Below are 57,671 nucleotides of genomic sequence, written 5' to 3' on the forward strand. Positions count from 1 at the left end.
GTAGCAGTAAACTCTCCCGGGCTTTTATCCCGCCGTGTAACCTATAAAACTCTATAAAAGTTAATAGATTCGCTTCTCTCGGACCAGGCACTTATCTCGATGGATACGTCGGAACCCTAGAAGCTGTAACAGTTTTCAGTTTTTTTAACTTCTCTAGAAAGCTTTTTTCAAGAATAATGAATGACCCAGACTATATATAGCCAGTTGCTAACAGGAGCAGTTGTATCAAAATTGACGAAATTGCAGGGCATTGCTAAAACCCTGAAAGTTTAATCAAGGGCGATCGCGGTCTCAACCTAACTTCAGCAGGCTCAGGGAATTGATTCTCACAAGCTTGTAGAGATTGAATAATGATTTCATAGAACTAAGGGTCGCATGCAGCGTATTTCAGTAGTTGGAACCACGGGTTCTGGCAAAACAACTCTGGCTCGGCACATTTCTCAACGTCTAAACATCCCGCACGTTGAGTTGGATGCTTTGCACTGGAACCCTAATTGGTCGGAAAGTGCAACCGATGTTTTTTGCTCGCGAGTGGCTGAAGCTTTGAGTGGCGATCGCTGGGTGGTAGATGGAAATTACAGCGAAGTACGAAATCTAACTTGGTCCAGTGCGGATACTTTAGTTTGGCTAGATCTACCCTTTTCTACTACCTTTGGGCGACTATTGCGACGCACGGTGCGACGAGTAGTGACTCAAGAAGAACTATGGAGTGGCAACCGGGAGACGCTCACCAAAGCGCTGAGCCAAGACTCAATCCTGTTGTGGCTATTTCGCACCTACCACAAGCGCCGACGCGAATATCCCGTCCTGCTACAACAACCAGAGTATGCTCATCTAAAAATCATCCATTTGCGATCGCCCCAGGTTGCTCAAACCTGGCTAAAGGAACTGGGCTAGCTTGGCTGAATTAGCTCACCAGAGACGAACACAGCCTCTTTCAGCCAATAGTCTTGCATCTCATCAAAGGTTTTGACTTGCCTACCGTAGAGGGGATTGCCCAGCAATAGAGTCTGTTTTGCAGGATCAATTGCTAATAGAGCGATCGCATGAGAGATCTTACTCTCTCCTACAGGCTCCATGACATGCAAAATTGCTAGTTGCTGACGATTCACTAGATCTTGAATACTTAAATTACGCTCGTATTGAGGATCTAGCCCTAAAACCCGCATGGCATAAATCTCCGCGATCGTACTGGTACCCGTGCGGTCAGTCCCAGCTAGCTTCGTCACATCTAGCTCAGTGATGGATGACTCAGGTTTGATTATTTGAGCGATGGTGGCAATAGATGCAGCAGCACATGTGTAAGGAGTGGTTTGCAGCACAACTTCCTCTGAAACTCTAGCGGCTTGGACCAAGTTGTCAATTGGCAACTAGTAGTACGCCAAGAAGCAGGTAGCCGACAAACTCACCACCAAAAACAAAACTAATTGTTGTAGGCGCTGTATATCTTTCCAACCAGGTAACTCTAACGATAGGATCAGCCCAATGCAGAAGCAGCAAACCGCCAAAACAGCATCCCAAAGGTAGGCTCCCACATATAGCAAAAGAAAGTTGGGCACCCAAGGGCTGCTGCGTCCTGCTACTAGTACGATACTCAGCAGGGTGCCAACACCTAGTGACAATAGGCTAATCACATACACTTGTTTCTGACGGTGCTGTAGGGCGTTGGCAGCGGTGAAACCCCGCCGAGCTAAGGTTTGACCTGTAAAGATACCTGGCAAAAAAGAGATTAGGGAGATGATTACTAGAAACACAAGCTCAACTGCTGTTTGCAGCACGCTATGGATGGGTTGAGCCTAAAGTTCCCAGATAGGCAGCTTTAACCCCAAAAATAGCTCCACCAAACTCAACTATTTTGTAGTTCAGCGAAGTCAGTATCTCTACCAAATGAGTGACCGAGGAGTAGGAGATTACATCTATGGATGAATGCCCAAAAGACTTTAGTAGAGCAAGATTAAGGGGCTGTAGTCATTAAAACAGTTTTATAAACATACGGTTAGAAAAGTAAAATCTTGGGTTTAAGCGATCGCCTAAATTCTTTTTTTAAGTCTTAATAACCTTGCTGAAGATACTTCTAAAAAATAAATTTTTTCAGAAAACATACGAATCAGGAGAGAGAAATGGCTTTAGGACAACCTTTAGAACAACATAGAAGAGCGATCGGTATATTTCCCAGTCGTGAGCAGGCAGAACACGCATTGGGAGAATTGCGTGACAGCGGCTTTCCGATGGACAAAGTTTCTGTTGTAGCGCAAGACTCAAATCACAACGATGAGCGGCTGGCAGGCACTGAAGTCACACATCAAGTCGGCAACAAAGTCGGTAACAAAGCTGATGAAGGTGCAAAGACAGGCGCGATTACGGGCGGTGCGTTGGGTGGCTTGGCAGGTCTGCTAGTTGGTCTTGGTATCTTAGCAATCCCAGGAATTGGGCCAGTAATGCTAGCGGGAGCAGGAGCCACTGTCTTAGCTACAGCGCTCTCAGGTACGGCCATTGGCGCTGCTACAGGCGGCTTGCTGGGCGGGCTAGTAGGGCTAGGCATCCCTGAAGATCGGGCTAAAGTCTATAGCGATCGCGTGGCTCAAGGACAATACATGGTCATAGTGGAAGGCACAGATGCAGACCTGCGTCGTGCTGAAGCGATCCTCCAGCATCGAGGTGTTGAGGAGTGGGGCATCTATGACACCCAGCACTCCAAGGGATCTGGCTCCACCGCCATTGTTGAGTCACCTGTTAAGTCACCTGAAATAGCTAACTCCGCCGCCACAGTCGCCGCAGTTGAGTCAGAAAATATCCAATCTATTGACTTGTATTCAGAACGGCTGGTGCCAGATAAGACTCGGCAAAAGACAGGGGAAGTCTCCGTTGGTAAGCACGTTGCCATAGAAACCCAAAGTGTTTCAACTCCAATTGAGCGAGAGCGCGTTATTGTGGAGCGGATTAAGATAGAGAACGCTGACCGACCTGTAGCGCTTGATGAGACTAGCTTTCGAGCCGGAGAAATCTTCCGCATGGCAGTGTATGAGGAGACACCAAACATTCAAAAAGAGGTGTTTGTTCGCGAAGAAGTCAGCCTACGGAAGGAAGTTACCCGAGAGGTGGTCAACCTTGAAGATACAGTACGTCGCGAAGAAATTCGGGTCGAGACAGAAGGGCATCCCGCTGTGAATGCAGACCGCGATCGCCTGCCTCAGGATCGGATCTAAGCTTTATCTTCACTGGTAGCGATCGCCTCTCCAGGATTAGCTTTGAGGCTTAGATCAGCGATCGCCCTTAGATAATAATTTGATGAATAATTAGCTTTTGCAAAGAAAATCATGAAGAAGTTAACTCCATTGTTTCTGAGTAGTGTTTTGCTACTGGGCTTAGCAGCTTGTGATACTGCCAGAACCAGTAACAGTTCACCGGATACAGCGACACAGCCAGAGAGCAACTTAAAAGAGCCTGTTGCCCAGAAAAACCAAAATGATGCTACTTCCGAACTACGAAGAAGGCAATTAAATTCTGACATTCGTGCCCGTGAGCAGCGCAATGATGCTACTGGCGATGACGCTATTAGAGCCGATGGTGATCTACAAAGCGAAGTGCGCTCAAAGTTAGAAGCTAATCTGCCTCAAAGTGAATTAACTATCACTGCGGAAGAGGGAACAGTCACGATCGCTGGGACGGTCGTAGATGATCAACAACTGAGAAAAATCGAACCTTTAGCAAAACAGATTAAAGGCGTTCGCGCTGTGACTCTCAAGGCTAACGTTGCTTCCCATGCCCAGCCAGATGAACCACCCGCAGCAGACTCCAAAGAAGTAACAGAAACTCACACAAATTAGAATTCGTGGTCCTAGCTGGTACGATTTAGCTCAGGCAAAACAACTAAAAATTTGAAAATCTATTAGTTGGGTTGAACGTCAACCTCGCTAGAAATCTCATTTAACTGGCTGGGTTCGACATCTAAAGAGTTGTCGCTAGCTTTGATCTGCTTAATTGCAAAACTAGCGAATAATCTTTAGGTAAACAGATACGTGATTTTTGTGAAGATATTGTGAGCCCTCAGTCCCTTCACGCAGCGAGCGCAGACTTTTTTGACATAGATATGGAACTAAAGACGATCGCTGGAAATCCCATTAGTTGCTTGGGTTTAGCTAGCCGACGAGTACAAGAATCGGCTTGTATAGCTCAAGCATTTGAGGCTGGGGTTAACTACTTTTTCTTCTATAACTTGGGTTCTGAGCGTTTTTTAGAGGCATTAAAATTACTGGCGAGCGCTCAACGAGAAAATTTATGTATCGCCACAGGCAGTGAACAACGCAGCTCTACTACCCTTCGAGAGTATCTAGATCAAGTAAGAAAAACATTAGCGGTTGATGTAGTAGATATCTTTTTTGCGCAATATGTGTCTCCTGGTGACAACCCTACCGAGGTTGCAGCAGCGCTAGAGGAGCTATACGAATGGAAAGCACAAGGATATGTTCGCTATGTTGGCGTCAGTACCCATGACCGAGCGATCGCTCTGGATATGATCCAAAATCAGCGCTGTGATGTCTTGATGCATCGCTATAACATGGCACACCGTAAAGCAGAAGTAGATGTTTTGCCAACGGCAGTTCAAACAGGTATCCCAGTAGTGGCATTCACTGCGACCCGCTGGGGCACTCTATTGCGATCGCCAGCCGATTGGCCTCATGATCCTCCTAGCGCCACTGATTGCTATCGCTTCTCCCTGCAACCCTCGGCGATTCCAGTTGTTTTGACTTCACCTGCCAACTTGACGGAACTGACTGCAAATCTTAGCGTCTTACAAACTGCATCCCTGACTTCTCCAGAGCTAGTTCACTGGCGACAGTATGGGGATTTCGTTTATGGCAATGGCCTGGACAAATTTGAGACGCAATGGCTTTAGTGCTCAACCATCCACAATTATTTATTGGGTAAGTCCGGTTTGCGGAGCAATTTTGCTGTAACTACAAATACCTATACAATAGTTGACTTGGATTTCACTACGAAAGCATGCGATCGCACAACTGGGTAGAGCACTCATTCAAACCAATGAAACGACCACTACGCTTTCTATCTAAAAGCTGGCGGCAGTCGCTCCAGTCCTGCTTCCTATTCTGCTTAGCAGCTTCCCTGACTATCTTACTAGCGGGTCAGCCCACCAAAGCGATCGCGCAAAGTCCAATTCCAGAAATGCCTTTTCCAGAGGTGCCGCTGCCAGAGGTCAGCGTTCCACAACCTACGCCGAAGCCCCACCAGGAAATTCGGGGAGTTTGGTTAACCGAGAATGATAATGACATCCTGAGAGATCAGGCTAAGCTTCAAGATGCTGTAGGTCAACTGGCTCGATTGAACTTCAACACACTTTACCCAGTAATTTGGAATTCAGGGTATGTGCTGTATCCCAGTGCTGTGGCTCAACGCCATGAGATTCAACCTTTTGTACGCAAAGGCTTGCAGGGACAGGATATCCTTGCTGATCTAGCAACTCAGGCTCATCAAAAAGGATTGCTCGTGATCCCTTGGTTTGAGTTCGGCTTCATGGCACCTGCGGTTTCGGAGTTAGCCGCCAATCGTCCTGAGTGGTTCACCCACCGCCGCGACGGCAGCCTAACCACAGAGATTGATGCTGGCGAAGTGATGTGGTTGAATCCGTTTTTGCCAGAGGTGCAGCAGTTCATTAGCGATCTGGTGCTAGAAGCGGTGACTCAATACGATGTCGATGGCATCCAGTTTGATGACCACATGAGCTTGCCTGTTGAGTTCGGTTACGACCGCCATACCTTAGCTTTATACAAAAAGGAAACCAAGAAAGACGCTCCAGCCAATGCTCGTGATCCAGAGTGGGTACGCTGGCGGGCTGACAAAATTACGGCCTTCATGGCTCAGTTAAATAAAGCAGTCAAGGAGAGAAAGCCAAATGCGATCTTCTCTGTGTCTCCTAACCCCTATGATTCAGCCTATAGCGGCTATCTGCAAGACTGGTTGAGTTGGGTACGGAAGGATATCGTGGATGAGCTGATCGTGCAGGTGTATCGTCCTGATATGCAGAGTTTTCTAGGACAAATCGCCCGCTCGGAACTTCAAGAAGCCAGCCAAAAAATTCCCACAGGAGTCGGGGTGCTAACAGGCTTGAGAAACAAACCCATGCCGATGTCGCTGATTCAGTCAAAAGTCAGAGCCGCTCGCGATCGCGGTTTGGGCGTATCCTTCTTCTACTACGAAAGCCTCTGGGAGCATACCCCCGAACCCGCAGCAGAACGGCAAGCGAATTTTCAGGCGCTTTTCCAATCGCCAGTGGCGCGGGCAGTAACAGAGTAGGAATTGCAGCCCTAAGTGGTTGAGCGCCAAGAGGGAGGGGTAACATAGTAAACGCTCAACCTTTCAACCTAAATTAGTTCAGGCGCTTGAAATACTATTCTCAAGAACGGGATGTTTTCCCTACTCAGTACCTTAGCGACCTCCGAGGTCAGATTCTCGCTTGCTCTTATTTAGCGGTGAATAATCTCAACCGTGACTTCGTGGGAACCAAAGGATTTTCGGTCGTGTTTCAACGCTCAGAACTAGGGAAGGTAGAGCAGCAATTCCCCTTCTTTAAGCCTTATCTCGATCGAGCCTTACTGCCCAACTGCAACGCCTTTTACCTCAACCCCTTGTTATTGGGCGCAGGCTCCCGCGTTGACCCCCATATCGATCGCTCGTTGCGGTCCTACTGCAAAACCGTTGAGCCACCAATGGCAGTGAGTGTGCTCTATGTACAGGTGCCAGCCAACTTGGAGGGCGGAGAACTGGTGCTACGTCGCCAAAAGCAGCAGGTTGGGCAGGTGAAACCTCAAGCCAATACGTTGGTGTACTTTCAAGGGGATTTGACCCATTCTGTTAATGCGGTGAAAACAACTGGAACGCGGCTGAGCTTAGTCTGCGAACAATACAGCCTCAGTGATGCAGAGCTGCATGACATCCCGACCTTGACCATAGAATCGAGGGCCATGAAGCCAAAACGCAAATAGCAGAATGCTACAACAGCCACAACCCCATTGCGATCGCCACCCCTACCAACGTGATGTTGTCGATGTCTGGAAATGGTAGAGCTTCTACGAGAGTTGCCACGAATGCGATCGCTGCTACTGCACCTGTGGTATTCGCAAGGTTGAGAGGTGGTTGAAAGTGGCCCAGGTGATTAAAGAGCGTTAGAAATCCTAGGCCAAATCCGAAACTGCCCAAAAACATAGCTGTTGAGCCTGCCCAGCTTTTATGGGAGCTGAAGGGTAACTTGTGTTTGCCTAGTCGGCGTCCCACAATATCTGCCAAGCCATCACCGCCACACATCAGCATTAAAGCCAAAATTCCGATAGGGGAGTTGCGCCAGAACAACACTGTGCAGAGAATAAAGGCAATGCCGTAATACAGTGGTCCTCGCAAAATTTCGGCGGGCTTGCCTTCACGGGTCATGGCTTGAACAGCAGCAGGATCGGCAATAAGTTCGGTGCCGATCGCTAAAAACTGAAGGGTGATTGCGAGGGGTACCAGGGCTGCAAAATACCGCGCGATCGCCTGCTCGCTGTAGAGATGCCAGCAGAGGACAAACAACGGCCCTGTCCCAATATGAATAATTTTGCGGCTGAGTTTCTGTTCTAGCCAGCCTCGTTGCGCCAGCGTATTTACTAGCTTGAGCCAACTGAGGGCGATCGCAAAGGTGATTGCCGTAGCTGCAATATCTCGAACTAGGGAATTAGCTAATAAAGCACTCAATTCCATTTTTTAAGTCAAACAACAACAGCACCCAGAATCGTTCCTTACAATAATCTCCTCCAATACGATGAGCTTGCCTAGAGTTGTGCTGAAAAAGATTTAGTTTAAATCTTTCTGACAAAGGTATCAGCAACAAGGCTCTCTTTTAATCCAGAAGGGAGATATGAGAAACAGAATTGGATGCTGTTGTAATTTCGGTCGATAAATTCACAAAGGAACTTACTTGTTATCTGCATCGATCGGAAACTGGACTACTTACGACCCAGAACGATTCTTGTGATTGACTTCCCCAAATAGGTTGAGGTTACTTGGAGTTGGGCTGATGCAAGACTTCATTGAAGCGTAAATTTCAGTGAAACTATCAGCAACAGAGCTCCCGATTAAAGTGGAGAGGAAATACCAAGAACCAGTTTAAATGCAGCGGTAATTTGGTCCAGTAAACAGGATGAGGAATTAATTTTTAACCTCCTCTTGACGTGCAACGTAACGATTTACTCGTCTTAGAAGCTAATTAGCTTCTATTAACAGAATACTCGGATTTTATCGGTTTCATGACATTGAAACCAAAGTTTACGATCGCGCAATTATACACTCTTAAAACAGGGCTAACCTGGGCTGGGTTAACTTGGGCGATCGCCAGTTGAGTTGGTAGCTGTCTCTGGTTTCAGCGGTAAGCCATCGCGAAAGACAAGTAGCTCTCCGGGTTGAAAAGATGTCCAAACTTCGTTATCGGTGAGCGGCACAGTGGCAATAATGGCAACGCGATCGCGGGGGGTAGTCAGCTCCTGAAAATCGACGGTGAGGTCAGCATCAATTAGATGGGCTGCGGCAAAGGGAGCCTGACGCACAATGTAGCAAAGCTTGGTAGAACAGTGGGCAAAGAAGTGTTCACCGTCGGAGAGCAAGTAGTTGAAGCTGCCTTGCTGGGCGATCGCGCGAGTGACTTCGTCCAAGACTGGATAAAGTTGCTCTAGGGGCGGTTTATCTTCTGGGAAGGCTTGCCGCAAAGTATTCATGATCAGGCAAAAAGCTCGTTCACTGTCGGTCTGTCCTACCGGACGGTAAAAGCCATTGCTTTCTGGATAAAAGTCGGGCAAGTCGCCATTGTGAGCAAAGATCCAATAACGCCCCCATAGTTCCCGGCGGAAGGGATGACAGTTTTCTAGCGCCACTCCCCCAAACGTTGCTTTACGGATATGGGCAATCACATGAGTAGATTTGATCGGATATTGCCGCACTAGCTCAGCTATGGGGGAGGTGGAGGAGGGTTTTTCATCAAGAAATAAACGGCATCCTAACCCCTCAAAGAAGGCAATTCCCCAGCCATCTTGGTGTTCATCCGTTTTGCCACCCCGTGCCGAGAAGCCTTCAAATGAAAAGCAGATGTCGGTGGGTACGTTGCAGTTCATTCCCAACAGTTGGCACATGGAGGCAATGTCTCGATAGTCCTTCAAACCCTATGCCCATTGATTGTACGTGCGATCGCCCCCTCAATAACTTTCCTGAAGAAATCAGCGCTACCCTGTAAGGGATGACATAACATGACGTAGCTTTTAGTCGAAACCTTATGAAATCAGTTTTAGGTTTGCCCCTCCCTTCCCTGATTGGCTTTGGTTTAGCGATCGCCCCCAGTATGTTGTTGGCCCAGCCCGCCAGCGCTCAGCCCCAAGGGATGCAGGGTAGCTACGTTGGTGTGACCGTTGATAGCAGCAAAACTAATGAAATGCTGCAATCCTTCATAGAACCAGGAACCTGGGATGGTAGCCCTACTTGGTCGCCAGCAGAGCTTTGGCAAGAACCGACCGAAACATCCAGCGTCGGGGTCGAAAATCAGTTTCAAGGCCGCTTGGATTTGCCCAACAGCAAAATCTCGGCAAGAGGGTCCGTCTTTTTAGTGGATAAAGAAGTCAAGGCCGTGATGCCAATGCTCTCCTACGACCTCGCTGTGAGCGGCAACACCAACATTTATGCAGGAGCAGGATATACCTTCGTCAAAACGCCAGAACAAGCCACACCGCTAGGCGATCGCAATGGCGTCGTCCTGACTACAGGCGTAGAAGCAGCCGTGAGTGATGGCATTGTGATTTACGGAGATGCCAAATTGAGGCTCAACCGCGATCGCGCCGATACCAATCCTCCTGTGAGAGTGCAGGTAGGAGCGGGTTATCGTTTTTAGAGCATGAAATCCCTCTCCGCGTCGGGGAGGGGTCTCTCAAGTCAGCTAGATAGCGCTAAATCTGCTTGCAAGAAGTCGATAAATTGCCGAGCGGTACGTCCAGAGCGACCATTATGGCGCGTGGCCCATTGCAAGGCTTGAAACTCCAACTCTTCGCAACTGATGGCAATTCCTGCCTGAACCGCGAGGTGTCGCACCATCTGCAAATACACATCCTGGTTAGCAGGCTCAAAGGTTAAGGTTAGGCCAAAGCGATCGCTAAAAGATAGCTTCTCCTGCACCGTATCCCAATTGTGGATTTCGTCACTATCCTTCGGTCGGGGGCGATCGCCAAAGAACTCGCGTACCAAATGCCGTCGGTTGGATGTGGCATAAACGACAACATTTTGCGCTCGAGCCGTCAAGTTACCTTCCAGTACGACCTTTAAGGATTTGAAAGCATCATCATCTTCTTCAAACGACAGATCATCCACAAAAACAATGAACTTCTGAGGCAAATTCCGCAGTTGCTCCACGATCACAGGCAGCTCTTTCAGGTCAGACTTAGCGACTTCAATCAAGCGCAACCCTAAGTCACTGTACTCATTCAACAACGCCTTTACTAGAGACGACTTCCCAGAGCCACGACTGCCATAGAGCAACACATGCAACGCTGGGTAACCAGACAGCAAAAAGGCTGTGTTTTTCATTAAAGCTTCCCGTGCTGCCTCATAGCCCACTAGATCAGTGAGCCGAATTGGGTCAGGGTGAGCAATTCCCACTAACTTTCCAGATTGCCAGCGACAGGCGCAATATTCTGCAAAGAAGCCAGTGCCAAAACGTTGGTAATAGGCCGCCAAATCTTCTAAGGCATCCGACCAATCATCCATCGTTTGCAGTTTGGTAATCAGCAGTTGCTCCTGCATGGTTTCATCCGTATGCAGCGCGATCGCGGGGCTAAAGCAGGTCAAGTCATCCACCCAGGAAACTGGAGCCGCAGGCAGTTGGGCTATTACTTGCACCCATTGGCTCAAGCGATAGCTCGTGCAGCCATACAGCGTTTGCAACACCCGCAAGTCATGCCGCGCCGCTGTGACTAAAGCCGGAGGTAATTCGGTTAATTCCGTTTGCTGCACGCGCCGCGAGAAGGGGTTATCGGCCTTGAGGAGTTGCATCAGCAGGTATTCTTGCCAGCCTTGATTGCTCGCGGCCAAAGATTGAAACCAGCGCCCATAAGCTTGCACGCAAGCCAACCCGTCTACGTCCGTGTGGCGTAGGGCTTGCAACAGTTCCACAAACCGCCGACCGACTTCCTCCTCAAATAAAAATTGATAGAGCAGGAGGGACGCGGCTTGACGTTGAATAAATTGAACTGAAGCAACAGTTTGGGCATCCATGAATGAATCAGGTAGTTTACTTGAGGAATGCGCGATCGTCCGTTAATCTCTGGACTAAGTGTACAAACTTCAGCCCTGATAGCCAGGGAAGTGACCTTATGGAATCAGTTGTCATCAACCCAGGTATTTTGGCCGCGATCGCCTACGGAACTTTAGCTATTATCGGGGGAATCGTGGGCTTCCTCCAAGTTCAAAGTAAAGCATCCCTCATTTCTGGTAGCATCAGTGGCCTGTTGCTAATCGGTGCGGCAGTGCTACAACTGCAAGGATACGCTTGGGGCTTACCTTTAGCCGCTGCAATTACTGCTCTACTCATCATTGTGTTTGTGGGACGCTGGACCAAAACTCGCAAGTTCATGCCTGCAGGTCTAATGATTATTTTAGGGGTAGGAGCCTTAGCGGTGATGCTGTACACCCTACGGGGCTGAACCAAACCTGCTCCCCTGGTTCGATATTATTCTCAGGAACAGGGGCAAATTAAAGTGATTCCAGATGTAGCGCAGAGTTATGTATATTGCTGCATCTACATTGAGGTTTACTAATGGTTTCCACAGCGGCTCGCTTCCCAGATATCCAAACCCATTGGGCCCGCGCTTTTATTGAGAATTTGGCGCAGCGTAACATTATTAAAGGGTTTGAGGATGGTACCTTTCGGCCCAACCAATCCATCACGCGGGCCGAGTTTGCCGCATTGATGCAAGCGACCTTTCCCAAGCCCGCCATTCGTCCCTATGTGCCGTTTGTTGATGTGCCTACTACCCACTGGGCGCGAGCAGCCATCCAGAAAACTTACGAAACGGGGTTTCTGTCTGGCTATCCCAATAATCAGTTTCAACCGAACGAAAAGATTATTCGGGCTCAGGTTTTGGTTTCCCTAGTGAATGGCTTAGGCATCAACAAAATGGTTGTGGCCGATCTCAAAGCGGCTCTACCAACGGTGTATCAGGATGTGGCTCAAATTCCTGCCTATGCGACTGAGGCGATCGCAGCGGCTACCAGTGCGGGGATGATCGTCAACTACCCAGACCTGAAGCGGCTGAATCCTGCCCAAGCTGCCACCAGAGCAGAAGTTGCCGCCTTGCTCTATCAGACCCTGGTGTATTTGGGACAAGCACCCGTCATTTCATCCAACTACATTGTGAATTATCAGCGCACTGCCGCCGTATCTCATACCAGAGAATTTCGCGGCGTGTGGGTAACATCGGTCTGGAACCGCGATTGGCCCTCTTCTTCAAAGCTATCTGTAGAGCAACAAAAGGCAGAGTTTGTCAGATTATTGGATCAGTTCCAAGCGTTGAACATCAATGCGGTGATTCTGCAAGTGCGACCAGAAGGAGATGCCTTGTATGCTTCACCGCTAGAGCCTTGGAGTAGCTGGTTAACGGGGACGCAAGGAAAAGCTCCAGAGCCGTTCTACGATCCTTTGGAGTTTGCGATCGCGCAATGCCATCAGCGCAATATGGAGTTTCATGCTTGGTTCAATCCCTACCGCGCTAGAACCGATAGACAAGACAAATCTTTAGCTGCACCCCATATTGCGGTAACGCATCCAGAAGCCGTTCTACCGTATGGAGATGAGCTGTGGATGGACCCAGGAGCAAAAGTAGTCCAAGATTTGTCTTACAACGTGATTTTGGACGTAGTTCGCCGCTATGACGTAGATGGGATACATTTGGATGATTATTTTTATCCTTATCCGATCGCAAACCAGCCATTTCCAGACGAGAAAACCTATCAGGCGTACCAAGCAAAAGGCGGTACACTCTCCTTGGGAGACTGGCGACGGGAAAATGTCAATCAACTGATTCAGCGCCTTGCCACCGAGATTCGAGCCACGAAACGTCATGTCAAATTTGGCATCAGCCCTTTTGGGATTTATCGCCCTGGACAGCCTCCCAAGGCTCAAGGATTAGATGCCTACGATCGCCTGTACGCCGATGCCTTAAAGTGGATGCAACAAGGTTGGGCCGACTATCTTGCCCCCCAACTGTATTGGCGCATTGATGCTCCCGCCCAGAGTTACCCGATGTTGTTGCAGTGGTGGACCGAGCAAAACTCCCAGCGTCGGCACATTTATGTCGGCAACCACTTAAGTAAGTTAGATAGCATCAAGTGGCCTGTTGCAGAGGTGGAGCAGCAAATCGCCATCACTCGCAGCATGGCAGCTCAATTAGCCTTGGGCAATATCTTTTTCAGCGCCAAACCTCTACTTGATAATCGTTTAGGCATTACAGACACTTTCAAGAATGTCCTCTATACCAAGCTTGCCTTAGCACCTGCAATGACTTGGTTGAGTAGCGATCGCCCCTCTCTCCCGATTAACCTAAAATTGCAAAACGGTACCCTCACTTGGAGCACCACAGCTAATAGCACAGTGCGATCTTGGACTCTCTATCAACAGTCAGGAGAAACTTGGACATTGCAGCGAATCCTACCTGCTGACACAAAAACTGTCACCCTTACAACTGGCACCTACGCTCTCTGTGCTGTCGATAGATTAGCCAACGAAAGTGCTGGAGTGTTAATTACAGTGAAGTAAATTAGGCAGAGCAATGGCGCTGAGGCAACTCAGGTTCTGTTCAGGTTATGTCTAAGGAGGGTGAACAATCTAAGCTCGGCTGCGACAAGATCAAACAATACTCCAGCTTATTTGATTGTTACAGTGCGAGTTTTATTGGCTTCAAGTGTGAGCTTGAAACAGCCCCTACCTACAACATGAGTGCTTAATATGCCTAGCAATATCAAAGAGAAAATTACCCAAGATTTGCAACAAGTCAAATCTACTGGACAGGTGCGATCGGACCGCATCCGAGACATTGTCAAGTCGGCAGTTTCCCAGGTTAGCTCTGAAGTAAAGCAAGGTTCTGGTGAACTCCGAGATATTGTCAGAGATGCCATTTCTGCAGTTGTGGAAACCTTTCAAGAAAAAGGCGGTGAACTAAAGGAAGAAGTGACTGCTTCGCTGGAAGGCGCTATTGAGGGTGTGAGTGAGATAAGACGCCGCTCGATCGCTCAAACCCAATCGGAGATGAAGCAATTGGAAACCAGATTAGACAGCGAAGAGGCAGAACTGCAACAAGAAATCGATCGCCTCTTAGTTGATGTGGGTGAAGCAGACCATGGTGAGACTTCACCTAAGGTTAAGACAGCCATTACATCCGCAGTCGATAGCTTGCGAGATAGCGATGAAGTCTCCTTGATGAAAAAACGCTATGCTCAACTCCAAGCACAACTAGCAATTCTCCGAGCTAACTTAGCGGCTCGCTATGGTGGACGCACCGAAGATATCCAGGGATATTTGGACGAAGCCAAAAACTGGTATGACCGCTCTCGGCCCCAAGCGGAAGCGTTGGCTGGACAAGTAGAACAGAAGCGATCGCAGCTAGAGGAGCGCTTGGGAGATGCAGGGACAGCCGTAGCGAAAAAAGAGCGCCAAATTCGGCAAATTCTCAGTGAGCTACTGCACTCTGCAGGGGATGCTTTACGCGAGAAAGAGCGTTCTAATAAGCGCTAATTCGGGTTCAATTTCTTTGTTAGAGATCAGATAAAAAAGAGGGCGGTCGCCTCTGATTAACAGAAGAGCGATCGCCCTCTTTTTTTACATGAAACCCTGTAGGGGCGAACGGCCATTCGCCCCTATGAGTTGCTAGCTAGCGTTAATCAACTGGAGCAATCGCTGTAAGGAGATCTCTACTTGGGCAGGATAGTGGTTGAGGTCATGGCCGAGGCTGTAGATTGCTTTCTCCAAAAGATAGGCATTCAGCAGCACCTGTAGCTCCTGCTCGGTTTGAGGCACGAAAGGATGATGGGCCGCAGTCTCAAGGTAGGTGTTGAGGAATGTAGCACTGACAGAACCATGCCAAAACTCTGTCCATTGCTCCATAAGAGCTAGGTTGTCGGCATGAATCAAGCCACCTTCGATTTCATTACGCAGAGCTTGGTTAGCGGCGTAATAGAAGGACTGGAGTATCCCTGCCACATCTCGCAAAGGCGATCGCTTCATCCGGCGTTCGCTCAGAGTTCGATTCGGTTCTCCCTCAAAATCAATAATGATGAAATCCTTCCCGGTATACAGCACTTGCCCCAGATGATAATCCCCGTGACAGCGGGTCCGCATCGCGGTAATTTTCTGGTTCAGAATGAGTTGGAAGCTATCCAGCGCTTTCTCCTGAAGATCACAAACAGACTGAGCCAGCGGTTGAACATCAGCGGATAAAGTGCCTAGGTTCTGCTTCAGCAACCGGAACACTTTCCCGGTCAAATTGCGCGCATATTGATAAATAGAGCGCTGATAGAATGTGGAGAAGGGTTCTGGTGCAAAACTGGCATTCTCTAGATCGGAAGCTAAAGCACTGTGCAGTTCCGCGGTCCGCTGAGCCAAGAGCTGGACATTAGCCAGATAAGAACCAATCTTACTGAGGTGAGAATCAGGCACTGTAGCTTTTTGCCAATCAAACAGCGTTCCTGAAGGAATTGAAATTTCCGTGATTGCTTCTGGCTGAATCAGAGCATGATCGAAATAATCCCGTAAACTATCGAGAGTGTAATCCCAACCGCTTCTGGTATCCAGAACAAATTCTTGCAACCTACCCAGAGTCATGGGTTCTTTATTGGGTTGGCGATACTCTAGAGCGCCTGCAACCGAAGCAAAATGCTCTAAACATTTCTTTTCTTCCAAAAAGATCCCAATTTCTAAATCCGGGTTAATACCCTCCTCAACTTTACGGAATAGCTTCAGAATCAAGCGATCGCCATAAATGATCGAGGTATTGTTGTGCTCTCCTTTCATCAGCGTTGGCTCTAGAGGAGCAGCATCAGCCGTTAAAGGAGAAAAGATATCGGTTGGTGTAGCCGCCAGTTCTCCTGCTGTCCCCTGATAGCGGTGATTTTTTGCTACTGCATCTAAGAGAGCCGTGAGGAAGTTTTTGTCGGCTGTGGCATCAAATAAAACGCCAATGTCGTCTTTGCCAGTAATATGCAGGCGGGCTACCACTAGTGGCGGATTATCGGCCAATAAATGGATTGCTTGGTCTCCTTCTGCATAGCCCAGAGGAAGTAAGTAGGTTTCTGACTCTCCTTGGATATACTGCACTTGCAAGCAAAGGAGATGGGCTTCTCGGTCTTGGAAAGGAATCGCGATCGCCTCTTTAATGTGAACCGATTGCACCGTTTGTGCTTTACCAACAAACCAGCGGCAGGTATAGAGATAATTTGCTAGCACCGATTCCAAATAATCCCGTGAGTCGCGTTGGGATAACACCATCCGCCACTCACCCTGAACCGTCAATGTCGGTAGATCAGCTTGAGATTTTGGTGCTTGTAAGGCACTGGGTTGGGGTTGCAAGGTGAACCAGTAGAAAGCGTAAGGCCCGACGCTGAGGAAGTAGGAGGACTCCGTAATTGGGGGGAACTGTGTGCGACCAAAGATCTCTACAGGCATCATGCCTTGAAAGGCAGAGAGATCGATTTCTACAGTTTGCACAAAGCGGGATAAATTGGCGATGACTAGAATCGATTCGTCTTCGTAGGTACGAATGAAAGCCAACACCTTTCGGTTATCTGGGTGCAGCAGCTCAAAACTGCCCCGTCCTAAGGCTTGGTAGCGCTTACGGGTGGCAATTAAGCGCTTCATCCAATGCCAGAGGGAATTGGGGTTAGCCCGCTGTGCCTCAACGTTGATGGCTTCGTAGTGGTACTCCGATTCGACAATAATCGGCAAATACATCCGATGCGGATTGGCACGGCTAAAACCAGCATTGCGATCGGCGCTCCATTGCATTGGAGTTCGCACGCCATTGCGATCGCCTACATAGACGTTATCCCCCATGCCAATTTCGTCTCCGTAATACAGCACCGGAGTTCCTGGGAGGGCTAGTAGCAAGCTGTTGAGCAATTCGATTTGACGGCGATCGTTCCCTAGCAAAGGAGCTAACCGCCGCCGAATTCCTAAGTTCACCCGCATATCTCGATCTTGGGCATAGACGCGATACATATAGTCGCGGTCTTCATCCGTCACCATTTCTAGGGTTAATTCATCATGGTTACGGAGAAACAATCCCCACTGACAGTTATCCGGAATCGGCGGTGTCTGATGCAAGATGTCGATAATTGGGAAGCTATCTTCCATCCGCAATGACATAAACAGGCGCGGCATCAGGGGGAAGTGGAAGTTCATATGGCACTCGTCCCCGTCGCCATAGTAAGCCGCCGCATCTTCTGGCCATTGATTGGCTTCCGCTAGCAGCATCCGGTTCGGATGTCTTTCGTCCACATACTGCCGCATTTGCTTCAGAAAGTCATGGGTTTCTGGCAAATTCTCACAGTTGGTACCTTCACGCTCGTACAGATAAGGCACCGCATCCATTCGGAGGCCATCCACACCCATACTGAGCCAGAAATCCAGCACCTCGAAAACGGCTTGCCGTACTGCTGGATTGTCGTAGTTTAAGTCAGGCTGGTGGGAGTAGAAACGATGCCAATAGTAAGATTTCGCGATCGGGTCCCAAGCCCAGTTGGAAGTTTCAAAATCCTGAAAAATAATTCGAGCTTCCTGGTATTTTTCGGGGGTATCGCTCCACACATAGAAGTCTCGCTCTACGCTACCTTTTGGAGAGCGACGCGCCCGCTGAAACCAAGGATGCTGATCAGAAGTATGATTAACAATTAGCTCAATAATGACCCGAATGCCCCGCTGATGGGCTGCGGCCAGAAACTCCTGAAAGTCTTCTAGCGTGCCATAAATCGGATTGACGTTGGTGTAGTCGGCAATATCGTAGCCATCGTCTTTGAGTGGCGAGGGAAAGAACGGCAGCACCCAAAGGGCAGTAGTGCCCAAATCCTGTAGATAGTCTAATTTCTCCGTCAGACCTCGAAAGTCCCCGATGCCATCCCCGTTACTGTCAGCAAAAGCCCGAACTGGCACCTCATAGATGATCGCGTTCTTAAACCATAAAGGTTCATCTTTGATCACTGAACGTTGCATCTTTTCCACAGTTCAATTCCCTATCGCCACTGTAATAAGGTAGAGAGTCTATCCCTAGCTTGCCAATAGCCTACAGGCTGAAACTTAAGGGGTATACAGTGTCTTGCCCATCACTATTTGGCTTCAGCCTCCCCTGCTCTTGCTATGGTCGGCATACGATTACTCCTGAAGAAATAGATAGGTCTATACCAGAAGAAATAAATTCACAAAAAAATGGGCGATCGCTAAGGACCACCCATTTCTATGACTCCCGGGTTACGTTGGTATTAGGCGGGATAAATGCGTAAGCGACGATGCGGTTCTGAGCCAAAGCTGCTGGACTGGAGTTGGTAATGCTCCACCAGTTCATGTTGCATCTTACGGATATGGGCTGCGCGAGGCAGCAACTCCACAGGCTGGCCTTTAGGTAGCACAATTTGCTCTACTGCTAATCTGGCTTCCTCCAGCGCATCCATTTCATCACCCTCATCATTTCTGTCAGCCGCTAGATCAAAATCAGGTTCAGCGATCGCTTCTAGCCCTGGCATCCCCAACACCTGACGTAACGTGCGGGTAATTTGAGGAGTCGTGTTGGACTTAATGGCATAGATTGGGATGTCATGCGCTTGGGCTAGGTGCCGTAGGTTGGCATGCTTTCTCAGGTGCGATCGCAACGCCAAGATCGCTTCAGCTTCTGCCAACCCTTCAACCAGGACAACTGGTAAGTTCAGCATGCTGATCACCTGTTCCAACTGCTGACGACCTGTCCCGTAAAGGTAAAGCCGTAGCGGTTGATGGCCCGATAGCTCTAGAGCCTCTGTTGGCGACAACTCACGATCAACTTCTGCTAAGCTCCTGCTTCTAGATAGATTTTGTGGAAAAGGCAGAAGCTGTCCTGTGCTTTGACTACTGGTTTTGCTAAATGAGTCATTTGCCGCAGGCGCATTGGGTCGTCTTACAGGCGATAGGCTGGGCACTTCTCGAGTAATGGTGACCTGGCCTTCGTCATTGATAGTTCTGACTTGCGGGCTAGGTTGACGACCTCTGAGCAAAGCATCTACCGTATCTGCCACCGTTTCATGCACAACCCAACGCTGCCGCTCTAGCATCTCCACAGCAATGTCGAAAGTCGGGGGAGCTTTGCGTTCCAGGACGCTCTTTTGACTACCTCGCCGTCTGGCTTCTTCATCTCCCAGCGTCACAGACTGAATTCCGCCAACCAGATCAGAAAGGGTTGGGTTTTTAATCAAGTTTTCAATCTGATTACCGTGAGCGGTCCCTACGAGTTGCACGCCTCTTTCCGCGATCGTGCGAGCAGCCAAAGCTTCGAGTTCTGTACCAATTTCATCAATGACGATTACCTCTGGCATGTGGTTTTCCACCGCCTCGATCATTACTTGATGTTGCAGTTCAGGACGAGCCACCTGCATTCGTCTAGCGCGACCGATCGCAGGGTGAGGAATATCTCCGTCTCCAGCAATCTCATTGGAGCTATCAATGATCACCACCCGCTTATTCAAGTCGTCTGCCAGGACCCGCGCAATTTCTCGCAAGGCTGTGGTTTTACCGACTCCTGGACGACCCAACATCAAAATTGACTGGCCTGTTTCCACCAGATCTCGAATCATCGCGATCGTACCGAAAATGGCACGACCTACCCGACAAGTGAGGCCAACAATCTCACCGGAGCGGTTTCTGATAGCGCTAATCCGGTGCAAGGTTTGCTCAATTCCGGCGCGGTTATCTCCCCCGAAGTCGCCTACGCGATCAATACAGTCCTGAATTTGAGCCCGAGTCACTACCTGCTCAGAAAGATACTCGGCTTGGTGCGGAAAACGAGCTTCTGGTCGCCGCCCTAAATCTAAAACGACTTCAACTAAGCGATCGCACTCTGAATGTTGTTCTAAAACCTGTTGAATCTCCGAAGGCAAAATATTTAACAGTTTCTGGAGATCATCTGTAGTTTGCATGCTTCTATGTCAGCGTTGCTAGACGCAAATAAAAGAGTTAGTAAAACCTGCTTGCCATCTCATCTAACATTGTGGCGATCGTCCCACTTTTTATCAGCCAGAGAGTACGACTACCTAAGTAGGGATTCCACCCCTGAGTCTTAATTCTACCAATCTACCTCCCCAGATCTAGGGTTAGCCTCTACCGCTGAGTAGACGAGTAGACGGCAGATAATCATTAAGATGGCACATACTCAACTGCGGAGAGCTAAATGCTCGCACGTTTAATCAACTTCCTTAAGAAACGGCTTGGTATGACCAAACGTCAACCTCTTGGTCGAGCCAACTTGTCTGAAACAGATTCGTTTGACACCTTGCCTACCCCTTGGCCGATCGCCCAAGTTGAAGAGGAAGAAGATCCTAAGGTTGTATAGTTTCGCTCTAATAGTTTTTCTCTAAGCGGTAGGGTGACTGCTCAAATAAATCCTCTCCATCAGCCTGACGCTTCAAAGGCTAGGGAGATGTGTTAAATTTTCTACAAATAAATAAAAGTAATTACCTAAAATTGATGAATCTGCTTCTAGGCGATCGCCTAGGGCATAAACTCTCTATTTCCCCACGACGCAGCGGAGTAAGTTGGGGTTGGTAAGAGCTTTGGGCGAGGCACCTGGCGTAGATTCCACCCAATACTTCGGGGCTCTCACGTAGTTGAGAATTGTGATAAATACCTATTTTGTTACCGAGAAATAACAGTAGTAGGGGTATAATCGCGTTAAATTAACAAAACTACACACGTAAAATCCGGTTGTTCGGGTGAAGGAAAGGTGATAGAAGGAGTGGAACAATCTACCAGCAATTCCAAATTGCAACAACCCGATGGCACGGAAGAATCGGTAGGTTTCTCTCCGCCAGTCACTCCATTTGAATCGCCCATGTCCAACCCGGTCGTAACTGCACCTTTGTCCCAACGTACTACCCTGGCCAAACGCCTCTTTTGGAGTTTTGCCTTCGTTTTAACGACCACCGTCTCTGCGTCGATTGGTGCAAGTGTGGCTTTGCTGACTCCTTTAGCGCCGTCTTCGTCTCCAGAAGAGCAAAACGTATCTCTGAATAACCTGTGGCAGAAAGGGCTACAGTACAAAGTGTCTCGGCCAGTCAACATCTTGGTGATGGGGGTCGATCGCGTTCCTGGGGTGACGGGTAATTCCTCAGAAGTGTTTGACGGTCGTAGCGACACCATGCTGCTGCTGCATGTTGACCCCAAAGCTCAATCAGTCAGCATGCTCTCGATTCCCAGAGATACCCAGGTGGAGATTCCGGGGATTGGGATCACCAAAGTTAACCAAGCCAATGCTAGTGGTGGACCTGCTCTAACTGCGCGGGTGGTTAGTCGCACCTTAAATGATGTCCCAATTGATCGCTACGTTCGCGTCAGCACCGATGCTTTCCGCGAGATTGTGGATTTGCTGGGCGGTGTTGATGTCTTCGTGCCCACGCCAATGGCTTATGTAGACCAAACCCAAAAACTAAAAATCGACTTGGCGCAAGGCTGGCAAACCCTAAACGGGGAACAAGCCGAGGGCTTTGCTCGTTTTCGCAACGATGCATATGGTGACATTGGCCGGGTTCAACGCCAGCAGGCCTTAATCAAAGCTCTACGCGATCGCCTCACCAGTCCTAGTGTGCTGCCGCGCCTCCCCAAGGCAATTCGCATCATGCGGAAGTACATTGACACCAACCTCAGCCTAGAGGAAATGCTATCTCTCATTGGTTTTGGTCTCAACTTAGAGCGCGACCAACTCAAGATGGTGATGCTACCCGGTCGCTTTAGCCAAGCCGATGAATACATTGCCAGCTATTGGCTCATGGACGATCGGGGGCGCGATCGCGTCATGCGAGAGTTTTTCAAAATCGACTCCAGCGGGTTAGCCCTAGACAACCAATATCGCTTGGCTTCCGATAGCGCTCCCCAAGGGCTAAGAATTGCCATTCAAAATGCCTCTGGGCAGCCTGACCTAGGTAGCCGCGTGGCTCAACTGTTAGAGAACCAAGGTTTTCCAAACGTCTACATTGTGCAAGACTGGCCTGACCATCAACGCCAAACCCAAATCATCGTGCAGCAAGGTGACTTAGAAGGAGCAGCAGTTCTCAAAAAAGCGATCGGACTCGGTAATATTGAAGCCACTTCCACCGGGGATTTAGAATCTGACCTCACTATTCGCATCGGAGAAGATTGGCTGCAAAAGGGAATCTAGCTAGAACCGTGGTCTAGATTAGTTTGGGTAGAGCTTCGCCTGAATTAATATCCAAGCGGTCTCGTGCTAGGTTGGGTGCAGAATGTCGGTGGCTGAAGTGGGATGAAAGTTGCAGATTTAATTACCTGGTTTGAAGCTTGGGCCAATCCAAGTTGGCAGGAAAGTTGGGATAACTGTGGCTGGCAAGTAGAGCCAGGAGTTCTCGATCAACCCGCCTACGTTTTAGTCTGCCTCACTCCCACGCTCAGCGTCATGCATGAGGCGATCGCCCTCCAACATGCCGGAATTCCAGTCAGCTTAATCTTTGCCCACCATCCGTTAATCTTTGGCCCCCTGAAATCGCTGAAAAAAGGCGACCCCATTGGGGATATGGCCCGCTTAGCCTTCACTCACCAAATTGGTATTTACACGGCCCATACTAACTTTGACCAGGTGAATCACGGCACAGCAGATGTCCTAGCCGAAGTTTTGGATTTGGCTCAGGTTGCCCCGATTGTGCCAACGCAAAATGGCTTTGGTTACGGACGAGTCGGCTTGCTTGAACCAGCCCTTTCCTTACAAAATTTGCTAGCCCGGATTCAAACTCAGCTTGCACCCCCTGAGTTGATTTTTTCGCCCACGGCGGATCTGCATCAATCAATTCAAAAGGTAGCCGTTTTAGGAGGCTCTGGCGCGAGCTATATTTCCGCTGTGGTCAAGACGGGAGCGCAAGCCTACCTCACCTCGGATTGCAAATTTCACCAGTTTCAAGAAAGTCGCGATCGCGGCCTAATTTTGATTGACGCTGGGCACTACGCCACCGAACGCCCCGCCTGTGCTCGATTAGTCGAAAAATTGCGGGTACTAGGGCTGGAATGGGTGCAACTCAGCAGCGAAGACGAAGACTTTCGGCAGTTTTACCATCATTAAATTGGTAATGATTTTGATGGTTGTGGGTTTTGCCTCCACTACTACAGCTCGTTAATTTACTTGCCAAACAACTTGTCAGCAGCTCGGCCAGTGGCATACTGTAACGGATACTCTGGTTATGAGGCTGTTTGGGAGAATTGTATTCATGGCTTATTTCTGGTTTAAAGCATTTCATATCATCGGCGTCGTAGTTTGGTTCGCCGGACTTTTCTATTTAGTGCGTTTATTTATCTACCACGTAGAAGCCGAAGAAAAGCCAGAACCCGCCCGTTCCATCTTGCAAGAGCAGTATGCCCTGATGGAAAAGCGCCTATATAACATCATCACCACGCCCGGAATGGCGGTGACAGTGGCAATGGCGATCGGCATGCTCTATACCCAACCGGATCTGTTACACGATCGCTGGTTGCACTTCAAGTTGGGATTCGTCGCCATTCTGCTGGTCTATCACCATTACTGTGGTCGCTTGCTCAAACAATTGGGTAAGGGGGAATGCAAGTGGAACAGTCGGCAGTTGCGAGCCTTAAATGAAGCCCCAACGCTGCTGTTAGTCGTGATTGTGATGCTGGCAGTGTTCAAAAACAGCTTGCCCACCGATGCTACAGCCTGGGTAGTAGTCGGCTTAGTGATTACAATGGCTGCGACAATCCAGCTTTATGCCAAGATCCGCCGCAAAAACGAGGAGAAGCTAGCTGCCGCTGCTACCCAAACAACGGACAACTCTTTACCCGCTAATTCTTAAAGAGAACGAAGCAAATACTTATCAAAGTTTCCAACTTGAGTTGATCTCTCCCATCCCTCTCCGTTGCGGAGGGGGATTTTGAGTTTTGGTTCCTTCCCGTATTGCTCTCCTCCTGTACAAGAGAAGGGGAGCTGTAGATACTTTATTCTTGATCTACTTCAATGCGGGCAAGTCCTGTGCCTGGGTAGTAGGTGCCTAAAATTTGGCGATAATCATATCCTTCCTCCGCCAACTTCAAGGCTCCTAATTGGCTCATTCCTCGGCCCCCATGCGCATCAATCACAATGTCATCAGAAGCGGCGTAGAGCGACTCTACAATCCCACCGCGATAACTAATAAATTCTCCCGCAGTTTCATTTACCGCTTGATAAGTTCTGTCTGCTTCTTTTTCGGCACCCGCATAGACTTGGTACTGTTCATCATCTCCTATGTGATAGAAGTCGGTTGCAGGTTTGAAATAATAAGTCAAGGCATAGGAGCGAGCCGCGATCGCCTGAGCCTTCAGAGCCGCCATCGGCCAACTCGGAGAAACCTCAGCGCCAACCACACTATAGAGATAATCTCGCAATAGAACATGGTTCACCGCTAACAAACCGCTGGGTCGTACCATCAGCAGCAAACGGCCCCGGTACCAGCGATCGCCAACATAAACCAAACCTCCTTCTGTGGGTTCAATATAGACCGCACTGGGAAGCTGCCATGAATTTAAGGTGATGCCTGATCCATCGAGCTGAGCAGTATAAGCAGATTCGGCAGGTAGCTCCCGGAGCACTTGACCATTGGTGTCTAGAATAACTCCAGGTGTTGAGGTGCCGACAGCTAAAGAGTTAGCTTCTACCGCGATCGCCACCTGGATCTCCAGCACACTATCGATTGCTGTGGAGGACTTAGCGGCTGCTAATCTCTCTGCGGCACTAGCACTGATGGGTGCTGCACTAGCCTGGCTAGAAGTTTTTTGTTGCTTGGCAGGAGCCGTAGACTTAGCTTTAGCTTGTGGTTTGGGATTTTTAGCGGCAGAGGCAGGACTAGTGTTGGCGGCTGGCTTGGCAGGACTTCCAGATTTCTGAGCAGATTTTTTGGGAGAGGCAGTCGGCGTTTTTACGACACTCTTAGCAACAGTTGGCGTTGTGGTGGGAGACGGAACTGCGAGATTGGCAGTCGGTGAAGCCGAAACGACTGTTGAAGTTTCTTGAGCAACTGGGGCACTTTGGCGACTTTGGCTGATCAACAAAATGCTCACGAGCGGCACCATACCTAGCACAGGAATTAGTGGCCAAGGGCGGCGTTGGATCAAGCTAAAGATAGGCTTTACCATAGAACGGCTCAAGGTCTGGACTCCTATTTAACTGTTGGGCCTATAGCTATTTATTCCTACGGTTTTCAACTATAACTCGGCTTTTGAATCAGTTACACTAAGGCTCCGCCACAGCTAGATCCACTTCCAGCGGTACAACCATAACAGAAATTGGCAGTACGAACAGCTTCAATTACATCTAGAGTCCCAGCTTCCAGTAGCTTTGCGACGGTCAGTGTTTCTCCAGTGCCAGTTCTAACGGGCAGGTTTTCCATTTGGTTAAAATCGCAGTCGTAAATATTGCCTAAATAATCAATTGAGAGTTCGTTACGACACATTAAATTGGCTAAAGTAGCAGGATTGAAGTTGTCTTCTAAAAACTGTAAATAAGGCTGATGCAGATGACGATGATCTAGGTGAAACTTGGTTCGACCAATGGGAAGGTTGGTAATTGTGAATAGTTGGTTGAATTGAATTCCAAACTGCTCTTTGAGATAGGTTTTATAATCCTGCTCTAGTTTCTGTTGATTAGGTGTGAGTGAGAACTTCTCAGTGGTCGGAATTGGCGGGTTATAAACTAAATCCAGAATTAAGTTGGGGTTGTCGCCATATCCCAATTGATTGAGCTTTTGTAGAGCTTGAATAGAGCGATCGAACACCCCATTGCCGCGCATTTTATCTACGTTATCTGCTTGATAGCAGGGCAGGGAAGCCACTATTCTGACTTGATGTTGAGCAAAATATTCAGGCAAATCTTCAAATCCTGGCTCAAAACAGATGGTCAGGTTGGAGCGCACAATCACTTCTTTGCCCGTCGCTCTCGCCGCTTCGACTAGAGGCCGAAAGCCATAGTTCATCTCTGGAGCCCCACCCGTCAGGTCAACGGTTTTAATTTGAGAAAAGCGGTGAATTACTTCAATCAATTGCTGACACACTTCGGGCGTGAGTTCTTCTGTGCGTTTTGGCCCCGCCTCAACATGACAATGGCTACAAGCTAAATTGCAACGCCTGCCTAAATTAATTTGGAGAACGCTAATGGATTGCTTGGTGAGGGGAGCACCCAGCTTTTGCGCGAAAGGAGTCACGGTTTTAGAACTTGATTGTGATTGAATCATCCTCTCTTCCTTTAGAGTTTCCTGAGCTAAGCGATCGCAACAGTAGACATAATCACAACCCATAGTTTAGGGAGTGATTCGTTAAGCTAGCGATGGAGCAGCAAATAACTTCCTGCACTAATGGAGGCTGCGATCGGTAAAGTTAAAATCCAAGACAGCAGAATTTGATAAAACACCTGCCAGTTCGCTTGGCGAGAAATTAAACCACCACCAAAAATCGAACCCACTGAAACATGCGTCGTTGATACAGGTAAGCCATAGCGACTCGCAGCAATCACTAGGGCGGCTGTGACCAAGTTGGCCGAAAAACCTTGTCCCGCATTCATGTTGGTGATTTTTTGGCTCATTGTGATGGCAACTTTTTTAGCGTTGATTAAGCCACCGATCGCCATTCCTAAGCCAACTGCCAGCATGCCCCATTGCACAGAGAAGGCTTGCCCGACCAACAGCAAGGAGACGATTTTAGGTGTATCATTCAAGCCCCTAGCAAAGCTAACCGTCCCAGCACTGACAAAGTGGAGGGCATTAATCAGTTGTTGACTTCTTATCCCTAGAAACTTACCTGTATAACGCTGCGTACAACGGTCCAAAGAATCTACAGCAAGGTCGGTGGTTGTCACACACTTGAGCAGATTTGTGGCATCTGGTTGCGGAATCGGAATCACCTGCTGAGTCTCTCCCACGCACAAACACCATTCTTTTTTAATGCCAAGGGTTACTCGCAAAGTCCGAAACAGCCCATACAATAAGCTTCCCAGCACGATCGCCAGGACAGGACTGACCAATAAAGGCAGCAAAAACGAGCTTCCTAGAGCACCAAAATTTACCTGGCTACCGATCGCGACTAACCCAGCACCTACTAAGGCACCCGTTAAGCCATGAGTGGTAGAAATGGGAAATCCGGTGAAGGTGGCTAGGATGACCGTGATTCCTGCCCCTAAAGCTATAGACAATTGAAAGTCAGCAGCACTGGCGATCGCATCAGGCACTAGCCCCTTACCAGAAAAGTTCTTGAGTAGGGTTGCCGCTAAAAAAATTGAACAGATTGACCCTAAAAATGTCGTTAGGGTAGCCCAAGCGATCGCGACTTTGTAGCTGGTGGTTTTGCTGCCAAATAGAGTAGCAACTCCTTTGAAGTTGTCATTGGCTCCATTGGAATATGCAAGAAAGCAAGTAGCTAGAAATAGCACAAACAAAAGCATGAGGCTTGTCTCTAACGATCCACCTAACAGCAACCACCACCGTCATAATGCCAAGTGGATGAAGTCACAATCACATCCGGAATGGTGGCTGCAAGTTTGGCAGCGGTTTTGTCGCATACGGCTGCGGGGAGACCGCGTTGTAATACGTGCCCTGCTTGGTCGTCAAAAAAGGGTTCTAACCCCGTATAGATGGCGGTTTTCCCTGTAAAAATGCAGGCTCCATCATCCGGAATTGACACTTTAAAGGAAACTGAATCGAGACTTTCTAATAAGAGATGTTCCTCTAAGCCATAGCTTTGGCGATCGAGCAGACGGTAAGGACGACGCGCCCGAATTTCTACCTGCCCAAAGCCAGCCTGGACAAGATGCTGAACATAGCGTTCATAAGTTAAGGCTCCAGATAAGCACATAGCCCGTAGACGCTCATCTTGCTGCAGATGCTCTGGAATGGGCCGCGTGGCGATCGGATCACTCATCAAGAGACGACCACCCGGTTTCAGGACTCGATAAACTTCTTGAAGTGCTTTAGCTAGATCGGCAGGTTCAAAAATATTAAACAGACAGTTTTGGGCCACTACATCTACAGAAGCATCGGCAACGGGTAGATGAAAAGCATCTCCTTCCCGAATTTCCACGAAGCTAGGGTCAAACCAGTCATTTTCTTGGGCAGCCATCTGTAGATTTTGGCGAGCCGCTTCCCGCATCATCTCAACCGGATCGACCGCGATCACCGCTCCGGGCTGGCGAGAGAAGTAGGCAAATTGCAGTGCCTCTAAACCGCCCCCCACTCCGACATAAAGAACAGTGGGGTTACCGGCTAGTTCTGTTGCATGTACGGTGGTCCCACAACCGTAGTTCATCTCCTGCATCTTGCCAGGAATGTTTAGACCAGGCAGTTGCAAGGGGCTACTTTGCACACAGCAAAGCCCCACCTGTGGCGTTTCTGCAACTTCACTATAAAACTGTGCAACTGATTCAAGATAACTCACAGAAACCCTCTCTCGTGATCTGACCTCAGTAGCTCATGGCTACGATTTCACCCGGTTAATTTTGTTGGTTAGATGGACTTTCTCAGCCCTACCCGAACCCACAAATTCGCTGTGGTGAATGACTACTTCTGGTCAGTGTAACGTCAGAAATACGTTTAGCGTGCGGTTAGATTAGCTTTATGCTTTGACTTAATGGGAGCGATACCACCGAGCTAAGCGATCGCGCGGTACTCCCAAAAAGTAAGCCAAGATGATCAATTGATTGAGCAGTGTGGTTCGGAGCACGCCGAGTCTTGCCCAACGGCGACCAGAGGTGATAACTGGCTCAGGAACGATCGCGATTGCCCCCTTTTGCTTCAACCGTTGCATCAGATCAAAATCTTCCATAATTGGCAAATCAGCAAAGCCACCCATTTGCTGAAAGGTTTTGGCTCGGAGAAACATAGCTTGGTCACCGTAGGGCATTTGCCCGTAGCGCGATCGCCAATTCACTAACCGCTCAATCAGCCGTATTCCTGGTAATGCACTATTAATACTGAGGGCAAACGCTCCAGCCATCACTCCTGGGGAAATTAAAGCTTGCTGAATTTGAGTAGCAGAATCAGCAGGTAAAAGCGTGTCTCCATGCAGAAACAGCAACACTTCTCCTGTTGCAACCTTTGCCCCAGCATTCATCTGCTGAGCGCGGCCTGGGGCAGTCGTGATTACCTTGGCTCCCAGTGATTGCGCGATCGCCACTGTCTCATCTTGACTCCCACCATCCACCACAATAATTTCTGCATTTGTCGCCCGCTGAGCCGCCGTTAAAGTTTGGGCGATCGCGGCAGCTTCGTTGAGTACCGGAATAATAATTGAGATTTTCTCGTTACCGAGCTGAGTAATAGATGATTGGCTAACTCGCTTCCAAATCGCTAAATCTTCAGGACGATCAATATCATCTAAGGGCGGTAAAGAGCCAATAGATAAACTGTGCTGTTGGGCGATCGCGATCGTTTGCTCCCAGACGCGATCGGTGCTCCAGGTAATACCTTGAAATAATTTTGGGACAAATAGGCGCAAACCAATCAAGTAATAGCCGCCATCGGTAGCAGGGCCTAATACTAGATCATGCTGCTGTAATTCCTGAAATGCTTTGCCGAGAATGACCATATTTAAATCGGGGCAATCAATTCCCACAATCACCACGCGCAGCATCCCGGCTCGAAAAGCAGATTGGAAAGCCTGGGCCATCCGTTGTCCTAAGTCTCCTTCACCTTGCGATCGGTAAGTCAAATCGTGTCCTAACCAGGATCGCATCAGGCCGACATTACCACCTGTGAATCGCACCTCTAAATCAATGGGTGAACTTGACTGGAGTATTCGGGCTTGCGCCAATGTATGTTCTGTCATGCGCTGTTGCAAAATCGCCGCCCTCTCTGGCCCTAGCGCAGGAATCAGTCGCGTTTTCGTTTTGCCAGGTTCAGGATAACGCGTAAAAATAATCAGGCGTTCTCTCACTGCTGTCGCCACTGAGTACAGCTACTTATCCTACACTGGCGCAATTGATTAAGTTTCTCCAGCCAAAACTCTCTGTTAGCTGGAAATATAATATAGCGATTCTTAAATGCGGTGTGCCTCGCATAACCCACCAACTTCATAAATCATTTAAAGCTGCTGTATGCCTAGTGCCAATCGGTTTGATGCTCTCCAAAATCACCTAGTCAGGTAATTCAGTCGGATGAGGCACCATTTGTTGTCCATTTGTAGGATAATGGCCACAATTATTTTTTGAGGAACTACCGCGCTAGATCATTAACTTTTAAGATAATTTTTCAAACTGTAAAATTTTAGTAGAGAATAGTCGGCTTACTGTTCTATTGTCTTCACCTGTTTTAAGATATCAACTTGCGATCGCTCAATCAGTAATCGGTATTTCATCAAGATTGCTCATTCCTATAAAGCTTCGACACAGAGTTTAAAGACAAGTGATCTGTTTGGCACCAAAAGTGATAACTTGTCCTAACAGCAAGCGCCTAAATACAACTTGATTCAAAATTGCTCAACCGAAACTGTTGTCAGGAAAGGAGGTGAATATTCCATGATTGAAACCGGACGCAGTAAAGCTCAACTCATTAACTTTCTGCAAGACGAACTCGCAGTTTCCGCTGCTTCCATGTCGTTGGCTCTACGACGATGTGAGCAGGAATCTGGTTCGCTGCCCATTATCCTTTGGCAATACGGCCTCATTTCCCTGGAGCAACTAGAACAAGTTTTTGACTGGCTAGCTAGTGCGCCTGTCTGAAGTCTCTTGGAGATGATCAGGTCGCTAGATTAGTACTGACGCGATCGCACTTTACGCCTGCCCAAATTAGATCTGGCCAGACTCAACGTGACCGAACTCAAGAATATATTGGGCAGTGAGCTGAGGCTTTTCTAAATGCGGCACATGACCACATTCGGGAATCCAAATGAGCTGACTGTTGGCGATCGCCTGCTGGAATTGAGTAGCGTCCTTAGTTCCGAGAATCTTGTCAGCCTCTCCCCACAAAATCAGCGTCTGCTGCTGAATGTGCGCTATTTTGTTGCTGAAAGAACCATAACCGCCACTTTGAGTAAAAGCAGCAAGTGCCTCACGCCAACCAGGTACTTCGAGGTGTAAAGCTGCACAGAGTTGAGCGTCTGGAGAAGCAAAGGTGGGGTCGTAGTAGGCGGTGCGGCTAATGCGATCGCGAACTTTGGGACTGCGAAGAATTCCTGCGGCCAGATGGGCTATGGGTGCTACTAAAAACTTGCTCAAGGCTGGCCCACTTCTAAAGCCTGCACTATCAATCAGTACTAGTTTTTGCACGCATTCGGGGTAGGCGAGCGTGAAATCTATAGCGGCGGCTCCTCCCATCGAAGCGCCGACTAGAATCACAGGCTGATTGATCAGAGTTTTCCAGAAGGAATAGAGGTGAGTCTTAATTGCCGTGGGGCTAAAGGGATGTCCTGCCGTGCGATCGGTAAATCCAAATCCTAATAAATCTACAGCCCAGGTTTCAGATTGAGCCGCTAGAAGGGGCAGAAGCCGACGAAACTCAAAAACAGAGCTGTCAAAGCCGTGCAGTAACAAAATTGGAGTGCCACCACTGCCCTGATGAACATAGGCTGTCGCGATCGCCTGTGAGCATAGGGGGGTAGGAATACCTTGGCATTCGATGCTTTGGGCTAGAGCAATCGAAGCGGGTTCAGTCAGGTTTTTAACTGAAGGCGGAAGAAAACTGGTGAGCATAAGCTCCAGTTTACCTCGCAACCTGGTCAATTTTGGTAAATTTCAGACGAATTAAGAGTTTGAGAGTGGTATAGAGCTTAAAAGCTCAAAGGCCGAGTTTGCATGTAGCGATTACAGATTCAAATGTGCACTAAGGGCCGTTTAGTTAGTGGGAGCTGGGCAGGGAATCGGTTCTGGGGCAGCTAACGCCAAGATGTGATAGCAAGAAGGAGTTTCTTCACCTAAAACTTCGTTTAGTCTGCTTCTGATTAGAGCATGTAGGTCACGAATCGAATCACCGAAATCATGCTTGATGTGCAGCAAACCTGTCCGTTGTTGGTAGTCCCGGCCATATAACGCAATGAAGTAGGTGTAGCGTTCTTGGTTGGGAGCGTCCAAAACAAAATCTCTCATTGGTTTCTCCTGCGGATTAGGTAAATCCAGTTGTTGCGGCTGAGATACTTGGATAGCGAGGGCAGCCTGGTTATAGAGTGTTGCGGTTCTTTTTCTTGGCTCTAGAAGCGATTGCTGCGCGGTTCCTTAACTGTCTTGAGATTAAAACGATCTGGCTGGAACCTCTACTGTATTTCTACCCTGGTAAGCAGTAAGTCTCTAGTCTCTTTGTGTAGAATTCGGTAGTTTTACGCCCTCATCTTTAGAGATACCTGAGTAAGGCCTTGATTAAATCCACACCTGCATTAATGTGTTTTCCGGAGGATTTGCAGCGCGATCGCTCTTTATTTAAGCCTCAAACTGCTGTGCTGGCTAATTTTGAGCAATTGTCCACCTTGAAGCGGTTAGCAAGACGGACACCAAAAGAGATCTCCTTCAACTTTATTTCTGCCGTCGGGTACATGGTATCGCATTTAGCAGTTTTGGAGAACTTCAAAATACTGAACTATAGCGACTCTTTACACTAGCTAGCCAATTATGACAGCCAGTGGATCTGTGTACTGCAACTTTATCGCCGCAGCCGTGATTTGGTAGAAATTAGGCGTTGCTTGGGGTACAACTGCGATCGCTACTATATGTCTTCTTTATGATTTATCTAGCGCAACTAGCTGAATTTCTAGATCAATTCTTGCGAGTTCATCAATTTGAGCTTGATCCCGGTGGTATTTATCGACCTTCAACTCGCCCCATTCAGCGCTTAGGCTTAGCTTTAGAGCCTTGGTCCGATTTGGCAGAATGGACAACTGAAACAGAGATAGATGCGTTATTTTTGCATCGGCCTTGGAAGCTTGAAGGAGATCAAGTCCCGGCGCATGTAGGAGTAGTAGCCTACCACTTAGCCTTCGATGAGCAGATGACTCTTGGCTTCAATCCTTTGCTCGCCAACACTTTGGGCCTCTTTGATCTAGAAGTCTTGGGCCAAAAAGCTGGACGACCGATCGGCATGCTAGGTAGTGCTTCATCTCAATGTTTTGAGAGTTTTTGCGATCGCGTACAACAAGTATTTAGCGGTTGCGAAGCAGTAGAAAGAGGTTTATCCCAGACAGTCACAAAAGTCGCGGTTGTGGGAGCTATGACAGAGACTTTAGTGCGAGATGCCAAAACACGTGGCGCAGAGATTTACATTACAGGGCAATTTCGCCAGCCAGCCCGCTCTGCTGTTTTAGAAACGGGGATCAATGTCATTGTGGTAGGGCATCGTCGTAGTGAAGAGTGGGGATTGCAAGCGTTGGCTGGAGTTCTACGCGATCGCTGGCCAGAGTTGCAAGTCATTTTACCCCCATCTTAAGCAGTATTTTTGTACTATCAAGATCACCTTCTTCTGGAAGACGGCTGTTCTTCTTAAACCCTTTATAAAAGAAGTGGCCAAGTCGCTAGGTGAGCTTTAGCCGAGGCACCAAGTAGCGATCTCAACCAAAATTGATCTCCCAGGAAATTTGAATTTATGCCAGTTGAAGAACTCCGTAAAAGCAAGATGATGGTGCATCTCTTAGATGCTTTAGATGCAGGCCAAGATATTGGTCACTATGGCAAGTTGACATTCGCCATGATCGCGCGTCATTTTATGGAAGAAGACGAACTGATCAGTTATTTGCAAAAAGCGCCTGATTGCAGCGAAACCGATGCCAAGGCGTTGTTTCAGCAAGTGCAGGGTAAAGACTACAATCCGCCCAAGCGCGATCGCATTTTGGAATGGCAACAGCAGCAAGACTTCCCCATTTGCCCAGATGCCAATGATCCCGACGCTTGCAATGTGTATAAGGAGCTAGAGTTTCCAGAGCATGTCTATGAGCATATTTCCAGCTACTACGCGCACAAGTCAGAAGCCTGACGAAAGTAGCATTAGCTGGGGAGCTCATGAAAAAACAAATTCTCTAGGTTGCAACGTTTACTATTGAAGCTGGGGCAATTCAATTCTTGCCAAAAGTTTTGTCGGTAAGATTTAATTGCTCCACCTAGTCTTCAATTTTGCTTGGTCCAGCAGCTCCATGAGTATCTTCACACTACAGTCGGTTCAGAAAGACTTTGGCATTAAGGAAATCCTCAAAGATGCCAGCTTCAGCCTTAATGCTGACGATAAAGTTGGTCTGATTGGCACCAATGGCTCTGGCAAATCTACTCTCCTAAAGATGATTGCAGGGCTAGAACCGATTGATGCTGGACAAATTCTGGTCAATTCTAGTATCAAAATTGTTTACTTACCCCAGCAGCCTGACCTGAATGAAGAGTACACCGTTCTAGAGCAAGTTTTTGCTGACAGCGGAGAAGGAATGGCGCTGGTGCGAGAGTATGAGGAGCTTTCGGACAAACTAGCGCATGGCCACGGTGATGCGAATCAGTTGATGGCTCAGTTATCCGTTGTTTCGCAGCGCATGGATACTGTAGGCGCTTGGGAACTAGAGACCCAAGCCAAAATTATTTTGACCAAACTGGGAATTGAAGATTTTGAAGCTAGAATTGGCTCGCTTTCGGGCGGCTACCGGAAGCGAATTGCCCTAGCGGCTGCTTTGATGGCTGGTCCCGATGTGTTGCTGATGGATGAGCCTACCAACCACTTAGATGCGCTCTCTGTGGAATGGTTGCAAAGCTATCTCAATCGCTTTCGGGGTGCGTTGCTCTTGATTACTCACGATCGCTACTTTCTCGATCGCGTGACTAATCGCATCATCGAGATTGATCGAGGGGATCTTTATAGTTACTCCGGTAATTATTCCTACTACCTAGAGAAAAAAGCCCTAGCTGAGGAATCTGCCGTTAGCACTCAGCGGAAGCACCAAGGAGTTTTGCGTCGAGAACTAGAGTGGTTGAAGCGTGGTCCCAAAGCTCGCAGTACAAAGCAAAAAGCTCGGATTCAGCGCATTCAAGACATGCGATCGCAGGAATTCAAGCAAGGCCCAGGCAAAGTGGAAATATCCACCCCAGGCCGTCGCATTGGCAAAAAAGTGATTGACTTAGTTAATATCTCTAAAGCCTACGATGACCGCACCTTAATTAAGGACTTCACCTACAACTTCAACCCTGAAGACCGCGTGGGCATCATTGGCGGCAATGGGGCAGGAAAGTCTACGCTGATGAACATCATCACTGGGCGGGTGCAGCCAGACGTAGGTACCGTCGAAATCGGTTCTACCATTCACATTGGCTATTTTGACCAACACTCAGAAGAGTTGTTGACCGCTCTCAACGAAGATCAGCGGGTAATCGACTACATCAAGGAAGTGGGAGAGTTCGTTAAAGTCGCTGATGGCAGCCAAATTAGCGCCTCCCAGATGCTGGAGCGCTTTCTGTTTCCTGGCAATCAACAATATGCTCCGATTCACAAACTTTCTGGGGGAGAAAAACGTCGGTTATTTCTCCTGCGGATATTGATGAGTGCGCCCAATGTGCTGATCTTGGATGAACCAACCAATGACTTGGATGTACAAACATTGGCAGTTTTGGAAGAATATTTAGAGGACTTTAATGGTTGTGTGATTGCTGTTTCTCACGATCGCTATTTTCTCGATCGCGCCATAGACACAATTTTTGCCTTAGAACCGGGCGGAAATCTACGTCAATACCCCGGTAACTACTCAGTTTATCTAGACTTCAAGAAAAAGGAAGAAGAAGAGGAAGCCAAGCAAGTTGCGGCTGCAAAGCCAGACCAGCCAGCAGCGTCAACTACCTCAGAGCCAACTGCTAAATCGACAAATAGCGATAAATCACGAAAAATCTCTTATAAAGAAAAGCGTGAATTTGAGCTGCTAGAAACTAAAATTCCTGAGATGGAAGCGGAGAAAGAATTGATTGAAAAAACGCTCTACAATAACCCACCTTCTGGTTTTAGTGAGGTGCAACAACTCTCGGAACGCTTAGCAGAACTGACCCAGGCGATCGATCAGGCGACTGAGCGCTGGATGGAGTTAGCGGAGTTAGTTGCTTAAGCCAATAAGGTGCGATCGCCGATTGAAAGCGCAGATAAAACGCATAGATGAAAAGTGCGGATGAAAGGTGATCGCTGAGCTATTGAAAAATTGCTTCAGGCTCAGGTTCAAATATGTATTCGTAATCGAAACAGAAAGATTTCAGGTGGCGAATAATCGAGAAGCCAAAGTTAGTCACCACGTCGGTTGTGAAAGTAGCCATTACCAACTCAATGAGCTTCCTGTCAGAAACCTTGGGCTTTTGAATAAAGTGATCGCGCTTGGCAAAGAAAACATCTATATCTCTAGGGACAATAATGCCGTTAATTTCGTGCGCTCTTTGAATCGGCTTGATATAGGTTTTGATGAATGCTTCTTGGTTGCGTTGCAGTCGATATAGCTTCTCGTGCTCCCACCAACTCATACGAAACATCATTTTAAGGAGCTCAAAGCCCAAGATATAGTTGAAGACGTTATTTCTTTCTTCTATATTGGTGACCAACTTAAGAGCAGATTCTAGATAGAGATCTGGTTGGCGATGAGCATCTTGAGCAGAATGAATATAGAATTGCCTAATATAATTTCTTAAAACTAATTCGCTCAGTTCTGTATGAATATGAAACCCGTTTAGATACCCTTTTACTCTTTCTTTGTTGTCTCGATCCTGCAAAACCCTAGAAACTAAGCCATCAGCGGTGTAATCATCCAAAAACTCAGCTTGCTTTTCCGGAGGCGTAGCACAGATCAAATGGCATAAAGATAGGACATAACGGCGTTGTTCCCAGGGTAAGCTCTCCGCCCATTTTTGTGCTTCTAAGGGCAGCTTAGCCAGAATACCCTCTGCTATGGGGGAACTCGCAATGGAGTCTTTTCTAGACTTTCGCTGAGTCATAAGCTGAGGCATTTGTATGATTTGAGCTCTGAAATAAGGTATATGGTTTGGCTAGTAGATAAAGTTGCGAGATTTCTCGGGTCCTTCAAAAAAGTACGTTACGGTAGGTAACCAATCTTGATGAATCTAATTAATTTTCTTAATGGAATTAAGTAATCAAAACTTTAATAGTGATCTATTCATCTAACAGATGGTTGGTTAGGGTGTACCTGAGAAATACCTGGAATATCAACTTGTCTTTGCGAGCATTTTAGTTTTTATCAGTGAAAGTTCGGTTGACGATCGCCTGGCCGAGACTAGCTATGAGTTAGCGGCTATATCAATAGCTTCGGAGCAACTTCTTAGCAAGTTCACCTTTAGTAATCACTCGGAGAAGTACTGCCTCTAAAGCCAAAGTCAGGCAAAAGGAGCTGTCCATTTATGCCAATTGGTGACGAAGCCTCGTACAATTGATTGCACGTATTCTGTGACTCAGGAGCTTAGCCATGCCAGCGGCAGTTGGCGTTATTCAAACACTAGGGTTTCCAGGGGTGCTGGCAGCAGCAGATGCCATGGTCAAGGCGGCATCAGTCACTCTGGTGTATTACGGTCTGGCCGAAAGAGGTGAGTTTCTGGTGGCTGTCCGGGGGCCAGTTTCAGAAGTCAAGCGGTCTGTAGAGGCTGGCATTGTATCCGTAGAACAGGTATTTGGGGCTGAGGTTGTTAGCCACTACATTATTCCCAATCCTCCGGAGAATGTAGAACAGGTGCTCCCCATCCACTACACCGAGCAAGATGAACCGTTCCGCATGTTTTAATCAGGACAGGGATCAGGCTCAACTATTTCCATAGCGGTTTTTAGCTCTCTTACTTAACTTTTTAATTCAGGAGATTGGCAATGCCTCCACAGGCGGGTAGTTCAGCACAAGCTGTTGGCTCAATTGAGACGAAAGGTTTTCCGGCGGTGTTGGCTGCCGCCGATGCGATGGTCAAAGCAGGCCGCGTGACATTAGTGGGCTACATCCGAGCGGGTAGTGCTCGTTTCACTGTTAACATTCGTGGGGATGTATCAGAAGTTAAAACTGCTATGGCAGCTGGTATTGAAGCCGTAGAAACTGTTTATGGCGGTGCCTTAGAGACTTGGGTGATTATTCCTCGCCCTCATGAAAACGTGGAAGCAGTGCTACCCATCGGGTACACCAACGAAGTGCAACAGTACCGCGATGCCGTTAATCGCCCCATCGCGCCCCGGGGCTAAGCTGTTACCAGCTCTGCCAATTCGTTATCTTAGTTTTTGTCAGCGACTGCCATCTGAGCTATTTTGCTGTTGGGTTCCAGGGTCTGAGAAACTTGCAGCGACCTCTACGGCTTGTCGCTGTTTTTTTCTTTGCGATCGCAACACCGCATGCCTCAGCAACCCAGACAATCCCACTCACAGCACCCGCTACAGCGCCTGATTCAGTATGGGCATCGGTATCACTCACAAATCCGCTGGGCGATCGCCTGCTCCATCCTGAACAAAATCTTTGATTTAGCTCCGCCTGCTCTGATCGGGGCGGCGGTTGATGTGGTGGTACAAAAACAAAATTCTTGGCTGGCCCAGTTTGGCGTCCGAGATGTCTTTGGGCAGTTAGTAATTTTATCGGTTCTCAGCGCTGTGATTTGGGGTTTGGAATCAGCGTTTGAGTATGCCTATGCTCGGCTGTGGCGCAACTTGGCGCAAAACATTCAACATGACCTGCGCTTAGATGCCTACGGCCACCTCCAGAACCTAGAGCTAGCCTTTTTTGAGGAACGTAGCACTGGCGGCTTAATGTCGATTCTCAGCGATGACGTTAACCAACTAGAGCGGTTCTTGGATTTTGGCGCTAACGAAGTGCTCCAAGTTGCTACCACAGTTGTGATTATTGGAGGAGCCTTTTTTATCCTGGCTCCTAGTGTGGCTTGGCTCGCCATGTTGCCCATGCCGTTTATTCTGTGGGGATCGATCGCCTTTCAGAAACGTTTGGCCCCCCGCTATGCCGAGGTGCGTGAGAAAGTTGGCTTGCTCAACGGTCAGCTTTCTAACAACCTCAGCGGTATTACGACGATTAAAAGCTTTACGACCGAGCAGTATGAGCGATCGCGCATTGCAACGGAAAGTGAAGGCTATCGTTGCAGCAACTACCGGGCCATTCGGCTCAGTGCCGCCTTTGTGCCGCTGATTCGCATCATCATCTTGTTTGGCTTTATTGCCATTCTTCTGTTGGGTGGCATGGAGGCGGTGGCTGGCAGACTCTCAGTGGGGAGTTACAGCGTCATGGTATTTTTGACGCAACGCTTACTCTGGCCGCTGACTCGCTTGGGTGAAACCCTGGACCAATACCAGCGGGCAATGGCTTCGACCAACCGCGTGATGAATCTTCTCGATACCCCAATTGAAATTCATTCGGGCCATTTATCTCTGCCTGTGAAATCGGTGCGCGGCGAAGTGGATTTGCAACACGTCACGTTTGCTTATCGCGATCGCCAACCTGTAATTGAGGATTTGTCCCTACACATCCCCGCCGGAAAAACCATCGCCATTGTCGGTTCTACAGGGTCTGGGAAAAGTACCCTAGTTAAATTGCTGCTGCGCCTGTACGAAATTCAATCGGGGACAATCACGCTGGATGGAATTCCTCTACAGGATTTGCAACTACAGGACTTGCGAGGCGCGATCGGCTTAGTGAGCCAAGACGTATTTCTCTTTCACGGTACGGTTAGAGAAAACATTGCCTATGGCAGCCCCGAAGCCAATTGGGACGAAATTATTGCAGCAGCCAGAGTCGCCGAAGCTCACGACTTCATCATGCAATTACCTCAGGGTTACGACACGATTGTGGGTGAACGCGGCCAAAAGTTATCTGGAGGCCAGCGGCAACGTCTCGCGATCGCTCGTGCTGTGCTCAAAGACCCACCCATTTTGATTCTGGACGAAGCCACCTCTGCGGTGGACAACGAAACCGAAGCCGCGATCCAGAAATCCCTAGAAACAATTACTCAAAACCGCACTACTATCGCGATCGCCCATCGTCTCTCAACAGTGCGGAATGCTGACTGCATTTACGTCATGGAGCAAGGTCGCTTAGTTGAAAAAGGGCGACACGAACAATTGCTAGACCGCTCAGGCATTTACGCTAGCTTGTGGCGCGTCCAGACGGGCTTAAGAGCGTAAGATTGAGATTGTCAATCTTAAGTTAATACAAGCCTTAAGTTAATCCAGTAGTTCATCCATTAGAAATTGACGCATGGAACTCGAAGTTGGAATGGCTCAGCCTGAGTTGATGGATGTGGAAGCAGTACAGAAAGCGTTGAATCGATCACGAGCCTCTGTGTATCGATATGCCAATACTGATCCACAGGAATTGAACTCTCCTTACGATCCCAAGCGTCTCAATCCAGAATTGCGCTTAAATCCTAACGATCCACTCTTGTTTCACCCCAACGAAGTGGCTCGGTTTGCCAAAGATGTTTTAGGAATTCGGCAGGTTACCATTGAGGTGCAAGAGTCAGCCCAAAACGCTAGTCTTGAAGTCTTGCGGGCAATCTTAGCAGAACTCAAGAGTATCCATCAGTTGTTGAAATCTCAAAGCTCTAACGTAAATTCTTGAGACTGTAGGCTGCAAGACAGTCCACTCTGTGGGAATAGCTAAAATTATATCTAGAGGGGCTGACGACCCAGCCCTCACCCAAGTTAACCTATCAGAGTTAGTTAAAAACTAAGCCCTTTATGGAATCAGGTGGCCAATCCGCCAACCCTCCTGGCCGATCTAGTCATAGATTGGCAGATGTTGTTGGCACTGCAATTGCCTTGTTGACCTTGACTTTACCAATTTACGTGATTGCTCATTATTCGCCTAACAGAACAGAACCCTTGCAGCCGCAGCAGACCTACTCATTACCGGGGCCAAGGGATTAGGAGAACTAATGTAAGTAATAGAAGCCCAAATTGGGACAGTTTTAAGCCGCAGACATCATGGTGAGCTTGAACCAGATCGAGCCGAGAGTCATGCCCTTAATTTCCGATTCAGCAACGGTTCTCTGTCCTAGCTGTAGCCATTATGGCTGTGAGTGCCGGATTGTCAGTTCGGCGTTAACCGTATTCCCCTAAAATGCTAGTAACTAGTACGGACTGGCTAGACACTACATTGTGGTGGCTGAGCCAAGTCTAGGGTACTTAGTTAAGTCGCAGTAAAGTGAAGAGTTTTCTAGCAAAACTTTTCGCTCTGCCTGCATTTGTTTGGTTTGGCTAATTCAGTCAATGCCAAGATGTCTGCTGACATCTGCTTTCAATTGACCGTCATCTTGTTAACTTGGAGAAATACTGTGGACTTATCGCGCATTCCTGCACAACCTAAAGCAGGTTTGATCAACGTCCTAATTGAAATTCCTGCGGGCAGCAAAAACAAGTACGAGTTCGATAAAGACCTGCAAGCCATGGCGCTCGATCGCGTCCTCTACGCCTCTGTCCAGTATCCATACGACTACGGCTTTGTGCCCAATACCTTGGCAGATGATGGCGACCCTCTCGATGGCATGGTGATCATGGATCAGCCCACTTTTCCAGGGTGCGTCATTACTGCTCGTCCGATCGGGATGTTAGAAATGATTGATGGGGGCGATCGCGACGAAAAAATTCTTTGCGTTCCTGACAAAGACCCACGTTACGCTCATGTGAAATCTCTCAAAGACATTGCTCAACACCGCCTAGACGAGATTGCGGAGTTCTTCAGAACCTACAAGAATCTGGAGAAAAAAGTCACCGAAATCTTGGGCTGGAAAGACGTAGACCAAGTGATGCCTCTAGTTGAGGAGTGCATCAAAGCTGGAAGTGAAAAAGGCTAAGATTCTGGCTCTAGCACTTACTGAGGCTCTAGTACTTATTAAGAGTCATGGAGCTAAGGCTGAGATATTAACTTGAGCTAATCTCTTCCTCGCCCCTCTCCTACAGGAGAGGGGTGCCGTAGGTAAATAAGGTTTGAACTGTGAACACAATTACGAGGGATATTAGCTCAGCCAGTAAAGCCAGTGAAGTGCCAACTCTTAATATTTGCCTACTAGTATTTACTTAGTTAATCCCAAAGTCTTCCCGACCTTAATAACTTGTGCCAGTATAGACGAAACGAGAGTGTTCATAATTAATTAAGGTGTTTGGGTGACCTGAGGCTTTAAACTCTTTCCTTTAGAAGACTTTCCTCTACTATGCATCGGACGCTCCTCTTAGCCAAAATTCACAGTTGCACACTCACTGCTGCCAACCTCAATTATGTGGGTAGCATCAGTATTGATGAGGTTTTATTGGATGCAGCGGGAATTTTCCCTTATGAGCAAGTGCAAGTGGTCAACGTGGCTAACGGCGAGCGACTCATTACCTATGCAATTCCAGCCCCAGCTAATTCTGGAGCAGTTGAACTAAATGGTGCCGCTGCTCGTCTGGGTATGAAAGGCGATCGCGTCATTATTATGACTTACGCACAGTTTGATGCTGCCGAAGCCCAAACTCACTGTCCTACGGTGATTTTGGTGGACGAGCACAATCGGCTAGCGGAAGTGCTCCGATACAATCACATGCTACCAAGGCCTGGTTTGATCGAAGATGTCAGAGTCTAATTCAGTCCCTCAGAACTCATCGTCTGCCTACGAGTCAGACGCCCAGACTCCAAGCGTTGGCTCTCAGGAGTTTCTAGTGCAATTCTGGGGTGTCCGTGGCAGCATCCCAGCTCCTGGAGCTGAAACGGTTCGCTATGGCGGCAACACGTCCTGTGTTGAAATGCGGGTGGGCGGTAAGCGGCTAATCTTTGATGGTGGCACTGGCCTAAGGGTTTTAGGTCGGGAACTGCTCAAGGAGATGCCAGTAGAAGCTTACATGCTGTTTACTCACTCTCACTGGGATCATATTCAAGGGTTTCCTTTCTTTACCCCCGCTTTCGTTCCCGGTAATTGCTTTCACATCTACGGGGCGATCGCGCCGAACGGGGCGACGATGAAGCAGCGTCTGAGCGATCAAATGCTGCACCCTAACTTTCCGGTGCCAATTCAGGTAATGCAGTCAGACCTCAAGTTTTATGACTTAACCCCTGGAGATGCATTCACGCTAGATGACATCACGATCGAAACAGGTTCGTTGAATCATCCGAATACCGCAATGGGTTATCGAGTGACTTGGCAAGGTCGAACAGTGGTTTATGCCACTGATACGGAGCATTTCCCCGATCACCTAGATGAAAGTCTGCTCCACTTGGCTCGTGATGCTGATTTATTAATTTACGATGCTTGCTACACCGACCAAGAGTATCACGACGCTAAGACTCCCAAGGTAGGCTGGGGGCATTCTACTTGGCAGGCTGGAGTCGCGGTGGCCCAAGCAGCGGATGTAAAGCGTGTTGCGATGTTTCACCATGACCCCACTCATGACGATAACTTTTTAGACCAAGTGGGTGAGCAACTAAAAGCAGTATTTCCCAGCGGATTATTAGCCCGCGAAGGCATGATCCTGGAGATCTGATGCTAGCCCTGCTATTGCCTGTTGCACTTTTTGTAGTTGAGCTGCTGCTTGTCCTTGGGTGAGTAGTGCTTCGGCTTGGGTTAAGCCTGTGGCTAAGTCTGCACAAGCGCCACAGCGCCAGAGATAAAATCCCCCATTCCAAATTGCCGATCGCGCCAGTTCAGAGCGATCGCCTTGCAAAACTGCCTGCATCTCAGCTATGAGCTGAGTCGTTTCCCCTAGAGGCACATCTATGCCAGCAAAATCGTAATCGCGGGGAGCCAGCAGCAAGCGCTCTAAGGAGAAATCAACGCCGCCCTGTCCCAAACCGATGATCGCTGTGCGATCGCGCGGTAAGTCACAACTGCCTTCTAATCCTTTGACTGTCGTGAAATAAGCAGGAAACCCTCGCAACTGAAAGGCATCTTGGAGCATGACTTCAGTGGGCGGATGGACAAAACCAGACACAATATTGGCGCTTCCAGCATAAGGCCCCCAAAGTAGCTCTAGCGTAGCGAAGGGCGGGCGTTTGCCAATCTGGTCGCGGTAAGGCACCAGACCATGAGCCTGAGGAAAATGTTGGGGCAGGTAAACAAAACCGAGTTGAGTAGTAGCTAACACTTGCTGCACTTGCTCTAGGGTCAACCGAGTCCAATCAATTCCTAACCCTTGCCAAACCTCAACCAGTGGCAATCCTTGCTTGGTGGGCATGCGATCGCCCCCATGCATAATCACAGGGTAGCCTGCTGCCGCCACGATCAACGCGGTGAGGGGGCTAATGGGAGCAGTGCGCGATCGCCCGTCGTAAGGGGAGCTAAGCACGAGTACAGTCTGCTCTGAGCCTAAAGGCTGCAACTGGGGGCCTAGTTCCGCATAGGCATCGAGCATGCCTGCCAATTCTTCTCCGGTCGGTCGCTTGATGCGGTGAGCGATCATAAAGGCTCCAATTTGGGCTGGAGTCGCCTCTTGGAGCAACATCATGCGGGTGGCTGCGGCTGCTTCTAAGCGATCCAAATTCTTCCCCGTATGGGGGCCACTGCCAACTTTCCGCAGTAGTTCTCTAAATGCATCGCTCATGGTCGCAGCTCAAGTAAAACGGTCTTTAGATGTTTTCTCAGGTGTTTGGCTCGAAATTGGGCAGAAACACCGCTAAAGGATCATACAGCCTGCAGTGAGCCTGTGGCATCTAGAGCCAAAGTGCTCTCAGAAAGTCCAGAAATTTGATCTCGAATCAATTGATAAACTAACTCGCGAAATCGCTGAATCGGAGGAATTTGCAGGCGATCGCGGGTCGTGACTAACACCACTTGACGCAACAACAAAGGTTCATCGGTGGGTCGTATCGCCAAGGTGGGGTCAATATGAGCATCAAAAATTGCTGCTTTGGGTAGTAAGGCAATTAGCTTACCTTGGCGAACAATGCCTCGAAATGCATCTAGTGTGTTTAATTCTAAGGCGGCGTTTAAGGTTGCCCCTTGACGTTGAAACTGCTCTTGGACGAGACGCTGCATACCATAGCCATCCTTAAACACCACTTGAGGATACCGCACCAATTCTGCCCAAGGCACTCGGTCGTATTGGGTCAAGGGGTGGTTTGCTCCCATCAAAATTTCGATGGATTCGTTATAGAGCGGGTCAACGACTACTTCTGGCCCCGTCGTCAGCAAACGATTGTTCATCACAATGGCTAAGTCAACTAAGCCGTCTTTCAAAACTTTAAGGGCGCGATCGCTACCCAAGGCAGTCACACGCAACTGAATGTCTGGGTAATCTTGACAAAAATGCTGTAAAACGGGTGGTAGGTAATGGGCACAGACCGAATGGATGGCGGCGATACACAACTCTGGCTGCTTTCCTGCCATCAAATCAGCTAATTCGGTCGCAGCTAATTCCCACTCCTGGCAAATTTTGCGAGCCCGTGGCAACAGCCGCTCCCCTCCTAAAGTCAGACGAGCTTGAGCTGTGCGGTGAAACAGTAACAAGCCCAAATCTCCCTCCAGCGCCTGAATTTGGCGGCTGATGGTAGATTGAGTGACTCCACATCGACGGGCCGCCTGCTGAAAACTGGTGGTCTCAGCAACGGCCAAAAAAGCTTGCAACTGTTCCAGGCGCATAATCATGTAGCCTAAGTTACATGTAGAGATTTAGCTGATCTGCCTAATCAGTTTGGTAGAGCTTGATACAGACTGAGGGCGATCGCTCAACTAAAAGCCAGATCTCTCTAAATCAAATTTTGAATCAACCAAAATCCTACGCTTCAACTTGGTCTGGTGATGCTACGAAATATGTTGTGTAAAAAAATACAATGGCAAGACTTGTGGTTTAATCTTGCCATTGGTTTTGTGATTTGTAGTTTCGTTTAATCTGGGGATAATGGCTCTCAGGTTAAGCGTTTAGGCGATCGCTCTAGCAGCGGGTAAAGATTGAGCGCTTGAGCCATAGAGGGACACAAACCGTCCAAATAGCCACATCGTCTCATGACTGGGAAGGCGGCTAGAGTTAACCAAGCGATCGAGGTTTCTCTGAGCCAGTTTGTGCAAATAAGGTAAATCTTCAAACAAAGTTAAACAAGCAGAAACATGCAACACAGCTTGCAAGAGTGGTTTCGGCCAAGGCAGATCGCTATAGATATCGATGAGAAATTTATGTTCTGTCTCGCTCAGCGGAATGGCATTGAACAAAACCGTAATTCGTTTTTCGTTATAAACAGGAATGCTCAACTCAACAGTGTAAGGACTGTGCAAGATCAAATCAACTTCTACAATTGGCTGCCGCCAAATTCTTAAAACGTTAAATGGAGATTCTAAAATGGTTTGAAACTTGATGTAGCCACCAATAGAAGTAGCGTTTACTTGACTAACCTTAACGATTCTCAAGTTATTTAAGCTAAAACTGTGCACATTTTCTAAATGCTTCAGGTTTAGCAAGTGGTAAATCTGGCATAGTTGAGGAAACGGTAGGTCATATTCCTGCCGAATCATATGCTGCTCTTCTAGCTCTGTCATTCTCGCTTGGGCCATCTGAAGAAAGAGTTCATGCTCAGACAACTCAGAACCGGGTGCAGGTTCCCAGACAGCCCCGACAGTATCGCTCTGGGAGGACTCTTCTGGCTTGAGACATAACCAGCTGACAAAAAACAAAGAGGCCATGCTCAAGTGGAGAATTTCAACTGCCGAAAAGCAACTATCCGCTAAGGCAGAAAAGCTTCTATCAATAATTGCAAATAACCAAGCAGGGATACCAAAAAGCCAAACACCATGCCTGACGTTGGCTAAAACCAATGAGAATTCTGTCGTTTTACCGTTTGTCAGGATACTGATTGGGTCTTTAAGAGAGAGAGATTCAGACATGGCGATAACTTCAAGCAAGAGAGAGTTTTAATGTCGCAGAGCACGCAAACTTGCTTGTAAAGCTTTATCAGCTAGATGAAATAAAGTCAGAGGTTGAATGATACAATTTGAACAACAATTAAAACCGTAAGATAAGATACTAATTGTTATTTTTAATGGCAGCAAACCTGCGAAAATTATTCATCTAGAAATTAAGTTGTGCGCTTAATTCTTAAGCTAACACCTCTCAACTTGAGCTACCCTCTACCTCAAGTTGAGACTATTTTTCTACTACTTTCTATCCAAGTAAGTGGACACTTTTTAATTTAAGCAGACTCAGCTTTTAGAAAACTTCGGTTTAGTAACCTGCTTGAAATTCTCCAGGAGTCTAAGTTTTGGCTGATATTGGAGCTTCATCCTTAGCGATCGCTTCACGTAAGGCGGTATAGCACCATACAATTCAGCAAAAGTTCAGCCTTCAGCTAGCACACGAGCACTCAATGCTCTTAACTAAATGCTAGGCGATCGCCTAATTAGAAATGGCTTAAATTATTTGAGCATCCACATTTTGCAGGGTAATGCCCAAGCGGCTTTGAAGGGCTGCGATGACCTCTTCAGCAGCAGTAGTATCTAAAATTCTCAAGTCTTCTTCGGTGTAGTTGATCAAGTCGGCGATCGAATGGATTTGAGTGCGCTTCAAAAAACCGTAAGCTTGCATTGAAAGCTGCAACTCTTCAATCGGAGTTTGAGATAAAGAATTTTTGGGATGGCTCATTGCTTTAATCAGGTGTCAGCGTTTACAAGATGGAACAGCCTTGATCATCATGCCATACCCTACTAATACAAGATTCGATTAGCAGTGAGCCATCACAGGTCTAATTAGGCAATTTGATGACCAGTTGCAGAAATTAACTGCTTGATGGTTTCTTCTGATGCGCCAGATTCTACCGTGACCGTTTTGGCTTCTACATCTACTTCAACTTTGGCATCGGGCTCAGTAGTTTTGATGGTTCTCTTGATATCTTCTACCGAATCAGGGCCAGAGATGGTTGGGACATTAAGTTTGAGGACCATGTTTTTTCACGGGTTATTAATTACACAATTGATATTTTCTGATTTTGCTTTGCCCCTTTACTACTCCCCTGAGGGCTTATTTCTCTGGCGACGATTTGCTCGTTGGGTGAACTATATGCCTATACTTTTTTACAGAGTGAGGAACTTAACCAATTCGCTAGAGTGACCAATACGTAAAACTCTTTTCCTTCTAGCAAAATCAGTTAAACCACTCATGCAACTGCAACGTCAGCGTTCCAAGCGATCGCAGCGGCGAAAATTTTTAGCCTCGCTCATTACCGATCCTGTCCAGTCGGCTCAAGTAGCTGGTTTACGCTACGTCAATGACGACAGCCCAGGTATTCAACGCCAACCTAGAGGAAAAGGGTTTGTTTATCTGAACATAGACGGTAAGCTCATCCGCGATCGCCAGGAGATTCAGCGGATTGAGTCATTAGCCATTCCACCTGCTTACAAAGATGTCTGGATCTGTCCGTTTGCCAACGGTCATATTCAGGCCACAGGTCGAGATGCTAAAGGACGCAAACAGTATCGCTATCATTCGTTGTGGCGGCAGGTACGAGATCAAACCAAATTTACCCGATTGATTGCCTTTAGCGATGCCTTACCCACCCTTCGAGAGCGGGTAGACCATGACCTGGGGTTGCGCGGATTGTCTCGTGAAAAGGTTCTGGCTACAGTGGTGCGGCTTTTAGAAACAACTTGCATCCGGGTGGGCAATGAAACTTATGCCCGGACTAATCGCTCTTTTGGCCTCACAACTATGCGCTGCCAGCATGTAGATATTTCTGGCACTACGCTGCGATTTAAGTTTCGAGGCAAGAGTGGCGTTGATCACGATATTCAAATTAGCGATCGCCGTTTGGCTCGCATCATCAAACGTTGCCAAGAAATTCCGGGCTACGAGTTGTTTCAATATCTCGATGACGCAGGCCAAAGCCAGTGCATTGATTCTGGTGCGGTCAATACTTATTTGCAAGAAATAACCAAGCAAGACTTTACTGCTAAGGATTTTCGAACTTGGTCGGGTACAGTTATGGCGGCTTTAGAGTTAGATGCAATGGGTCCGTTTCAGTCGCAAACTCAGGCCAAGAAAAATATCAATCAGGCGATTAAAAACGTAGCAGCACATCTTGGTAATCGACCTGCTACATGTCGCAAGTATTATGTGCATCCCGCTATTCTGGATGCTTATCTAGACGGATCACTCATGTCCACTTTGGAAAAAGCGATGCAGCAGCCCGCCTCAGATTCTGCTTACGCATTGAACCCCGAAGAAATGGCGGTGGTAGCGATTTTGGAACAGCAATTAGAAGCTCGGCAACCTATAGCTAGTTAGGAGTTAAAGCAAATAGCTTAAAGTTGGCAAGCTGCCTTGAGCCACTCAGCTTCATCTGGAGTAAGAGTGGGGGCCAGTTTCTCCACAACTTGGACGTGATAATGCTCTAGCCACTCTCGTTGCTGCGGGCTGAGGCGATCGCAATCAATTAAGCGCTTGTCAAACGGAATGTAGGTCAATGACTCGAACTCGTACCAAGTGCCTTTGGGGGCTGCACCCTTATTTTCTGTCGCTACTTCTTTAACCACATAGAGATTCTCAATCCGGATGCCGCCCCAACCAGGTTCATAGTAGCCAGGTTCGACACTCGTCACCATGCCTGGTTCTAGGGGTTCTTGCGATCGCTTATTAATGCCATTCGGCCCTTCATGCACATTCAAAAAGGCTCCCACGCCATGGCCTGTGCCATGTCCGTAATCAAGTCCCGCTTGCCACATGGCCGATCGCGCAATGCCATCTAGTTGGCATCCCGGTGTGCCTTTAGGAAAGCGCTGCATGGCACAGTTGATATGGGCTTTCAAGACTTCCGTATAGCGAGCAATTTGCTCTGGGGTGGGTTCGCCGACCACAAAGGTACGGGTGTCGTCGGTAGTGCCAGAGAGGAACTGCGCCCCTGAATCGAGCAGTAACAACTGACCCGATTGCAGGTCTACATCAGGGTTGGGAGTGCCGTAGTGGACAATGGAGCTGTTGGCTCCCGCACCGGAGATGGTGTTGAAGCTCAGTCCTTGGAATCCTGGTTCAGCTTGATAGAACCGAGCGATCGCCTCTGCCACATCAAACTCAGTGACGCGATCGCCTGCGGCCCAGCGATCGGAGAACCACTTCCAGGCTCGGACTTTGGCTCGACTGGCTTTGAGGTTGGCTTGTTGCATCTGCTCGATTTCGATTGCATTTTTACGAGCTTTCATGCCCTCCACAGGGTTGGGCGCTTCTACAATCTGAACTCTGCCAGTCTTAGCGCTTTCCTGAACCAGCTCGTAGGTGCCCATTGTCGTGTGTTTGCCATCGATCCAAACTCGCAGAAGCTGTGGCTGATTAAGCAAAGTTTGGAACGTGTCAGCGTACTGCTCGTAGGGCAGCAAGGTGATATGAGGTTGTAGCGCTTGCTGGATCTCGGTTTCAATGCGCTCCAGATTGGTGAAGAGGAACGCTTGATCAGCCGTGACAATGGTGTAGGCAATAAACACCGGATTGTAAGGCACATCCCAACCTCGGAGGTTCAACAACCAAGCAATTTGATCGAGCTTGGTGAGTGGCAGGATATCCGCTTGGGCCTTTTCCATGGCTTGCCTAACTCTCTCTAGCTTTTGCGCGACTGTTTCTCCTGTTAAGGCTTCGGGTACTGCAAATAGCCGAGAAGCGGCATAACTAGCTGGGGCTTGACCATCTGCCCAAGCTGCTGATTCTCGCACGCGATCGACTAAATTTTCGGGAAGGCTGACCAGCACCACGCCCGCTGGAGCCAGTCGTTTTTGTAACTCACGGCATTGATCCACCGTCACCGTGAAGGGGTCAACGCCTAAGCGAAAAGTCTGCTGGGCTGCGATCGCAGCTTGTCCGAGAGCTTCCAGAGTTTCGACTAGAGTTTTGTGACCTTCCAAGCCCAACTTAAACACTTGGATGGCTGCAGGATCTACCTGTAAATCAGCTTGTTCATAGTAACGAGAGTCCACAAACAACCAGCTTTGCTCGGTCCCAACTAAGAAGTCTCCTGCTGACCCTGTAAAATCGCTGATCCAAGTCCGACGCTGTTTGGCTTCTGGCAAATACTCGTTCAAATGCTCATCTGCCGAGGGAATCAGGTAGCCATCCAGTTGATAGGCTGCCATCCATGCCCGCAAATCGGCTAATTTGGCTTCTGTCAGAGCTTGCTGAGCTTGTTGCTGGACGAAGTCTAGGGGTGACATAGACAAAACTTTGAGATGCTAAGGAACGCGAGGCAACTGATAGCTCTATGGTACAGCCCTCGCCTAGCTTGGCCTAGCTTGCTGGACGGATAATCAAATGCAGCAAATTGTCGAGCAGGCGATCGCGCTCCATCGGCACCAGATCCCCACTGTGCAGCAGGTCCTTCAGAATCACATAATGCACAATCGTGCCGATAAAAGCCCGCGCTGCCACTTCTGGGTCAGGTAACCGGAGTTCGGGGCGAGAGGCGAGATATTGAGTCAAAAGTTCGATGCTGGGCTTTTCGACGTTTTGCACAAAGGCTCTGGCTAGCGCCGGAAAGCGGGATGACTCACCAATGATTAAGCGGACAAATGTCAACAGGTGCGGATCGGCTTGAATCTTATCGAGCATTTCCAGAGCAAAAGCCCTAAGTACCAACGCTGGATCATCTTGAATAGCTTGCAGCTTTTCTGAGTTAAACAGTTCTTTTTGGCAAGCTAAGCGTTGAATTAAAGCTGTGAATAAAGCTTCTTTATCTTGAAAGTGGCTATAAACCGTCGCTTTAGAAACGCCAGCGGCGGCTGCCACGCGATCCATGCTGGTCGCAGCATAACCTTTGACCAAAAACTCTTGGATCGCTCCATCTAGAATGGCTGCGGTTTTCTCAGGGGATAGGTCGCGGTCTACGCTTTTAGTTTTTCTCATAGATATTCAAGCTAGAAACAGACATAGCACCCTCAATCATCACCGATTTAAGGCGACTGCTTGTTTTAAGCATACCTCTTGACGATACTAAACTGTTTAGTTTAGTGTGGTTTATAGAACTAAACAGTTTAGTTCAGGTGCAACTAATTTTTCTGGAGCCTGATCATGTTGCCAAATGCGCCTGCTGGCCTTTCCACCCCTAAAACTCAACGCTGGGCTCCGTTAGCGATCGCGACTCTGTTTGCCTTGGGTGGCGTGTCTGCCTATCAGGTTTGGCGGCTCCAAGCTCCAGCCACATCAAAAGCTGAAATCGCTGTGGTAACTCCGCCGCGCGTCAAAACAGTAACCGCTTTAGGGCGACTGGAACCGCAGGGAGAAGTGATCAAACTATCCGCCCCTACCTCCAATAACGGCAATCGCGTCGAGCAATTGTTGGTGAACGTGGGCGATCGCGTGCAGGCAGGCCAAGTGATTGCCGTGCTGGACAGTCGCGATCGTTTACAAGCCGCTTTTGAGCAAGCCCAAGCCGAGGTAGAAGTGGCCCAAGCGCAGCTAGCCATCACCCAAGCAGGAGCCAAACAGGGAGAAATCTCAGCTCAGCAGGCAGAAATTGTACGGCTGGAAGCGAAACGTCAGGGAGATATCCAAGCTCAGAACGCCACGATCGCGCGTTTACAGTCAGAAGTGCAAAACGCCCAAACCGAATTTAATCGTTATCAATCTCTTTACCAAGAAGGAGCGATCGCGGCTTCGGCCCTCGACAGCAAACGCTTAACCCTAGAAACGGCGCAAAGAAGTTGGCAAGAAGCCCAAGCGGTATTAACTAGAATTCAATCGACCAGCCCTGCCGAAGTAAACCAAGCCAGAGCCAACCTCGAGCGGATTGCGGAGGTACGTCCGGTTGATGTGCAAGCGAAGCAGGTGGAAGTGAACCAGGCGATCGCGGCGATGAAACAGGCTAAAGCCAATTTAGAGCAAGCTTATGTGCGAGTGCCTGCACGAGGAACTGCCGGAGAGCCACAAGCTTTTGAGATTTTAGCGATTCATGCCTATCCCGGTGAGGTGGTCTCGAATGAGGGCATTGCTGACATTGGTCAAACCCAACGGATGAAGGCGATCGCTGAAATTTATCAAAGCGACATCAGCAAAGTGCGAGTGGGGCAGCGAGTCAAAATCAGCAGCGATTCTATCCCTGGGGAATTGTTGGGGACTGTGGAGCGGATTGACTCGCAAATCCAGCGCCAAACCATTGTCAATACAGACCCTAGCGCCAACATCGACGGCAGGGTGATTGAAGTGCATGTGGCTTTGGATGCAGCATCGAGCCAAAAAGCAGCCAAGCTGACCAATTTGCAAGTGACAGCGGTAATTGAACAATGATCGGCTTGATTAAACAATTGCAGCGGCGCACGCCTCTCGGCTGGTTGCAACTCAGTCACGAAAAAAGTCGATTGCTGGTAGCACTGTCGGGCATTGCCTTTGCGGATGTCTTGATGTTCATGCAACTGGGTTTCCAAAGCGCTCTGTACGACAGCAATACCAAGCTCAGCCGCAGCTTAAATGCAGATATTGTCTTGGTGAGTCCCCAAGCTCGGAACACCCAAAACTTGTCTACCTTTTCTCGCCGTCGCCTCTTCCAGGCCAGAGATGTGGTTGGGGTGGAGTCAGCGGAAGCTTTTTACTCCAACATTATTACTTGGAAACATCCCGACACCCGCAAGGAAGCCTCGATTCAAGTGCTAGGGCTGAATCCTGACGAACCGATTCTCAATTTGCCAGAAGTCAACCAACAGCTAGACAAGATTCAGCTACCCGATCAAGTGCTGTTCGATCGCAACTCTAGAGGAGATTACCAACAGGCGATCGCTCAAATTGAACAAAACCAAACTGAGCAGAACCAGACTGAACAGCTCCAAACCGTTACCACCGAAGTAGAACGACGCACGATCGCGATCGCAGGTTTATTCTCCCTCGGAGCTTCCTTTGGAGCCGATGGCATCTTGATTGCCAGTGACCAAACGTTTCTGCGTCTGTTTCCGCGCCGAGATGCAGGAAGTGTCAATCTAGGCTTGATTCGTGTAGAACCCAATGCCAATCCCGAACAAGTAGCGACGGCTCTCAAAACGCATCTCCCTGACGATGTCCGAGTCCTGACCCACGCAGAATACATCGAGTTTGAGGAAAGCTACTGGAAAAAGGAAAGCCCAATTGGCTTCATCTTTGGTTTAGGCACAGGCATGGCCTTTGTGGTGGGCGTGGTGATTGTCTATCAAGTGCTCTCCACCGATGTCAACGCGCATATGAAGGAGTACGCCACCTTCAAAGCGATGGGATATCGCAATCAATATCTCCTAGCCGTGGTGTTTGAAGAAGCTTTGATTCTGGCATGTTTGGGCTTTATCCCAGGGATGGTGTTGCCGCTGGGACTTTACCAGTTGGCAGCGAATGCCACCGCTTTGCCGATCGTAATGAAACTGTCGCGCGCCTTAACTGTGTTGTTGCTCACAGTTGCCATGTGCAGTATTTCCGGTGCGATCGCCACTCGTAAGCTGCAATCTGCTGATCCTGCCGATATGTTTTAGGGGTTTGTCATGTTTCAACCTGTCATCTCCATCCAGAATTTGAATCATCACTTCGGTCAGGGTCAACTCCGCAAGCAAGTTCTGTTTGACATCAACTTGCAAATTAATGCAGGCGAGATCGTGATCATGACAGGGCCATCGGGATCGGGAAAAACCACGCTGCTAACTTTAGTCGGTGGTCTGCGATCAGCTCAGTTTGGTAGTTTGCAAGTATTAGGCCGAGAACTCTGTGGAGCCAAAGACAAAGAACTAACGATCGCACGACGACAGCACGGCTATATCTTCCAAGCTCACAATCTACATGGCAGTCTGACAGCACTACAAAACGTCAAAATGGGCTTAGAACTTCATTCCCATTTATCCCTACCAGAGATGGAAGCACGAGCCGCGCAAATGCTAAAGCAGGTTGGCTTAGGCGAACGGCTCCACTACTACCCTGACGATCTCTCTGGCGGCCAAAAACAACGAGTTGCGATCGCCCGTGCCTTAGTCAGTCATCCTAAGATTGTTCTAGCAGATGAACCCACCGCTGCCTTAGATAGTAAATCAGGCAGAGATGTCGTCACCTTGATGCAAACCTTGGCCAAGGAGCAAGGCTGCACTATTCTTCTCGTCACTCATGACAATCGGATTTTGGATGTCGCCGATCGCATTGTGCACATGGAAGATGGCCGACTCATCAACAACACGGTTTTAAGTGCAGCGGCATAACCCAGGCTGATAAGATTTAGTGCTTTAAGTGATGCCCAAAGCAGATTTAACTTTGGCATCCCATCCAAGGGGCTGCATCCATCCTGGATAAAGGGACGGTGGAGCTGTTAGGGTATCAAGTTGAGTGATTTCCTCAGAAGATAGCTTTAGATCAACAGATGCTAAATTGTCTTCCAGTTGAGATAGTTTGTTAGCTCCAATAATCACTGAAGAGATAAAGGACTTGGTCAAAATCCAGGCGATCGCAACTTGGGCAGGAGAAGCACTGTGGTTCTGAGCAATTTGCTTCAGGCGATCGACCACTTCATATCCTGCCTCGACATCTACGGGTGGTAGCTGAAATTTAGTGCGACGGGCATCTTCAGGCGCAGGGTTGGCGCGAGTATATTTGCCGCTGAGGAACCCACTCGCCAGCGGACTCCAGACTAAAATCCCTATCCCTGAATCTTCGGAAAAAGGAACAAACTCATGCTCCAAATCTCGCCCCACCAAGGAGTAATACATCTGCGCGGCAATGAATCGTGCATAGCCGTACCGCTCCTGAATTCCTACCATCCGAGCTGCTTTCCAGGCAGGGAAATTAGAAAAACCGACATAACGCACTAATCCCCGGCGGACTAAATCATCCAAGGCTTGTAGGGTTTCTTCCAGGGGCGTGAGCGGGTCAGGGATATGAAGTTGGTAGAGATCAATATAGTCGGTGTTTAGTCGCTTCAGGCTACCTTCTGCTGATTGGATAATGTGACGATAGGATAACCCCGTATCTGTAATGGCATCGCCCAGGCGAAACCCCACTTTTGTGGCAATCACCACTTGGTTGCGGCGACCGCCCAGCGCCTTGCCTAACATAATTTCGGATTCGCCGTTGGTGTAGGCATCAGCAGTATCAAATAAATTAATGCCCGCATCTAAGACTCGACCCACCATCTGGTCGGCAAGCGCTTGGTCAATGCTATTAGTCACCCCCGGGACCAGTTGCCCGGTGCCAAAGGTCATCGCTCCAAAAGCCAGCCGCGAGACAACCAGACCTGTTTTACCCAAAGTTGTGTACTGCATAAAACCAAATCTCCTACTGATGGAGTTTGTTGTTAAGGTACTGGCTTAAATCAGCAAAAATAAGTTGCCTGGAATACGTTTTGACAAACAATAAAAATCACCAGCTAGCGTTGCGAAAAACAACCGCTTGACTGGTGACAAAAATTTTTCGGTGATTCGATTTTAGATCTTCTTAGAAGGGGTTTGGTAGTAGACCTTACTGCCTTGATCTGGAACAAAGTAGCAGGTTTGGTAGGAGCGCCATAACGATTTCCAAATGGGTTCTTGGGAAGATCGATAATGTTCTCCTAGAACAGGTTTAATCGCTTCTGTAGCCTCCTTTAGATGGTAGTGGGGAATTGTGATAAAGATATGATGGGCAACGTGAGTGCCAATGTTGTGATGAATGGGATTGAAAATGCCGTAGTCGCGATCGATGGTGGAGAGAGCGCCTTTGAGGAAGTACCAATCTTTGCCGCGATACCAGGGAATATCAGCATCAGTGTGGTGGAGAAAGGTGACTAAATCTAACCAGACCACAAAGACCACGTATGGCATGAGGTAGTACTTAAACAGAAACCCAAAGCCATAATGCACACCCAAACCCACCAAAAAGGTGAGCATCAGTGACAAACACACGGTGCTGGTGAGGACTGCACGTCTTTCATGAGGCCGAAACAATGGGCTGTCCGGCAGAAAGTGCGACCCCTGCTTTCCGGGCGATCGCCGAAACAGATACAACGGGTAGACGAACAAAATCAAGTGAAATCGAGCTAACCTCTCGTACCAAGGCATGTTGTCGTAATAGCCCTCGGTCACGGGATACCAGCTCTCATCGGTCTCGATGTTGCCAGTGTTGGCATGGTGGGTGCGGTGGCTGATGCGCCAACCATGATAGGGCACCAAAATGGGGGTGTGGCTGAGGTGGCCCACCAAATTGTTTAACCAGCGGTAGCGCGAGAACGAACCGTGGCCGCAGTCGTGTCCAATCACAAACAAGGCCCAAAACATGGTGCCTTGCATCAACCAGAAAAGCGGGAAAAACCAGGCGCTATCAATGCGAGCTGCGAGCCAATAGAGGCCTGCGACAATGCCAAGGTCTAGGACAAAGTAGGAGAGCGATCGCCAAAGGTTTGATTGAAAACAGTGGCCTGGGATAGCCGATCGGACATCTTGAAGCGTGAAGGGTAGAAACTCACGCGTAGGAGGACGAGTAGTTAAGTTGGAGGTCACGTTTTCGTAGTTTTGAATGAGATAGCAAAATATAGGGCAGCTGCATGAATGATTTGACTTGAGTCACATTCAGCATCTGCCCATAGCTGCCCTATTGTA

53 protein-coding genes and 1 riboswitch are annotated in these 57,671 nt (G+C 48.4%); of the genes, 29 read left to right on the forward strand and 24 right to left on the reverse strand.

Features of this window, described 5'->3' with window-relative positions:
- Window positions 1-11: 11 nt before the first annotated feature.
- A riboswitch (guanidine-I (ykkC/yxkD leader) is annotated at window positions 12-131 on the reverse strand.
- Between the two features lie 244 nt (window positions 132-375).
- Window positions 376-897, forward strand: a complete 522-nt coding sequence (locus tag H6F68_RS07445) for an AAA family ATPase (RefSeq protein ID WP_190557771.1) — start codon at window positions 376-378, stop codon at window positions 895-897.
- Here the strand turns inward: H6F68_RS07445 and H6F68_RS07450 are convergent.
- Both H6F68_RS07450 and H6F68_RS07455 read right to left on the reverse strand, forming a co-directional pair.
- Entirely contained in the window at window positions 894-1,370 is a 477-nt protein-coding gene (locus H6F68_RS07450; protein ID WP_190557773.1) for a cysteine peptidase family C39 domain-containing protein, read from the reverse strand. The genes H6F68_RS07445 and H6F68_RS07450 overlap by 4 nt on opposite strands.
- Window positions 1,371-1,754 (reverse strand): hypothetical protein, encoded by a 384-nt coding sequence (locus H6F68_RS07455; protein ID WP_190557775.1) that lies wholly within the window; start codon window positions 1,752-1,754, stop codon window positions 1,371-1,373.
- Window positions 1,755-2,120: 366 nt separating this feature from the next.
- Between H6F68_RS07455 and H6F68_RS07460 the strand changes: the two genes are divergently transcribed.
- The 5 genes from H6F68_RS07460 (at window position 2,121) to H6F68_RS07480 (ending at window position 7,001) form a co-directional block, all read left to right on the forward strand.
- A complete protein-coding gene (locus H6F68_RS07460) occupies window positions 2,121-3,206 on the forward strand; it encodes a YsnF/AvaK domain-containing protein (RefSeq protein WP_190557777.1) in 1,086 nt (361 codons plus the stop codon).
- Between the two features lie 111 nt (window positions 3,207-3,317).
- Window positions 3,318-3,827, forward strand: coding sequence for a BON domain-containing protein (locus H6F68_RS07465; RefSeq protein ID WP_190557779.1), 510 nt, complete (start codon window positions 3,318-3,320; stop codon window positions 3,825-3,827).
- Between the two features lie 263 nt (window positions 3,828-4,090).
- The gene (locus tag H6F68_RS07470; protein ID WP_190557781.1) at window positions 4,091-4,897 is read left to right on the forward strand and encodes an aldo/keto reductase; all 807 of its coding nucleotides are present in this window, start codon (window positions 4,091-4,093) and stop codon (window positions 4,895-4,897) included.
- Window positions 4,898-5,043: 146 nt separating this feature from the next.
- The gene (locus tag H6F68_RS07475; protein ID WP_242065394.1) at window positions 5,044-6,312 is read left to right on the forward strand and encodes a family 10 glycosylhydrolase; all 1,269 of its coding nucleotides are present in this window, start codon (window positions 5,044-5,046) and stop codon (window positions 6,310-6,312) included.
- Between the two features lie 86 nt (window positions 6,313-6,398).
- The gene (locus tag H6F68_RS07480) at window positions 6,399-7,001 is read left to right on the forward strand and encodes a 2OG-Fe(II) oxygenase (protein WP_190557785.1); all 603 of its coding nucleotides are present in this window, start codon (window positions 6,399-6,401) and stop codon (window positions 6,999-7,001) included.
- A 7-nt stretch (window positions 7,002-7,008) separates the two neighbouring features.
- On the opposite strand, the gene H6F68_RS07485 is transcribed toward H6F68_RS07480, so the two are convergent.
- Together H6F68_RS07485 and H6F68_RS07490 are read right to left on the reverse strand one after the other, a co-directional pair.
- Window positions 7,009-7,749, reverse strand: coding sequence for a diacylglycerol/polyprenol kinase family protein (locus H6F68_RS07485; protein ID WP_190557787.1), 741 nt, complete (start codon window positions 7,747-7,749; stop codon window positions 7,009-7,011).
- A 614-nt stretch (window positions 7,750-8,363) separates the two neighbouring features.
- Window positions 8,364-9,197 (reverse strand): class II glutamine amidotransferase, encoded by an 834-nt coding sequence (locus H6F68_RS07490; RefSeq protein WP_242065395.1) that lies wholly within the window; start codon window positions 9,195-9,197, stop codon window positions 8,364-8,366.
- Window positions 9,198-9,310: 113 nt separating this feature from the next.
- Here H6F68_RS07490 and H6F68_RS07495 point away from each other — a divergent pair, with 113 nt between their 5' ends.
- A complete protein-coding gene (locus H6F68_RS07495; RefSeq protein ID WP_190557788.1) occupies window positions 9,311-9,919 on the forward strand; it encodes an outer membrane beta-barrel protein in 609 nt (202 codons plus the stop codon).
- A 41-nt stretch (window positions 9,920-9,960) separates the two neighbouring features.
- Here H6F68_RS07495 and H6F68_RS07500 read toward each other — a convergent pair whose 3' ends face one another.
- A complete protein-coding gene (locus H6F68_RS07500; RefSeq protein WP_190557790.1) occupies window positions 9,961-11,295 on the reverse strand; it encodes an ATP-binding protein in 1,335 nt (444 codons plus the stop codon).
- A gap of 98 nt (window positions 11,296-11,393) precedes the next feature.
- Here H6F68_RS07500 and H6F68_RS07505 point away from each other — a divergent pair, with 98 nt between their 5' ends.
- From H6F68_RS07505 to H6F68_RS07515, 3 genes are all read left to right on the forward strand, one after another.
- Window positions 11,394-11,723 carry a TMEM14 family protein gene (locus H6F68_RS07505; protein WP_199299958.1) on the forward strand — a complete coding sequence of 110 codons (330 nt, stop codon included), beginning with the start codon at window positions 11,394-11,396 and terminating at the stop codon, window positions 11,721-11,723.
- A gap of 113 nt (window positions 11,724-11,836) precedes the next feature.
- Window positions 11,837-13,834, forward strand: coding sequence for a family 10 glycosylhydrolase (locus tag H6F68_RS07510; protein WP_190557792.1), 1,998 nt, complete (start codon window positions 11,837-11,839; stop codon window positions 13,832-13,834).
- Between the two features lie 189 nt (window positions 13,835-14,023).
- Window positions 14,024-14,809 carry a histidine kinase gene (locus H6F68_RS07515; protein WP_190557794.1) on the forward strand — a complete coding sequence of 262 codons (786 nt, stop codon included), beginning with the start codon at window positions 14,024-14,026 and terminating at the stop codon, window positions 14,807-14,809.
- Window positions 14,810-14,941: 132 nt separating this feature from the next.
- Here the strand turns inward: H6F68_RS07515 and treS are convergent, their stop codons facing one another.
- The gene (gene treS / locus H6F68_RS07520) at window positions 14,942-18,277 is read right to left on the reverse strand and encodes a maltose alpha-D-glucosyltransferase (RefSeq protein WP_190557796.1); all 3,336 of its coding nucleotides are present in this window, start codon (window positions 18,275-18,277) and stop codon (window positions 14,942-14,944) included.
- Between the two features lie 266 nt (window positions 18,278-18,543).
- Window positions 18,544-20,226: a R3H domain-containing nucleic acid-binding protein gene (locus tag H6F68_RS07525; protein WP_190557798.1), complete on the reverse strand. Its 1,683-nt coding sequence runs from the start codon at window positions 20,224-20,226 to the stop codon at window positions 18,544-18,546.
- Window positions 20,227-21,041: 815 nt separating this feature from the next.
- On the opposite strand from H6F68_RS07525, the gene H6F68_RS07530 reads away from it, so the two are divergent.
- From H6F68_RS07530 to hemJ, 3 genes are all read left to right on the forward strand, one after another.
- Complete coding sequence (locus H6F68_RS07530; RefSeq protein ID WP_313930053.1) at window positions 21,042-22,460, forward strand: LCP family protein; 1,419 nt, start codon at window positions 21,042-21,044, stop codon at window positions 22,458-22,460.
- A 102-nt stretch (window positions 22,461-22,562) separates the two neighbouring features.
- Window positions 22,563-23,369, forward strand: a complete 807-nt coding sequence (locus H6F68_RS07535; protein ID WP_190557807.1) for a Nif3-like dinuclear metal center hexameric protein — start codon at window positions 22,563-22,565, stop codon at window positions 23,367-23,369.
- Between the two features lie 145 nt (window positions 23,370-23,514).
- Window positions 23,515-24,111, forward strand: coding sequence for a protoporphyrinogen oxidase HemJ (hemJ, locus tag H6F68_RS07540; RefSeq protein ID WP_190557809.1), 597 nt, complete (start codon window positions 23,515-23,517; stop codon window positions 24,109-24,111).
- Window positions 24,112-24,253: 142 nt separating this feature from the next.
- Here hemJ and H6F68_RS07545 read toward each other — a convergent pair whose 3' ends face one another.
- The 5 genes from H6F68_RS07545 to H6F68_RS07565 all read right to left on the reverse strand — a co-directional run bounded on the left by H6F68_RS07545 (window position 24,254) and on the right by H6F68_RS07565 (window position 30,220).
- Window positions 24,254-25,426, reverse strand: coding sequence for a SpoIID/LytB domain-containing protein (locus H6F68_RS07545; RefSeq protein ID WP_190557811.1), 1,173 nt, complete (start codon window positions 25,424-25,426; stop codon window positions 24,254-24,256).
- A 92-nt stretch (window positions 25,427-25,518) separates the two neighbouring features.
- Window positions 25,519-26,520 carry an arsenosugar biosynthesis radical SAM (seleno)protein ArsS gene (gene arsS / locus H6F68_RS07550; protein WP_190557814.1) on the reverse strand — a complete coding sequence of 334 codons (1,002 nt, stop codon included), beginning with the start codon at window positions 26,518-26,520 and terminating at the stop codon, window positions 25,519-25,521.
- 86 nt (window positions 26,521-26,606) lie between these two features.
- Window positions 26,607-27,722, reverse strand: coding sequence for an inorganic phosphate transporter (locus H6F68_RS07555; protein WP_190557816.1), 1,116 nt, complete (start codon window positions 27,720-27,722; stop codon window positions 26,607-26,609).
- A gap of 23 nt (window positions 27,723-27,745) precedes the next feature.
- Window positions 27,746-28,711 (reverse strand): arsenosugar biosynthesis arsenite methyltransferase ArsM, encoded by a 966-nt coding sequence (arsM, locus tag H6F68_RS07560; protein ID WP_190437469.1) that lies wholly within the window; start codon window positions 28,709-28,711, stop codon window positions 27,746-27,748.
- Window positions 28,712-28,900: 189 nt separating this feature from the next.
- Window positions 28,901-30,220, reverse strand: a complete 1,320-nt coding sequence (locus H6F68_RS07565) for a TIGR04283 family arsenosugar biosynthesis glycosyltransferase (RefSeq protein WP_313930054.1) — start codon at window positions 30,218-30,220, stop codon at window positions 28,901-28,903.
- A 568-nt stretch (window positions 30,221-30,788) separates the two neighbouring features.
- On the opposite strand from H6F68_RS07565, the gene H6F68_RS07570 reads away from it, so the two are divergent.
- On the forward strand, window positions 30,789-30,992 hold the full coding sequence (locus tag H6F68_RS07570) for a DUF2949 domain-containing protein (RefSeq protein WP_190437468.1): 204 nt from the start codon (window positions 30,789-30,791) through the stop codon (window positions 30,990-30,992).
- Between the two features lie 66 nt (window positions 30,993-31,058).
- Here the strand turns inward: H6F68_RS07570 and H6F68_RS07575 are convergent, their stop codons facing one another.
- Both H6F68_RS07575 and H6F68_RS07580 read right to left on the reverse strand, forming a co-directional pair.
- Window positions 31,059-31,961 (reverse strand): alpha/beta fold hydrolase, encoded by a 903-nt coding sequence (locus H6F68_RS07575; RefSeq protein WP_190557818.1) that lies wholly within the window; start codon window positions 31,959-31,961, stop codon window positions 31,059-31,061.
- Window positions 31,962-32,102: 141 nt separating this feature from the next.
- A complete protein-coding gene (locus H6F68_RS07580; RefSeq protein WP_190557820.1) occupies window positions 32,103-32,354 on the reverse strand; it encodes a hypothetical protein in 252 nt (83 codons plus the stop codon).
- A gap of 263 nt (window positions 32,355-32,617) precedes the next feature.
- On the opposite strand from H6F68_RS07580, the gene H6F68_RS07585 reads away from it, so the two are divergent.
- The 4 genes from H6F68_RS07585 to H6F68_RS07600 all read left to right on the forward strand — a co-directional run bounded on the left by H6F68_RS07585 (window position 32,618) and on the right by H6F68_RS07600 (window position 36,316).
- Window positions 32,618-32,860, forward strand: coding sequence for a hypothetical protein (locus H6F68_RS07585; RefSeq protein WP_190557822.1), 243 nt, complete (start codon window positions 32,618-32,620; stop codon window positions 32,858-32,860).
- Window positions 32,861-32,937: 77 nt separating this feature from the next.
- Window positions 32,938-33,681 (forward strand): Nif3-like dinuclear metal center hexameric protein, encoded by a 744-nt coding sequence (locus H6F68_RS07590; RefSeq protein ID WP_242065396.1) that lies wholly within the window; start codon window positions 32,938-32,940, stop codon window positions 33,679-33,681.
- 156 nt (window positions 33,682-33,837) lie between these two features.
- Window positions 33,838-34,224: a hypothetical protein gene (locus H6F68_RS07595; RefSeq protein WP_190557824.1), complete on the forward strand. Its 387-nt coding sequence runs from the start codon at window positions 33,838-33,840 to the stop codon at window positions 34,222-34,224.
- Between the two features lie 157 nt (window positions 34,225-34,381).
- Window positions 34,382-36,316: an ABC-F family ATP-binding cassette domain-containing protein gene (locus H6F68_RS07600; RefSeq protein ID WP_190557826.1), complete on the forward strand. Its 1,935-nt coding sequence runs from the start codon at window positions 34,382-34,384 to the stop codon at window positions 36,314-36,316.
- A 79-nt stretch (window positions 36,317-36,395) separates the two neighbouring features.
- On the opposite strand, the gene H6F68_RS07605 is transcribed toward H6F68_RS07600, so the two are convergent.
- Entirely contained in the window at window positions 36,396-37,187 is a 792-nt protein-coding gene (locus H6F68_RS07605) for a cobyrinic acid a,c-diamide synthase (protein WP_190557828.1), read from the reverse strand.
- A 485-nt stretch (window positions 37,188-37,672) separates the two neighbouring features.
- Here H6F68_RS07605 and H6F68_RS07610 point away from each other — a divergent pair, with 485 nt between their 5' ends.
- The 7 genes from H6F68_RS07610 to H6F68_RS07640 all read left to right on the forward strand — a co-directional run bounded on the left by H6F68_RS07610 (window position 37,673) and on the right by H6F68_RS07640 (window position 43,692).
- Window positions 37,673-37,984, forward strand: coding sequence for a BMC domain-containing protein (locus H6F68_RS07610; RefSeq protein ID WP_190437449.1), 312 nt, complete (start codon window positions 37,673-37,675; stop codon window positions 37,982-37,984).
- Window positions 37,985-38,064: 80 nt separating this feature from the next.
- Window positions 38,065-38,424: a carbon dioxide-concentrating mechanism protein CcmK gene (locus tag H6F68_RS07615; RefSeq protein WP_190437446.1), complete on the forward strand. Its 360-nt coding sequence runs from the start codon at window positions 38,065-38,067 to the stop codon at window positions 38,422-38,424.
- 147 nt (window positions 38,425-38,571) lie between these two features.
- Complete coding sequence (locus tag H6F68_RS07620; protein ID WP_190557952.1) at window positions 38,572-40,362, forward strand: ABC transporter ATP-binding protein; 1,791 nt, start codon at window positions 38,572-38,574, stop codon at window positions 40,360-40,362.
- A 73-nt stretch (window positions 40,363-40,435) separates the two neighbouring features.
- Window positions 40,436-40,798 (forward strand): resolvase, encoded by a 363-nt coding sequence (locus H6F68_RS07625; RefSeq protein ID WP_190437445.1) that lies wholly within the window; start codon window positions 40,436-40,438, stop codon window positions 40,796-40,798.
- 715 nt (window positions 40,799-41,513) lie between these two features.
- Window positions 41,514-42,032, forward strand: a complete 519-nt coding sequence (locus H6F68_RS07630; protein WP_190437442.1) for an inorganic diphosphatase — start codon at window positions 41,514-41,516, stop codon at window positions 42,030-42,032.
- Between the two features lie 357 nt (window positions 42,033-42,389).
- Entirely contained in the window at window positions 42,390-42,797 is a 408-nt protein-coding gene (gene panD / locus H6F68_RS07635) for an aspartate 1-decarboxylase (RefSeq protein ID WP_190557830.1), read from the forward strand.
- On the forward strand, window positions 42,784-43,692 hold the full coding sequence (locus H6F68_RS07640) for an MBL fold metallo-hydrolase (protein WP_190557832.1): 909 nt from the start codon (window positions 42,784-42,786) through the stop codon (window positions 43,690-43,692). The genes panD and H6F68_RS07640 overlap by 14 nt, the downstream gene beginning before the upstream one ends.
- Here the strand turns inward: H6F68_RS07640 and H6F68_RS07645 are convergent.
- From H6F68_RS07645 to H6F68_RS07665, 5 genes are all read right to left on the reverse strand, one after another.
- Window positions 43,660-44,748 (reverse strand): anthranilate phosphoribosyltransferase family protein, encoded by a 1,089-nt coding sequence (locus H6F68_RS07645; RefSeq protein ID WP_190557834.1) that lies wholly within the window; start codon window positions 44,746-44,748, stop codon window positions 43,660-43,662. The two genes, H6F68_RS07640 and H6F68_RS07645, sit on opposite strands and share 33 nt — an antisense overlap.
- Window positions 44,749-44,828: 80 nt before the next feature.
- Window positions 44,829-45,785, reverse strand: a complete 957-nt coding sequence (locus H6F68_RS07650) for a LysR family transcriptional regulator (protein WP_190437779.1) — start codon at window positions 45,783-45,785, stop codon at window positions 44,829-44,831.
- A 279-nt stretch (window positions 45,786-46,064) separates the two neighbouring features.
- On the reverse strand, window positions 46,065-47,021 hold the full coding sequence (locus H6F68_RS07655; protein ID WP_190557835.1) for a hypothetical protein: 957 nt from the start codon (window positions 47,019-47,021) through the stop codon (window positions 46,065-46,067).
- A 523-nt stretch (window positions 47,022-47,544) separates the two neighbouring features.
- A complete protein-coding gene (locus tag H6F68_RS07660; RefSeq protein WP_190557837.1) occupies window positions 47,545-47,775 on the reverse strand; it encodes a DNA-directed RNA polymerase subunit alpha C-terminal domain-containing protein in 231 nt (76 codons plus the stop codon).
- Window positions 47,776-47,879: 104 nt separating this feature from the next.
- A complete protein-coding gene (locus H6F68_RS07665; protein WP_190437425.1) occupies window positions 47,880-48,074 on the reverse strand; it encodes a cation transporter in 195 nt (64 codons plus the stop codon).
- 214 nt (window positions 48,075-48,288) lie between these two features.
- Between H6F68_RS07665 and H6F68_RS07670 the strand changes: the two genes are divergently transcribed.
- A complete protein-coding gene (locus H6F68_RS07670) occupies window positions 48,289-49,413 on the forward strand; it encodes a DNA topoisomerase IB (protein WP_190557839.1) in 1,125 nt (374 codons plus the stop codon).
- Between the two features lie 17 nt (window positions 49,414-49,430).
- Here H6F68_RS07670 and H6F68_RS07675 read toward each other — a convergent pair whose 3' ends face one another.
- Entirely contained in the window at window positions 49,431-51,323 is a 1,893-nt protein-coding gene (locus H6F68_RS07675) for an aminopeptidase P family protein (protein WP_190557841.1), read from the reverse strand.
- A 73-nt stretch (window positions 51,324-51,396) separates the two neighbouring features.
- Window positions 51,397-52,011: a TetR/AcrR family transcriptional regulator gene (locus H6F68_RS07680; RefSeq protein WP_190437419.1), complete on the reverse strand. Its 615-nt coding sequence runs from the start codon at window positions 52,009-52,011 to the stop codon at window positions 51,397-51,399.
- Between the two features lie 165 nt (window positions 52,012-52,176).
- On the opposite strand from H6F68_RS07680, the gene H6F68_RS07685 reads away from it, so the two are divergent.
- The 3 genes from H6F68_RS07685 to H6F68_RS07695 are packed head-to-tail and all read left to right on the forward strand — an operon-like array spanning window position 52,177 to window position 55,304.
- Complete coding sequence (locus tag H6F68_RS07685; RefSeq protein ID WP_190557843.1) at window positions 52,177-53,391, forward strand: ABC exporter membrane fusion protein; 1,215 nt, start codon at window positions 52,177-52,179, stop codon at window positions 53,389-53,391.
- Window positions 53,388-54,593 (forward strand): ABC transporter permease DevC, encoded by a 1,206-nt coding sequence (gene devC / locus H6F68_RS07690; RefSeq protein WP_190557845.1) that lies wholly within the window; start codon window positions 53,388-53,390, stop codon window positions 54,591-54,593. The genes H6F68_RS07685 and devC overlap by 4 nt, the downstream gene beginning before the upstream one ends.
- 9 nt (window positions 54,594-54,602) lie before the next feature.
- A complete protein-coding gene (locus H6F68_RS07695; protein ID WP_190557848.1) occupies window positions 54,603-55,304 on the forward strand; it encodes a DevA family ABC transporter ATP-binding protein in 702 nt (233 codons plus the stop codon).
- 24 nt (window positions 55,305-55,328) lie between these two features.
- On the opposite strand, the gene H6F68_RS07700 is transcribed toward H6F68_RS07695, so the two are convergent.
- Together H6F68_RS07700 and H6F68_RS07705 are read right to left on the reverse strand one after the other, a co-directional pair.
- Window positions 55,329-56,360, reverse strand: a complete 1,032-nt coding sequence (locus H6F68_RS07700) for an aldo/keto reductase (protein ID WP_190557850.1) — start codon at window positions 56,358-56,360, stop codon at window positions 55,329-55,331.
- Window positions 56,361-56,522: 162 nt separating this feature from the next.
- Window positions 56,523-57,572, reverse strand: coding sequence for a DUF3474 domain-containing protein (locus H6F68_RS07705; protein WP_190557852.1), 1,050 nt, complete (start codon window positions 57,570-57,572; stop codon window positions 56,523-56,525).
- Window positions 57,573-57,671: the final 99 nt, after the last annotated feature.

The organism is Trichocoleus sp. FACHB-262 (genome assembly GCF_014696035.1).
In the GTDB taxonomy this organism is placed as follows: Bacteria; Cyanobacteriota; Cyanobacteriia; order FACHB-46; family FACHB-46; genus Trichocoleus.

Coding starts and splice junctions, on each gene's coding strand:
- H6F68_RS07670 (WP_190557839.1), top strand. CDS start 48,289: ATGCAACTGCAACGTCAGCGTTCCAAGCGATCGCAGCGGCGAAAATTT.
- H6F68_RS07535 (WP_190557807.1), top strand. CDS start 22,563: ATGAAAGTTGCAGATTTAATTACCTGGTTTGAAGCTTGGGCCAATCCA.
- treS (WP_190557796.1), bottom strand. CDS start 18,277: ATGCAACGTTCAGTGATCAAAGATGAACCTTTATGGTTTAAGAACGCG.
- H6F68_RS07700 (WP_190557850.1), bottom strand. CDS start 56,360: ATGCAGTACACAACTTTGGGTAAAACAGGTCTGGTTGTCTCGCGGCTG.
- H6F68_RS07685 (WP_190557843.1), top strand. CDS start 52,177: ATGTTGCCAAATGCGCCTGCTGGCCTTTCCACCCCTAAAACTCAACGC.
- H6F68_RS07595 (WP_190557824.1), top strand. CDS start 33,838: ATGCCAGTTGAAGAACTCCGTAAAAGCAAGATGATGGTGCATCTCTTA.
- panD (WP_190557830.1), top strand. CDS start 42,390: ATGCATCGGACGCTCCTCTTAGCCAAAATTCACAGTTGCACACTCACT.
- H6F68_RS07615 (WP_190437446.1), top strand. CDS start 38,065: ATGCCTCCACAGGCGGGTAGTTCAGCACAAGCTGTTGGCTCAATTGAG.
- H6F68_RS07570 (WP_190437468.1), top strand. CDS start 30,789: ATGATTGAAACCGGACGCAGTAAAGCTCAACTCATTAACTTTCTGCAA.
- H6F68_RS07575 (WP_190557818.1), bottom strand. CDS start 31,961: ATGCTCACCAGTTTTCTTCCGCCTTCAGTTAAAAACCTGACTGAACCC.
- devC (WP_190557845.1), top strand. CDS start 53,388: ATGATCGGCTTGATTAAACAATTGCAGCGGCGCACGCCTCTCGGCTGG.
- H6F68_RS07495 (WP_190557788.1), top strand. CDS start 9,311: ATGAAATCAGTTTTAGGTTTGCCCCTCCCTTCCCTGATTGGCTTTGGT.
- H6F68_RS07580 (WP_190557820.1), bottom strand. CDS start 32,354: ATGAGAGATTTTGTTTTGGACGCTCCCAACCAAGAACGCTACACCTAC.
- H6F68_RS07655 (WP_190557835.1), bottom strand. CDS start 47,021: ATGTCTGAATCTCTCTCTCTTAAAGACCCAATCAGTATCCTGACAAAC.
- H6F68_RS07665 (WP_190437425.1), bottom strand. CDS start 48,074: ATGGTCCTCAAACTTAATGTCCCAACCATCTCTGGCCCTGATTCGGTA.
- H6F68_RS07625 (WP_190437445.1), top strand. CDS start 40,436: ATGGAACTCGAAGTTGGAATGGCTCAGCCTGAGTTGATGGATGTGGAA.
- H6F68_RS07460 (WP_190557777.1), top strand. CDS start 2,121: ATGGCTTTAGGACAACCTTTAGAACAACATAGAAGAGCGATCGGTATA.
- H6F68_RS07675 (WP_190557841.1), bottom strand. CDS start 51,323: ATGTCACCCCTAGACTTCGTCCAGCAACAAGCTCAGCAAGCTCTGACA.
- H6F68_RS07515 (WP_190557794.1), top strand. CDS start 14,024: ATGCCTAGCAATATCAAAGAGAAAATTACCCAAGATTTGCAACAAGTC.
- H6F68_RS07445 (WP_190557771.1), top strand. CDS start 376: ATGCAGCGTATTTCAGTAGTTGGAACCACGGGTTCTGGCAAAACAACT.
- H6F68_RS07465 (WP_190557779.1), top strand. CDS start 3,318: ATGAAGAAGTTAACTCCATTGTTTCTGAGTAGTGTTTTGCTACTGGGC.
- H6F68_RS07510 (WP_190557792.1), top strand. CDS start 11,837: ATGGTTTCCACAGCGGCTCGCTTCCCAGATATCCAAACCCATTGGGCC.
- H6F68_RS07680 (WP_190437419.1), bottom strand. CDS start 52,011: ATGAGAAAAACTAAAAGCGTAGACCGCGACCTATCCCCTGAGAAAACC.
- H6F68_RS07645 (WP_190557834.1), bottom strand. CDS start 44,748: ATGAGCGATGCATTTAGAGAACTACTGCGGAAAGTTGGCAGTGGCCCC.
- H6F68_RS07545 (WP_190557811.1), bottom strand. CDS start 25,426: ATGGTAAAGCCTATCTTTAGCTTGATCCAACGCCGCCCTTGGCCACTA.
- H6F68_RS07605 (WP_190557828.1), bottom strand. CDS start 37,187: ATGACTCAGCGAAAGTCTAGAAAAGACTCCATTGCGAGTTCCCCCATA.
- H6F68_RS07500 (WP_190557790.1), bottom strand. CDS start 11,295: ATGGATGCCCAAACTGTTGCTTCAGTTCAATTTATTCAACGTCAAGCC.
- H6F68_RS07475 (WP_242065394.1), top strand. CDS start 5,044: ATGAAACGACCACTACGCTTTCTATCTAAAAGCTGGCGGCAGTCGCTC.
- H6F68_RS07505 (WP_199299958.1), top strand. CDS start 11,394: ATGGAATCAGTTGTCATCAACCCAGGTATTTTGGCCGCGATCGCCTAC.
- H6F68_RS07470 (WP_190557781.1), top strand. CDS start 4,091: ATGGAACTAAAGACGATCGCTGGAAATCCCATTAGTTGCTTGGGTTTA.
- H6F68_RS07555 (WP_190557816.1), bottom strand. CDS start 27,722: ATGCTTTTGTTTGTGCTATTTCTAGCTACTTGCTTTCTTGCATATTCC.
- hemJ (WP_190557809.1), top strand. CDS start 23,515: ATGGCTTATTTCTGGTTTAAAGCATTTCATATCATCGGCGTCGTAGTT.
- H6F68_RS07525 (WP_190557798.1), bottom strand. CDS start 20,226: ATGCAAACTACAGATGATCTCCAGAAACTGTTAAATATTTTGCCTTCG.
- H6F68_RS07640 (WP_190557832.1), top strand. CDS start 42,784: ATGTCAGAGTCTAATTCAGTCCCTCAGAACTCATCGTCTGCCTACGAG.
- H6F68_RS07660 (WP_190557837.1), bottom strand. CDS start 47,775: ATGAGCCATCCCAAAAATTCTTTATCTCAAACTCCGATTGAAGAGTTG.
- H6F68_RS07620 (WP_190557952.1), top strand. CDS start 38,572: ATGCCTCAGCAACCCAGACAATCCCACTCACAGCACCCGCTACAGCGC.
- H6F68_RS07650 (WP_190437779.1), bottom strand. CDS start 45,785: ATGCGCCTGGAACAGTTGCAAGCTTTTTTGGCCGTTGCTGAGACCACC.
- H6F68_RS07485 (WP_190557787.1), bottom strand. CDS start 7,749: ATGGAATTGAGTGCTTTATTAGCTAATTCCCTAGTTCGAGATATTGCA.
- H6F68_RS07695 (WP_190557848.1), top strand. CDS start 54,603: ATGTTTCAACCTGTCATCTCCATCCAGAATTTGAATCATCACTTCGGT.
- H6F68_RS07610 (WP_190437449.1), top strand. CDS start 37,673: ATGCCAGCGGCAGTTGGCGTTATTCAAACACTAGGGTTTCCAGGGGTG.
- arsS (WP_190557814.1), bottom strand. CDS start 26,520: ATGATTCAATCACAATCAAGTTCTAAAACCGTGACTCCTTTCGCGCAA.
- H6F68_RS07600 (WP_190557826.1), top strand. CDS start 34,382: ATGAGTATCTTCACACTACAGTCGGTTCAGAAAGACTTTGGCATTAAG.